This window comes from Actinophytocola oryzae (assembly GCF_004364325.1).
Lineage (GTDB): Bacteria > Actinomycetota > Actinomycetes > Mycobacteriales > Pseudonocardiaceae > Actinophytocola > Actinophytocola oryzae.
On the sequence record NZ_SOCP01000006.1, the window covers coordinates 1 to 55142 of the forward strand.

59 protein-coding genes (1 of these 59 running past the window's edge) are annotated in these 55142 nt (G+C 69.6%); 21 read left to right on the forward strand and 38 right to left on the reverse strand.

Features of this window, described 5'->3' with window-relative positions:
• Positions 1-91: 91 nt before the first annotated feature.
• The 4 genes from CLV71_RS17775 to CLV71_RS17790 form a co-directional block, all read right to left on the reverse strand.
• Positions 92-616 carry an RNA polymerase sigma factor gene (locus CLV71_RS17775; RefSeq protein WP_133903923.1) on the reverse strand — a complete coding sequence of 175 codons (525 nt, stop codon included), beginning with the start codon at positions 614-616 and terminating at the stop codon, positions 92-94.
• A 38-nt stretch (positions 617-654) separates the two neighbouring features.
• A complete protein-coding gene (locus CLV71_RS17780) occupies positions 655-1242 on the reverse strand; it encodes a TetR/AcrR family transcriptional regulator (protein WP_133903924.1) in 588 nt (195 codons plus the stop codon).
• Between the two features lie 17 nt (positions 1243-1259).
• A complete protein-coding gene (locus tag CLV71_RS17785) occupies positions 1260-1589 on the reverse strand; it encodes a hypothetical protein (RefSeq protein WP_133903925.1) in 330 nt (109 codons plus the stop codon).
• Between the two features lie 437 nt (positions 1590-2026).
• Entirely contained in the window at positions 2027-2545 is a 519-nt protein-coding gene (locus CLV71_RS17790; RefSeq protein WP_133903926.1) for a SigE family RNA polymerase sigma factor, read from the reverse strand.
• 151 nt (positions 2546-2696) lie between these two features.
• Between CLV71_RS17790 and CLV71_RS17795 the strand changes: the two genes are divergently transcribed.
• A complete protein-coding gene (locus CLV71_RS17795; RefSeq protein WP_133903927.1) occupies positions 2697-3716 on the forward strand; it encodes a threonine aldolase family protein in 1020 nt (339 codons plus the stop codon).
• On the opposite strand, the gene CLV71_RS47705 is transcribed toward CLV71_RS17795, so the two are convergent.
• The 11 genes from CLV71_RS47705 to CLV71_RS17840 all read right to left on the reverse strand — a co-directional run bounded on the left by CLV71_RS47705 (position 3713) and on the right by CLV71_RS17840 (position 14443).
• Complete coding sequence (locus CLV71_RS47705) at positions 3713-3889, reverse strand: hypothetical protein (protein ID WP_166664144.1); 177 nt, start codon at positions 3887-3889, stop codon at positions 3713-3715. The two genes, CLV71_RS17795 and CLV71_RS47705, sit on opposite strands and share 4 nt — an antisense overlap.
• A 115-nt stretch (positions 3890-4004) precedes the next feature.
• Entirely contained in the window at positions 4005-5150 is a 1146-nt protein-coding gene (locus tag CLV71_RS17800; protein ID WP_133903928.1) for a pyridoxal phosphate-dependent aminotransferase, read from the reverse strand.
• A 59-nt stretch (positions 5151-5209) separates the two neighbouring features.
• Positions 5210-6370: a transglycosylase SLT domain-containing protein gene (locus tag CLV71_RS17805; RefSeq protein WP_166664145.1), complete on the reverse strand. Its 1161-nt coding sequence runs from the start codon at positions 6368-6370 to the stop codon at positions 5210-5212.
• A 13-nt stretch (positions 6371-6383) separates the two neighbouring features.
• Positions 6384-6710 (reverse strand): hypothetical protein, encoded by a 327-nt coding sequence (locus CLV71_RS17810; protein ID WP_133903930.1) that lies wholly within the window; start codon positions 6708-6710, stop codon positions 6384-6386.
• A 65-nt stretch (positions 6711-6775) separates the two neighbouring features.
• Entirely contained in the window at positions 6776-7543 is a 768-nt protein-coding gene (locus CLV71_RS17815) for an ESX secretion-associated protein EspG (protein ID WP_133903931.1), read from the reverse strand.
• Positions 7544-8740, reverse strand: a complete 1197-nt coding sequence (locus tag CLV71_RS17820) for a PPE domain-containing protein (RefSeq protein ID WP_133903932.1) — start codon at positions 8738-8740, stop codon at positions 7544-7546.
• A 10-nt stretch (positions 8741-8750) separates the two neighbouring features.
• Positions 8751-9359: a DUF3558 domain-containing protein gene (locus tag CLV71_RS17825; RefSeq protein ID WP_166664146.1), complete on the reverse strand. Its 609-nt coding sequence runs from the start codon at positions 9357-9359 to the stop codon at positions 8751-8753.
• Positions 9352-9750: a hypothetical protein gene (locus CLV71_RS47710; protein WP_166664147.1), complete on the reverse strand. Its 399-nt coding sequence runs from the start codon at positions 9748-9750 to the stop codon at positions 9352-9354. Before CLV71_RS47710 ends, CLV71_RS17825 begins: the two co-directional genes overlap by 8 nt.
• A gap of 123 nt (positions 9751-9873) precedes the next feature.
• Positions 9874-11130: a phosphoribosylamine--glycine ligase gene (gene purD, locus CLV71_RS17830; protein WP_133903934.1), complete on the reverse strand. Its 1257-nt coding sequence runs from the start codon at positions 11128-11130 to the stop codon at positions 9874-9876.
• Positions 11131-11433: 303 nt separating this feature from the next.
• The gene (locus CLV71_RS17835; RefSeq protein WP_133904312.1) at positions 11434-12414 is read right to left on the reverse strand and encodes a TAXI family TRAP transporter solute-binding subunit; all 981 of its coding nucleotides are present in this window, start codon (positions 12412-12414) and stop codon (positions 11434-11436) included.
• Entirely contained in the window at positions 12335-14443 is a 2109-nt protein-coding gene (locus CLV71_RS17840) for a TRAP transporter permease (protein WP_133903935.1), read from the reverse strand. Before CLV71_RS17840 ends, CLV71_RS17835 begins: the two co-directional genes overlap by 80 nt.
• Before the next feature lie 110 nt (positions 14444-14553).
• Between CLV71_RS17840 and CLV71_RS17845 the strand changes: the two genes are divergently transcribed.
• Entirely contained in the window at positions 14554-15675 is a 1122-nt protein-coding gene (locus tag CLV71_RS17845) for a glycerophosphodiester phosphodiesterase (protein ID WP_133903936.1), read from the forward strand.
• Here the strand turns inward: CLV71_RS17845 and CLV71_RS17850 are convergent.
• A complete protein-coding gene (locus tag CLV71_RS17850) occupies positions 15672-16964 on the reverse strand; it encodes an adenylosuccinate synthase (RefSeq protein WP_133903937.1) in 1293 nt (430 codons plus the stop codon). The genes CLV71_RS17845 and CLV71_RS17850 overlap by 4 nt on opposite strands.
• 152 nt (positions 16965-17116) lie before the next feature.
• Here CLV71_RS17850 and CLV71_RS17855 point away from each other — a divergent pair, with 152 nt between their 5' ends.
• The 3 genes from CLV71_RS17855 to CLV71_RS17865 all read left to right on the forward strand — a co-directional run bounded on the left by CLV71_RS17855 (position 17117) and on the right by CLV71_RS17865 (position 19337).
• On the forward strand, positions 17117-17692 hold the full coding sequence (locus CLV71_RS17855) for a hypothetical protein (RefSeq protein ID WP_133903938.1): 576 nt from the start codon (positions 17117-17119) through the stop codon (positions 17690-17692).
• Positions 17693-17960: 268 nt separating this feature from the next.
• Entirely contained in the window at positions 17961-18599 is a 639-nt protein-coding gene (locus CLV71_RS17860; RefSeq protein WP_133903939.1) for an HNH endonuclease family protein, read from the forward strand.
• Between the two features lie 102 nt (positions 18600-18701).
• Complete coding sequence (locus tag CLV71_RS17865) at positions 18702-19337, forward strand: HNH endonuclease family protein (RefSeq protein WP_243866545.1); 636 nt, start codon at positions 18702-18704, stop codon at positions 19335-19337.
• Positions 19338-19404: 67 nt separating this feature from the next.
• On the opposite strand, the gene CLV71_RS17870 is transcribed toward CLV71_RS17865, so the two are convergent.
• The 3 genes from CLV71_RS17870 to CLV71_RS17880 form a co-directional block, all read right to left on the reverse strand.
• Entirely contained in the window at positions 19405-19824 is a 420-nt protein-coding gene (locus CLV71_RS17870; RefSeq protein ID WP_133903940.1) for a DUF3151 domain-containing protein, read from the reverse strand.
• Between the two features lie 3 nt (positions 19825-19827).
• Positions 19828-20859, reverse strand: coding sequence for a class II fructose-bisphosphate aldolase (fbaA, locus tag CLV71_RS17875; protein WP_133903941.1), 1032 nt, complete (start codon positions 20857-20859; stop codon positions 19828-19830).
• An 84-nt stretch (positions 20860-20943) separates the two neighbouring features.
• Positions 20944-21774: an LLM class F420-dependent oxidoreductase gene (locus tag CLV71_RS17880; protein WP_133903942.1), complete on the reverse strand. Its 831-nt coding sequence runs from the start codon at positions 21772-21774 to the stop codon at positions 20944-20946.
• A 154-nt stretch (positions 21775-21928) separates the two neighbouring features.
• Here CLV71_RS17880 and CLV71_RS17885 point away from each other — a divergent pair, with 154 nt between their 5' ends.
• The 6 genes from CLV71_RS17885 to CLV71_RS17910 all read left to right on the forward strand — a co-directional run bounded on the left by CLV71_RS17885 (position 21929) and on the right by CLV71_RS17910 (position 26303).
• Entirely contained in the window at positions 21929-22822 is an 894-nt protein-coding gene (locus tag CLV71_RS17885; protein ID WP_133903943.1) for a short-chain dehydrogenase/reductase, read from the forward strand.
• A gap of 8 nt (positions 22823-22830) precedes the next feature.
• A complete protein-coding gene (locus CLV71_RS17890; RefSeq protein WP_208297610.1) occupies positions 22831-23298 on the forward strand; it encodes a pyridoxamine 5'-phosphate oxidase family protein in 468 nt (155 codons plus the stop codon).
• Between the two features lie 84 nt (positions 23299-23382).
• Complete coding sequence (locus tag CLV71_RS17895; protein WP_424923887.1) at positions 23383-23973, forward strand: SigE family RNA polymerase sigma factor; 591 nt, start codon at positions 23383-23385, stop codon at positions 23971-23973.
• Positions 23974-24121: 148 nt separating this feature from the next.
• The gene (gene nagA / locus CLV71_RS17900) at positions 24122-25294 is read left to right on the forward strand and encodes an N-acetylglucosamine-6-phosphate deacetylase (protein WP_133903945.1); all 1173 of its coding nucleotides are present in this window, start codon (positions 24122-24124) and stop codon (positions 25292-25294) included.
• Between the two features lie 22 nt (positions 25295-25316).
• Positions 25317-25568, forward strand: a complete 252-nt coding sequence (locus tag CLV71_RS17905) for a hypothetical protein (protein WP_133903946.1) — start codon at positions 25317-25319, stop codon at positions 25566-25568.
• A 63-nt stretch (positions 25569-25631) separates the two neighbouring features.
• Complete coding sequence (locus tag CLV71_RS17910) at positions 25632-26303, forward strand: DedA family protein (protein ID WP_133904315.1); 672 nt, start codon at positions 25632-25634, stop codon at positions 26301-26303.
• 3 nt (positions 26304-26306) lie between these two features.
• Here CLV71_RS17910 and CLV71_RS17915 read toward each other — a convergent pair whose 3' ends face one another.
• Positions 26307-27692, reverse strand: coding sequence for an FAD-binding oxidoreductase (locus CLV71_RS17915; protein ID WP_243866546.1), 1386 nt, complete (start codon positions 27690-27692; stop codon positions 26307-26309).
• A 166-nt stretch (positions 27693-27858) separates the two neighbouring features.
• Between CLV71_RS17915 and CLV71_RS17920 the strand changes: the two genes are divergently transcribed.
• The gene (locus tag CLV71_RS17920) at positions 27859-28845 is read left to right on the forward strand and encodes an alpha/beta hydrolase (RefSeq protein WP_133903948.1); all 987 of its coding nucleotides are present in this window, start codon (positions 27859-27861) and stop codon (positions 28843-28845) included.
• An 83-nt stretch (positions 28846-28928) separates the two neighbouring features.
• Entirely contained in the window at positions 28929-29591 is a 663-nt protein-coding gene (locus tag CLV71_RS17925) for a DedA family protein (RefSeq protein WP_133904316.1), read from the forward strand.
• Here the strand turns inward: CLV71_RS17925 and CLV71_RS17930 are convergent.
• From CLV71_RS17930 to CLV71_RS17940, 3 genes are all read right to left on the reverse strand, one after another.
• Positions 29588-30007 (reverse strand): VOC family protein, encoded by a 420-nt coding sequence (locus CLV71_RS17930; RefSeq protein WP_133903949.1) that lies wholly within the window; start codon positions 30005-30007, stop codon positions 29588-29590. The genes CLV71_RS17925 and CLV71_RS17930 overlap by 4 nt on opposite strands.
• A gap of 187 nt (positions 30008-30194) precedes the next feature.
• Positions 30195-30926 (reverse strand): SDR family oxidoreductase, encoded by a 732-nt coding sequence (locus CLV71_RS17935; RefSeq protein ID WP_133904317.1) that lies wholly within the window; start codon positions 30924-30926, stop codon positions 30195-30197.
• A 19-nt stretch (positions 30927-30945) separates the two neighbouring features.
• Positions 30946-32079 (reverse strand): glycoside hydrolase family 76 protein, encoded by a 1134-nt coding sequence (locus tag CLV71_RS17940; RefSeq protein WP_133903950.1) that lies wholly within the window; start codon positions 32077-32079, stop codon positions 30946-30948.
• A gap of 80 nt (positions 32080-32159) precedes the next feature.
• Here CLV71_RS17940 and CLV71_RS17945 point away from each other — a divergent pair, with 80 nt between their 5' ends.
• Positions 32160-34301, forward strand: coding sequence for a molybdopterin oxidoreductase family protein (locus CLV71_RS17945; RefSeq protein WP_133903951.1), 2142 nt, complete (start codon positions 32160-32162; stop codon positions 34299-34301).
• A 203-nt stretch (positions 34302-34504) separates the two neighbouring features.
• Positions 34505-35368, forward strand: coding sequence for a helix-turn-helix domain-containing protein (locus CLV71_RS17950; RefSeq protein ID WP_133903952.1), 864 nt, complete (start codon positions 34505-34507; stop codon positions 35366-35368).
• A 38-nt stretch (positions 35369-35406) separates the two neighbouring features.
• Here the strand turns inward: CLV71_RS17950 and CLV71_RS17955 are convergent, their stop codons facing one another.
• Positions 35407-35622, reverse strand: coding sequence for a DUF397 domain-containing protein (locus tag CLV71_RS17955; protein ID WP_133903953.1), 216 nt, complete (start codon positions 35620-35622; stop codon positions 35407-35409).
• Positions 35623-35687: 65 nt separating this feature from the next.
• Here CLV71_RS17955 and CLV71_RS17960 point away from each other — a divergent pair, with 65 nt between their 5' ends.
• Positions 35688-36440, forward strand: coding sequence for an AfsR/SARP family transcriptional regulator (locus CLV71_RS17960; RefSeq protein ID WP_166664148.1), 753 nt, complete (start codon positions 35688-35690; stop codon positions 36438-36440).
• A gap of 32 nt (positions 36441-36472) precedes the next feature.
• Here the strand turns inward: CLV71_RS17960 and CLV71_RS17965 are convergent, their stop codons facing one another.
• The 6 genes from CLV71_RS17965 to CLV71_RS17990 all read right to left on the reverse strand — a co-directional run bounded on the left by CLV71_RS17965 (position 36473) and on the right by CLV71_RS17990 (position 40768).
• Positions 36473-37123, reverse strand: a complete 651-nt coding sequence (locus tag CLV71_RS17965; protein WP_133903955.1) for a TrmH family RNA methyltransferase — start codon at positions 37121-37123, stop codon at positions 36473-36475.
• Positions 37069-37458 carry a DUF2784 domain-containing protein gene (locus tag CLV71_RS17970; RefSeq protein ID WP_133903956.1) on the reverse strand — a complete coding sequence of 130 codons (390 nt, stop codon included), beginning with the start codon at positions 37456-37458 and terminating at the stop codon, positions 37069-37071. Before CLV71_RS17970 ends, CLV71_RS17965 begins: the two co-directional genes overlap by 55 nt.
• Positions 37459-37526: 68 nt before the next feature.
• Positions 37527-38081, reverse strand: coding sequence for an orotate phosphoribosyltransferase (gene pyrE / locus CLV71_RS17975; protein ID WP_133903957.1), 555 nt, complete (start codon positions 38079-38081; stop codon positions 37527-37529).
• 299 nt (positions 38082-38380) lie between these two features.
• Positions 38381-39196: an LURP-one-related family protein gene (locus tag CLV71_RS17980; protein WP_133903958.1), complete on the reverse strand. Its 816-nt coding sequence runs from the start codon at positions 39194-39196 to the stop codon at positions 38381-38383.
• A gap of 80 nt (positions 39197-39276) precedes the next feature.
• A complete protein-coding gene (locus CLV71_RS17985) occupies positions 39277-40056 on the reverse strand; it encodes an SDR family NAD(P)-dependent oxidoreductase (protein ID WP_133903959.1) in 780 nt (259 codons plus the stop codon).
• A gap of 13 nt (positions 40057-40069) precedes the next feature.
• Complete coding sequence (locus CLV71_RS17990; protein WP_133903960.1) at positions 40070-40768, reverse strand: type III secretion system chaperone family protein; 699 nt, start codon at positions 40766-40768, stop codon at positions 40070-40072.
• Positions 40769-40889: 121 nt separating this feature from the next.
• Between CLV71_RS17990 and CLV71_RS17995 the strand changes: the two genes are divergently transcribed.
• The 4 genes from CLV71_RS17995 to CLV71_RS18010 are packed head-to-tail and all read left to right on the forward strand — an operon-like array spanning position 40890 to position 45326.
• Positions 40890-41282 (forward strand): GntR family transcriptional regulator, encoded by a 393-nt coding sequence (locus CLV71_RS17995; RefSeq protein WP_133903961.1) that lies wholly within the window; start codon positions 40890-40892, stop codon positions 41280-41282.
• Entirely contained in the window at positions 41279-42160 is an 882-nt protein-coding gene (locus tag CLV71_RS18000; protein ID WP_133903962.1) for an ABC transporter ATP-binding protein, read from the forward strand. The genes CLV71_RS17995 and CLV71_RS18000 overlap by 4 nt, the downstream gene beginning before the upstream one ends.
• Positions 42157-43140 (forward strand): transporter, encoded by a 984-nt coding sequence (locus CLV71_RS18005; protein WP_133903963.1) that lies wholly within the window; start codon positions 42157-42159, stop codon positions 43138-43140. The genes CLV71_RS18000 and CLV71_RS18005 overlap by 4 nt, the downstream gene beginning before the upstream one ends.
• 26 nt (positions 43141-43166) lie before the next feature.
• Entirely contained in the window at positions 43167-45326 is a 2160-nt protein-coding gene (locus tag CLV71_RS18010) for an alpha/beta hydrolase family protein (protein ID WP_133903964.1), read from the forward strand.
• 459 nt (positions 45327-45785) lie between these two features.
• Here CLV71_RS18010 and clpB read toward each other — a convergent pair whose 3' ends face one another.
• Entirely contained in the window at positions 45786-48377 is a 2592-nt protein-coding gene (gene clpB, locus CLV71_RS18015) for an ATP-dependent chaperone ClpB (protein ID WP_133904318.1), read from the reverse strand.
• 249 nt (positions 48378-48626) lie between these two features.
• The gene (locus CLV71_RS18020; RefSeq protein WP_133903965.1) at positions 48627-49397 is read right to left on the reverse strand and encodes a pyridoxamine 5'-phosphate oxidase family protein; all 771 of its coding nucleotides are present in this window, start codon (positions 49395-49397) and stop codon (positions 48627-48629) included.
• Between the two features lie 300 nt (positions 49398-49697).
• Here CLV71_RS18020 and CLV71_RS18025 point away from each other — a divergent pair, with 300 nt between their 5' ends.
• Positions 49698-50801: an FAD-binding oxidoreductase gene (locus CLV71_RS18025; RefSeq protein WP_133904319.1), complete on the forward strand. Its 1104-nt coding sequence runs from the start codon at positions 49698-49700 to the stop codon at positions 50799-50801.
• On the opposite strand, the gene CLV71_RS18030 is transcribed toward CLV71_RS18025, so the two are convergent.
• From CLV71_RS18030 to dnaK, 6 genes are all read right to left on the reverse strand, one after another.
• A complete protein-coding gene (locus CLV71_RS18030; protein ID WP_133903966.1) occupies positions 50798-51901 on the reverse strand; it encodes a hypothetical protein in 1104 nt (367 codons plus the stop codon). The two genes, CLV71_RS18025 and CLV71_RS18030, sit on opposite strands and share 4 nt — an antisense overlap.
• Before the next feature lie 29 nt (positions 51902-51930).
• Entirely contained in the window at positions 51931-52557 is a 627-nt protein-coding gene (locus tag CLV71_RS18035) for a DUF3558 domain-containing protein (protein ID WP_133903967.1), read from the reverse strand.
• A 105-nt stretch (positions 52558-52662) separates the two neighbouring features.
• The gene (locus tag CLV71_RS18040) at positions 52663-53091 is read right to left on the reverse strand and encodes a heat shock protein transcriptional repressor HspR (protein ID WP_133903968.1); all 429 of its coding nucleotides are present in this window, start codon (positions 53089-53091) and stop codon (positions 52663-52665) included.
• A gap of 4 nt (positions 53092-53095) precedes the next feature.
• A complete protein-coding gene (gene dnaJ / locus CLV71_RS18045; protein ID WP_133903969.1) occupies positions 53096-54289 on the reverse strand; it encodes a molecular chaperone DnaJ in 1194 nt (397 codons plus the stop codon).
• A gap of 21 nt (positions 54290-54310) precedes the next feature.
• Entirely contained in the window at positions 54311-55015 is a 705-nt protein-coding gene (gene grpE / locus CLV71_RS18050; protein WP_133903970.1) for a nucleotide exchange factor GrpE, read from the reverse strand.
• Positions 55012-55142, reverse strand: partial view of a molecular chaperone DnaK gene (dnaK, locus tag CLV71_RS18055; protein WP_133903971.1) — the 3' portion only. Its footprint extends 1726 nt past the window's final position; 131 of the gene's 1857 nt are visible here — the last part of the coding sequence; the start codon falls outside the window, past its right edge; its stop codon occupies positions 55012-55014. Before dnaK ends, grpE begins: the two co-directional genes overlap by 4 nt.

The window sequence follows — 55142 nt, forward strand, 5'->3', positions numbered from 1 at the left end:
AAGGCGTCCGCTACGACGAGAACATTCACATTCGCAACCGCTCCAAGGCCCTTCAACCGCCCACAGCGGCCTGAGGTTGACAGAAGGTGTCTCATGACGCGACCTTTCCCACCAGGTGTGCCACGGAGTTGCGCAGCGCGTCGAGGCCTCGGGCCGTCTGGCTCTTGACCGTGCCCTCCGAGCAGCCCATGACCTCGGCCGCCTCGGCGACGGACAGCTCGTCGAAGTACCGGAGGACCAGCACCGCGCGTTGCCGGGGCGGCAACCGCAGCAGGCCCCGGTGGACGAGGTCCTGTGCCCACAGCCGGTCGGGGCTGTCCGAGGGGCCGCGTGCGTCGTCGTGGTGTTCCGGCACGTCGGCTGCCGACTGCTCGGACCGCCGCCACGGCCTGCGCTTCTCGTCGAGCCAGGTGCGCAGCAGGACCGTCCGGCTGTAGTTGACGAGGCTCTCGTCCTTCTCGACGCGGGTCCAGGATCGGTAGATCTTGATCAAAGCCGTCTGCATCAGGTCCTCCGCGAGGTGCCAGTCGCCGCAGTACAGGTACGCCGACCTGCGCAGTCGGGCGGCGTGCCCGACCGCGAACCGGCGAAAGCTCTCCTCGTCGGACTGCCGCATGCGCCCCCTTCCGCCAGTTACCCACGACGAGCGGTGCCTCAGGGTTGCAACGACTCCCGCAGCATGCGGTGGGCGACGGCGCGGGGGTCGGGCTCCACCTCGATCAGCGCGTTGACCACGGCGCCGTCCACCAGCGCGATGAGCTGTTCGAGCCTGCGTTCGTCCGTAGCCATGCCGGTCCTGGCGAGGACCTCCTGCAGCAGCCCGCGCAGCTCGGTGCCGAGCGTGCGCATCAGTGGCCGCAGGTACGGGCGGCGGAACGTGGCGACCAGGCGTTCGTAGCGGAGCAGGACCAGCTCGGCATCGCGGTCGCCTGCCGGCGGCCCGAGCAGCTGGTCGAGGATCAGGTCGATCGTCGAGTCGAGGTCACGCCGTTCGGCGGGCAGGGCCGCGAGCATGGCTCGGCCTCGGTCCAGCTCACCCCTGGCGTGGTGCGCGACGGCGGCGGTGACCAGGTCGTCGAGCGAGTCGAAGTAGTAGGTCGTCGAGGCGAGCGGCAGGTCGGCGCGCTCGGCGACGGCCCGGTGCCGGACGGCCTCGAAGCCGCCCTCGACCAGCAACGCCGCCGCGGCCGCCACGAGCGACTGGCGACGCCGCTCGCCCTTGGGAGTGCTGGCGGCCGTCATGCGGAAAATCGTACGGCTCAGTAGATCCTGGCCACCGCCGTGGCGAACCGAGAGAGGTCCGAGGCGTAGGGGACGGTGTCGTCCGGTGAGTCCGGCGTACTCGCCACGAGCACCAGCAGCCCCCCGGTGGTCGTCGCGGTGGCCTTCGCGCCGTCCCCACCCGAGTCGGTCGCCGCCGACGTGTCACGCGGCATGAGGATCACGCTGATCTCGCCGTCCGGGAGAGGGAACGCCGCACCCCGGGCACCGGGCGGACAGGCAACGGACACCGGAACGGCGTCGTCGACCTTGATGTTGGCGGCGGCCGGGAGCTCGCCCGCGAGGGCAGCAGCGAGCTCCCGGTCCACCTGTTCGCACCCACTAGGAGTGCCGGCGGGCCCCGCAGGCCCGCCATTCCCATCCGAAGAGCCCCCCTGCTTGGGCGTCTCCGGCGGGAAGTTTCGTTCGCCACGCTCCGTCTGCGCGGCAGCATCACTGCCCTCGTCTGGTAACTCGTATGGAGCAGCGTTTCCGTTACCGGGAGCCGCGTCACTTTCCGCACTTGTTACTTCCGAGGGCGAGCCCGCCCCTGTCCACAATGCCACGCCGATCGCCGCGGCGCCCGCCAGTACGGCCACACCAAAGGCGGAACCTGCGAGTAACCCGTTCCGGCGACGCTGGCTCTGGCGTGCTGACTCACGGGTGACGTCGGCGTGCGTGAAGGTCGGCGGCGGGGTCTCCGCGACCACGTCTCTGAGCAGCTCAGCGAGCTTCTTCTCATCCATTCCGCCACCTCCTCCGTCGCTCACGAGGCTGACCTCAGGTCGTCCAGCGTGCCCCCGAGCGCCTCCCGCAACGCGGTCAGGCCCCTGGCCGTCTGGCTCTTCACCGTGCCCTCCGAGCACTTGAGCGCCGTGGCGGTCGCCGCGACGTCCAGGCCCTCGAGGAACCGCAGGACGAGCACCGCGCGCTGGCGCGGCGGCACTGCCCGCAGGCCGTCGAGCAGCGCGGACCTGGTCGCCACGGAGTCGCCGAGCTCGCCGTCCGGTAACGGCGTCTCCGGCAGCTCCTCGACGAACCGTTCCCGTCGCCAGGGGCGCCGGGACTCGTCGATCACCGCACGCACCAGCGTCCTGCGAACATAGGCGTCCAGGGCCCCGCGGTCCCGGATCTTGCGCCATCGCCGGTGCAACGCGACGAACGCGGTCTGCGCGAGATCGTCCGCACGGTGCCAGTCACCGCACAGCAGGTACGCGGACCTCCGCACGGCGTCTCGCCGAGCCGCGAAGTACTCCGCGAAGTCCTCCTCGTCGCGCTGCTCCACGCGGGCTCTCTCTGCTCGTCGTCTGCACTGCCGGGACGGAACGTGTCGGCTCTAAGGTTGCACGAACCTCCACTGTGACGTACGCCACCCCCTTCGAGGCACGCGGGGCACTGGTGAGGATCGGTCCGGCCCGGTGTGGTGTGATCAGATCGTGACCAAGGTGCGGGAGATCGATCTTCGTTCGGACACGCTCACACAACCGGACGAGCCGATGCGGCTCGCCATGTCGCACGCCGAGGTCGGCGACGACGTGCTCGACCGAGATCCCACGATGCGTGCGCTGGAGGAGCGTGCTGCCGGGCTGCTCGGCGTCGAGGCCATGCTCTGGGTGCCGACCGCGTCCATGGGCAACGTCATCGCGTTGATGTCGCACCTGAGCAGAGGCGACCGGTTCCTCGCGCCGAAGCTCGCCCACGTGGTGGAGAACGAGCTGGGCACGGCTTCCTGGCTGGCTGGCGGTCTGCCCGAGGCCGTCGAGTGGGGCGACTGGCCCGGCAGGCTGCCCGTCGAGGCGGTGCGGACGGCCGCGCGGACCGGGCCCTACCACGCACTCCGCACGACGCTGCTGTGCCTGGAGAACACGCACAACGGCGCCGGAGGGACGGTCACCCCGCCCGACGAGCACGCGAAGCTCGTCGCGACGGCGCGTGACGTCGGCCTGCGGGTTCATCTGGACGGGGCGCGCCTGTGGCACGCGTCCGTGGCGCTGTCCGTGCCGCCCGCGGCACTGACGGTCGGGGTCGACACGGTGCAGGTGTGCCTGAGCAAGGCGCTGGGCGCGCCGATGGGTGGTCTCGTCGGCGGCTCGGCCGCGTTCGTCACCGAGGCACGCAGGCTGCGGAAGATGCTGGGCGGCGGTGTGCGACAGGGCGGCGTGGTCGCGGCGGCGGGGCTGGTCGCGCTGGACCGGATCCCCGAGCTCGCCGAGGACCACGCGAAGGCCCGTCAGCTCGCCGCCGGGCTCGCCGAACTCGGCTGGGAGGTCGACGAGCCCGAGACGAACATCGTGCTGGCCGGCACGCCGGACGCGGAGGCCTCGCTGGCCGCGCTCGCGAAGATCGGCGTCCTCGGCGTCCCCATGGGCGGGAAGGTGCGGTTCATCCCGCACCGCGACCTCGGGCCCAAGGACATCGACGAGGTCCTGAACCGGGTCGCGACACTGCGGTCCTAGCGGATCTGCTTGCGCTCCGAGCCGGCCGTGACGGCCTTGTAGCCGACATAGCCGATGGTCACGACCGCGGCGGCGACGAGCAGCCAGCCGACGGCCTTGAGCACCAGGCCGATGATCGTGAAGGCCGCCCAGATGACGACAATCGCTCCGGCGATCTTCAGCAGCGTGTTCATTGCTTCCTCCCCTGTACCGGGTTCTCCCGCTGAACGAACGGCGCTCGCCGGCGGTTCCACCAGTGAACCACCGGCGTCGCCCTGAACACATCGGGGAAATCCACCGGTCCTGATCTCAGGGTGCGAGCCAGTTGCCCAGCCGTTCGAGTGCCGTCTCGACGTCCCGTGTGGGGCCCGCGAAGGAGAACCGGACGAAGCGGTGGCCGAGCTCGGGGTCGAAGTCGATGCCGGGGACGATCGCGAGCCCGGTCTCGGCGAGCAGGCGCTGGCACCAGGCCATGGTGTCGGTGGTCAGGTGCGACACGTCGGCGTAGGCGTAGAAGGCGCCGTCGACGGGGGCCACCCTGTCGATGCCGAGCTTGGTGAGGCCGGTGGTCAGCACGTCGCGGTTGACGCGGTAGTGGTCGACGTGCGCGTCCAGCTCGTCGTACTGGAACGCGGCGGTCGCGGCGTGCTGCGAGAGCGTCGGCGGGCAGATGGTGAAGTTGCCGGTCAGGCAGTCGACCGCGCGGAACAGGCGCTGCGGCACGAGCAGCCAGCCGAGCCGCCAGCCGGTCATGGCGAAGTACTTGGAGAACGAGTTGACCACCACGGCCTCGCGGGAGAACTGCCATGCCGAGGCCGGGGCGTCCCCAACGTAGGAGATGCCGTGGTAGATCTCGTCGCTGACGAGCTGGACGTCGTGGTCGGCACACCAGCCCGCGATGGCGGCGAGCTCGCCGGCAGGCAGCACGGTGCCGGTCGGGTTGGCTGGCGAGGCGATGATCAGGCCGTCCAGCGGGCCCGCGTCCTCGATCATGGCGACGGTCGGCTGGAAGCGGGTGTCCGGGCCGCAGGGTAGCTCGACGACCTCGCAGCCGAGCGCGGTCAGGATGTTGCGGTAGGCCGGGTAGCCGGGTCGGGCCAGCGCGACGCGGTCGCCCGCGTCGAAGGCGGCGAGGAACGCGAGCAGGAAGCCGCCGGACGAGCCGGTGGTCGCGACGACGTCACCCGCGCTGACGTCGAGTGCGTACCGCTTCTCGTAGTGCCCCGCGACGGCCTCCCGCAGTTCGGGGATGCCGAGCTGCTCGGTGTAGCCGAGAGGGGTGCCACGCAGTGTCTCGGCCGCCCTGTCCAGGACGGCGCGTGGTGGCGCGGCCGACGGTTGCCCGGCGGCCAGCGACACCATGTCCCCGTGCGCACGCTGCCGGGCGTTGGCCGCGGACAGCACGTCCATCACGTGGAAGGGTGGGATGTTCGCTCGTGCTGCGACGTTCAACATGGTCACCAGCGTGCATCACCCGATCGTGACGGGCACGGCCGATCCTCGCCGAGGACCGGTCAGTAGCCGACGTACGAGCCACCCGACGCCGTGGCCTTGATACCCGGGACGTTCCCCAGCGAGCCGTACCGCGAGATCGCGTAGTTGACGCCCGCGCAGATGTTGTCCACCGGGTTCCAGATGTCGTTGTGGCCGGGCAGCTTGTACGAGTTGAAGGTCGGGTCGATGCACTGCATCAGGCCCTTCGACGGCGTGCCCTTCGCGGCGTTCGAGTCCCAGTTGTTGATCGCGTGCGGGTTGCCGCCCGACTCGTGCTGGATGATCTGCCAGATCCGCTGGGCGTCGGCCTCGCTGACGTTGATGCCCTGCTTGCGCAGCTCCTCGATCGCCTGGTTGATCCACTCCTGCACGTTGCCGGGCGGCGGGCCACCGGCGGGCGGACCGCCGGAGGAGCCCATGCCGCCACCGCCGCCGCCCCCACCGCCGCCTCCGCCACTGCTGCCCCCGCCGCCGTGGGAGCCGGACCCGGACCCGGTGCCGGCTGACGTCTGCTGAATGGGCTGTTGGGTGACGGTCGCGCTGGCGGTGTTCGTCTGCTGGGTCGGCTCCGGGGTCGCGACCCACTCGATCGGCTGGCCGGGCTGCGGGGTGAACGGCTGGGTGTTCGGCTGCGGCAGCGTGGAGAACTTGCTGGCGGGCGACTTGCTCGCGTTGAGCGTCCGCAGCGAGGCGGCGAACGTCTCCTCGGTGCCCTCGAGGTGAGTGTCGATGTCCGTGGCGGCGTCCGAGCACACGCCGCGGGTCATCGCGTCGAACTCCTCGGTCGTGGCGTGCGGATGGCTGTCACTCCACGTCCTGATGTCGGTGAGGGCCTGGTCGCAACGGGTGGAGATGTAGCTCTGCGCGCCGGTGATGGCGTTCGCGGCGTTGGTCAGCGCGGTCGCGGCGTTGGACATGGCCGTGCCGACGTCGGTGCCCGCGGTCCTGAACTTGTCCATGTAGCCGACGAACGCGTCCGCGGCGGCGCCCTCCCACGCCGCGTCGAGCGTGGTGACGCTGCCTGCCACCTCGGTGCTGTAGGTGCCCACACTCGTCGAGCCGATGGACAGCTTGCTCGCGGCCGTGGTGACCGCCGAGGCGTCCGCGTCCTTGATCTTCGCCACCGCCGTGGTGACCACGCCGCCGCCCGCGTAGCCGGCCAGCGTCTCCGCCGAACCCACCGTCGTCCCCCTCCTAGACCTGCACGTACCGAGGGCCACCGTTGTAGGTGGCCCTGCCCGCGTCCTCGTCGTTCTGCACGGACTGCAACACCGCGTCGAGTGCGCCCGCCACCCCGTCGAGCCGGTTCTCGGCGGCGCTGAACTCGTCGTGCATCAGGTCGTTGACCGCGTCGACCGCTGTCGCGAGCCCGGCAGAGCTGGGCAGCGCGCCGAACGTGGTCGCCGACGTGGTGCCGGTGCCGCCGTCCGGGAACGAGTCGGACACCGAGCCGAACTTCGGCTTGTAGTCCTGCGCCTTCTGGATGCAGCCGTTGATGGCGTCGATGTTGTACTTGGCCATGTCCCACCCCTTCGCATCCGGTCCGACGGCCCCCGCCGCGTCACGGTTCCCTCACTCTAGGCCGCTCAGACCTCGGCCATGAGCTCTTGTACGCAGCTCGCCAACCGGCGGCTGTCGGCCGGGGTGACCGTGCTCCACATGCGCCCGTCGTTGTTCGGCTTGGCGAGGTGGACATAACGCCCACGCGGCGTGTCGTGGAAGGCGACCACCCGGTCAGCGCGAACCATCCGCTGGTCGCGCTGCAGGCGGGTGACGCAGAACTGGCCGCGCACGTTCATGTCACGCACCATGTCGGCCATCGTCTTGGCGTCCGTCCCGGCGATGCCCTTGTTCGTGAGGGAGGCAGCGAAGGCGCGGGCATCGCCGCGAGCCTCGGCGTCGGCGGCCCCGAGCACGTCGGTAGGCACACTGACCGACCGCCCAGGCCCGGCGATCACCTCCCCGGCGATCGACACGGCCGCGGCGGCGATGGACGTCTCCCGGGCGGGGATGAGCCACACCTCTGGCCCGTCGACAGCGCACAGCAACGCGGTGGACCCGGCGACGACCGCGAGCGAGGAGATGCGGTGGTCGGTCCACACCCAGCTGTCGATGGCAAGTTGGTGGTGGGCAAGCAGGTTCAACTGGTCGACGAGGTCCGGGACGGCCCGCTCACGCTCGGCGAGCCCACGGCGCTCGAGGTCGGCGAAGGCCCTGGCCACCAGCCGGCGGCGCTCGGTGTGGGTGCGGCCCGGGCTGGGCACGGTCAGTGCCTCGTGCTTGGCGGGGAGCTTCTCGGACTCCCACAGCACGTCGAACTCGAGCTTGGAGAGAACAACGGTGCCTTTGATCATCTACTGTTCGTCGTCATCCCCGATGGACTCCGGCGCGACGACCCGGTCGTCGTCGAACACGTCGCTCGACTCGACCCCGTAGCGGCGGATGTGCTCCTGGTCCTCTTCACCGTCCTGGTTCCGACCGGCGGCGGCGGGCTGCATGATCGAGCTGCCGGGCTTGCCGGACCGGGCGCCGAACCGCTCGGCGTTGCGGGCCGCCCTGGCTTCTTCTTCAGGCGCGGACCCGAGGGGAACGGGGTTCTTGGCCGGTCCACGCTGCCCGCCGGAACGCGCGAGCCGCTCCCCATCGGCACCGGCGCCGGCGCCACTGGCACCACCGGCGCCGATCGCGGTAGCGGCGTCGGCCATGAGGAGAGGGTTGACGGCGCGGAGCGCCGGGGCGAGTGGACTGACGCCGCTGGGAAGCGAGGGGCCGCCGGGGAAGGGGCCGCCGCCGGTGAGGGGCGGCGCACCCGTGACCGGTGGGTTGCCGCCGACGGTGGGAAGCGGCCCGGCACCAGGACCACTGCCGGGCACGAAGGCCGTGCTGCCACCACCGCCACCTGGTCCGACGCCGGGAGTGAACCCGCCGCCCCCGTTGCCGACGAATCCCGCGACGGAGGAGGTGTGCGTGCTGGTGTCGACGGGCTGCGCGTTGAGGTTCATACCGGGCGGGACGGGCAGCGCCTGGGACCTGCCGAGGGCGTCGATACTGTTCGACTGGTAGTTGTTCATGGCGTCGATGGCCTGCTGGCGAGCGGCGTTGGTGTCCTTGACTTCCTGGGCGTGGTCGGTCGTGTGGCCGAAGAAGCCCATGAACTGGTCGATGCCGTTCTCTTCGGTGGGTCCGTTGAGGGTGCCGGAGTCTGGTGCGCTGTTCTTGGTGGTGGAGAACGCGGCGCCCTGGAAGTCGACACCTTTCGCCGAGTCGGTCACCGGGCCCTGCGACTGCTCGGCGTAGATGCTCGCGTTCTCGGTGGCGGACGTACCACCGGCAGCCGCCTCACCCTGCCAACTGACCCCGATCTCCGAGAGCTGCCGCCGCAGCGCCTCATCGGTGTCCGCGAGGCCATCGGCAAGTTTCACCAGTGCGAGCACGGCGTCGTTGAGTGTCCCCGGTCCAGCGCCGTTGCGCAGGCCATCCACCTGTTCGACGAGCGCCGGGTTGTCATACCCAACGAAACGCAGGTTGCTGAGTCCGTGGTCCCCGGCCATAGCTACTTCCTTACCTGAGGGTCTGCAGCGTCTGCATCGCCATCTCGGCCGCCTGCTCACTTCTCTGGCAGATCTGGTCCTGCTTCAGGTCCTCGCTCAACGGCTCCATCTCCACGTGGAGATGTTGGTTCTTGGCGACGCCGACCGCAACCGCGCAGTCCGAGTCCTCGACTCCCTTGGTGTGGAACTCGGCCGCGGGATAACCGGCAACCGAGATCAACGCCGCATCCGCGTTGCGTCGCTCGTTGAGCCAGAAGCTGACGTCGACGTTCGTCACGGCGATCACGCTGTACGAGTAGAACGGCTCCGCAGCGTCCTTGTCGAGCGTGCAGTCCTTCATGTCCTTGTAGATCTTGATGCCGCCACCGTTTCCCGGCTTCACGCTGTCCACGCCCAACTGCGCCAACTGCGACTCGGTGAAGAGGGTGCACGGATCGAGACCATCCAACGAGATCTCCCTCGGCGGTGGAGGTATCTCCACTGACGGCGAACTCGACGTGTCCGGTTCCGACTGGCTTGCTGGAGCCTTGCCTGGCGTGGCTTCGCCAGCCTCGCTGGTCGTACATCCCGCCAGCAGTCCAACAATGAGAACAGCGGCAGCAAGGCGTGGACTACGCACCCTTGGTCCCGAAGGCAGCAGCGATCTCTTCCTCGGAGTATCCGTAGGCCTTGGCTGTGTCGCCGAGCTGAACGGCCAGTTTCTTGAGGCCCATGAAGTAGTCCTTGACCCGGTTCTTGTATGAGTCGTCGTCACCGATCAGCCGGTCGTTCCACGCGGCCGCCATCCGAACACTCACGTCATCCGCGCCTGGTGGGTCAACGCGCATATCGCTGATGCTGAACTTCCACAGGTTGTGGAGCGCATCCGCCTGCGACTCGATGATGCGGCCCGCGGCCAGGACGTTGTCCCTGTTCACCGTGAAGGTGCCGGACGTGATGGCGCTGGTGGCTCTCTCGACCGCCTTGAAGGCGGCTTCGACGCCACTGGCTACGTCGTCGACGAAGGACATCTCGTCGCTCCCCACTCATCGTGACGATGCGGTCTCTTTCCGCAGGCTACCAATGCCGCGCAGGGGTCACCTGAACTTTGACGAAGAAGGGACCACCCGGGTTCCGCTGATCGGCCGAACCCGCTACGGAGCGGCGACCTCGTCCTCGGCGGCCTTCGCCGCGATGTCGGAGCGGTGGTGGGAGCCGGCCAGGTGGACGTCCGCCACCTTCCGGTACGCGTCCTCACGCGCCTCCGGCAGTGTCGGGCCCGTGCCGACCACGGACAGGACCCGCCCGCCCGCCGACACGATGGCGCCGTCGTCGCGGCGGCGGGTGCCCGCGTGTAAGACCCCGTGGCCCTCGGCGCCGGTGATGACGTCGCCGGAGCGGACCCGGCCCGGGTAGCCCTCCGCCGCGATGACGACCGTCACCGCGTAGCCGTCGTGCCATTCGAGCGGTGGGTGGGTGGCCAGGGTGCCGGTGGCCGCGGCATTCATCAGGCCGGCCAGCGGGGTGCGGAGCAGTGCCAGCACGACCTGGGTCTCCGGGTCGCCGAAGCGGCAGTTGAACTCGATGACCTGCGGGCCGTCGCTGGTGAGCGCCAGGCCCGCGTACAGCAGACCGGAGAACGGGGTGCCCTGCGCCGCCAACTCCTCGACCACCGGCTGGATGATCTTGGCCAGCACGTCCTCGACCAGACCTGGCTGGGCCCACGGCAGCGGGGCGTACGCACCCATGCCGCCGGTGTTGGGGCCTGCGTCGTCGTCGCCGACGCGTTTGAAGTCCTGGGCCGGCAGCAGCGGTACGACCGTTGTGCCGTCGACGACGCAGAAAAGCGACGCCTCCGGGCCGTCGAGGAACGACTCCAGCAGGACGGGGTGGCCGCCGTCCAGGAGCGTCATCGCGTGGGTTCGGGCAGCGGCCACGTCGGCCGTGACCAGCACACCCTTGCCCGCGGCCAGCCCGTCGTCCTTGACGACCCACATGGGGCCGAAGCGGTTGAGGGCGGCGTCGAGCTTGGCGGGGTTGTCGACGACCTCGCTGTGGGCGGTCGGCACACCGGCGGCGGCCATGACCCCCTTCGCGAAGGCCTTCGACCCCTCGATGCGCGCCGCGGCGGCGGACGGGCCGAAACAGGCGATGCCCGCGGCACGCACGGCGTCGGCGGCACCCGCGACGAGCGGCACCTCCGGCCCCACGATGACGAGGTCCGCGTTCCAGTCGGACGCACATTGGGCCACGGACGCCGCGTCGAGGACGTCGACCCCGTAGGTCTCGGCGACCGCTGCCGTGCCCGCGTTGCCGGGGGCACAGGCCAGGGCGGTCACCGCAGGGTCGTGAGACAGCGCGAGCACCAGTGCGTGCTCGCGCGCACCGGACCCGATTACCAGGACACGCACGAGCAAACAGCGTAGATGCCATGTCCGGACGGGGCAGCGCCAGGGCCACGACGTGCTGACCGCCGACGGGTGCGGGAACGCGTCCACCACACCTCAGCGGAAGCACGACACTACACCACAAAAAGCCCTCTGACCTGCGAAAACGCTTCGCCTACAGCATAGTGGCGGCCCCCACCCTCTCCGGGGGCACCCCGATCACCATTCTACTGGGTGGGGGTGACGGGGGTGGGAGTGTTGATCTTGGCTGTGGATAATTCGGTTGGTTGTGGACAGCCGGCCCGGGATCCGGGCCGGCTGTTTGAGCTACTCCACGCCGAGGGCCTGCGCCGCTCCTGGGTGCAGTTTCACCGGGTCGGTCTCCACGGCCTTCTTCCGGTCCAGCGCGCTCGCCGCCTTGTGGACCTTCACCAGCTCGTCCTTCTTGTCGAAGATCAGTTTCGTGATCGCGCAGGCGTTACCCGCCGGGAAGTCCTTGGTCACCAGCAGCAGGTTCGGCACCACGATCGTCGGCACGTCCGCCGGCAGTCCATAGGTGTCTCCCGGCAGGGAACCCTTCTCGTACACCGGGTTGATCTTCTTCAGTGCGTCGAACTGGGGCGTGATGTCGATGAACTTCACGTCATCACCCAGCGACGTCGTCAGGTCCGTCAGCTCGGGAGTGGGCAGACCACCCGACCACACCAACCCGTCGATCTGTCCCGACTTCATCTGGTCCACCGTCGGGCGCAGGGCCAGGCGTTGCGCCGACACGTCCGACTCCGACAGACCCGCCGCCCTCAGCAGGCGGTTCGCGATCACCTCCGTGCCCGACTTCGGCGAACCGGTCGAGATCCTCTTGCCCCGCATGTCCGCCACGCTGTCGATGCCACTGTCGGCACGGACCACCACCTGCGTGTAGTTCGAGTAGATCCTGGCCAGCGCCTCCACCTCCTGCGGCTTGCCCTCGAAGGAGTCCTTGCCGTTCACCGCGTCCGCCGCCGAGTCGGCCAGGGCGAACGCGATGTCGTAGTCGCCAGCCACCAGCTGCTGGATGTTCTGCACCGAAGCGCCCGTCTCCGCGGCATTCGCCTTCAGCGGGGTGTTGTTGCTGATCAGCTGCGCCAACCCGCCGCCGAGGGTGTAGTACACGCCGCCCGTGTTGCCCGTCGCTATCGTGATCCGGCCGTTCGACGCCTCGCAGCTTCCCGACGACTGGGCCGCCTCGTCATTCGTCTGTTTCCCGCCGCAGGCCGTGGCTGCCAGGGCCACCGCCATCGCGGCGGACGCGATCCTCGAGGTTCGCATCATTGGGCTCCTTGTTCTCTCGGGGGATTCGGCGGCCCAGCAGGTGTACGACGACCGCCACCACGAAGAAACCGACGCCGATCGCGATCGACAGCGGTTGCAGGTACAGCAAGAGCAGCGCCGCGGGCACGCACAACGCCCGTTCCGGCCAGCGGGCCTGGCCGAACAGCCAGCCGCCCGTCACCACCGCCAGTGCGGCCACGCCCAGGGCCGAGACCACCACGACCCACACGACCGTCAACGCGTTCCGTTGCAGCAGCAACGCGGATCCGTTGTCCGTCAACACGAACGCGAGCGGCACCAGGAACGCGGGCAGCGTGTACTTCCACGTCTGCCACATCGTCCTCATCACCGAGCCACCGGTGATCGCGGCCGCCGCCACCGCCGCCAGCGCCGTCGGCGGGGTCACCTCCGACAGCACCGCGTAGTAGAAGATGAACATCGCGACCTCTGGCGGTGCCACGCCCAGGTCCGCCAACGCGGGTCCCAGCACCACCCACGAGATGATGAACGACGCCGTCACCGGTACCGCCAGGCCCAGCACGCTCACCGCCACCGCCGCGAAGATCGCGGTCAGTACCAGCACCACCGTCTCGTTCGTCGCCAGCCCGCGGGCCGCGTCCACCAGTGCATCCGCCAACACCAGGCCCAGGCCCGTCTTCGTGATCGTCGACGTGATCACGCCCGCCGCCGCGCAGACCGCCACCACCGGCAGCGCGCCCCTGATGCCCTCCGCCAGGGAGTCGGCTGTCAGGCGCAGCCAGCCGACCACCGAGCCGCCGCCCACCACCTGTGAGATCAGCGCGAACAACGCCGCGACACCCGTCGCGTAGACCACCGCGGCGAACGGCGGGATGTCCAGCGCCAGGAACACCACGATGATCCCCAGCGACGCGAAGTGGTAGCCGCCGCGCTTCAGGATCTGCCACACCGGCGGGGTGTCGAGGTCGACCGGCTTCGCGCCGAACCGCCGCGCGTCCGCCTCCACCGCGAACACGATGCCGAGGTAGTACAGGACCGTCGGCACGATCGCCCACAGCAACACCGTCAGGTACGACGTCTCCAGGTACTCGGCGATGATGAACGCCGCCGCACCCAGCGTCGGCGGGGACAGGATCGCGCCGATTCCCGACGCCGCAAGGAGTCCTCCCGCGTTCTCCCGGGGATAGCCGGCGCGCCGCAGCACCGGCCACGTGATCGCGCCGAGGCTCACGGTCGTCGCCGTGCCGGAGCCCGAGACCGTGCCGAGCAGGAAACCCGACAGCGCGGCGGTTCTGCCGGGTGCCGTGCGGGAGCGGCGGAACGTGGCGAAGCTCAGGTCCACGAAGAACGTGCCCGCGCCGGACGCCGACAGCACGGCGCCGTAGATCGTGAACAGCACGATGTACGTGGCGGCGACGTCCAGTGGGATGCCGTAGAAGCCGCTCTGGTCGTTGTACAGCGCGTTCACGATCTGGCTGAAGTCCACACCCGCGTGCGCGATGTCCCAGTCCTGCGGCAGCAGCCCGCCGTAGTACGAGTACGCCAGGAACGCCAGGCACACCACCGGAAGCACGAGACCGGTCGTGCGTCGGGTCGCCTCCAGGACCAGGACGAGCAGCAGCGCGCCCGCCACGATGTCCGGAGTGGACAGGATGCCCTGCCTGTCGAGGAAATCGTCGTAACCACCGGCGAAACCGCCGCCGCCGATCGGGAGGACCGGGTACAGGCCGACCAGCAGCGCGACGACCGCCAGGCCCCAGTCGAGCGGGCGGGGGTTGTCGGCCCCCTCCGGTGCTGAGCCACGCATGCGGTAGCAGAGGAACACCATCGGCAGCGTCAGCCCGAGGAAGATCACCAGGTAGAACTGGTTGCCCTTCGCGAAGGGCCAGAACACCTGCTTGAGGACCAGGAGCGCGACGGCGATCGCCACCACCCACACGAACCGCTCCCAGCGGCCCGAGAGCCGCCTGGCGGGACGTTCCTCGTCGTGCTCGCCGACCGTGGCGGCCACGTCGACATCCCTGTCCTCCGCAGACCTGGTCACCATCGGCAACCTACCGGTCACACAGGTTGAAAGATCAGATGCGTAATCGCTTCGTCACCTTCTCCTTCGGTGGAGTTCGCTCAGGTCGGCGAGGATCCGTGGGCCGTTGAGCCATGAGGAGGAAGTCCGTGAGTTCGAAGTTTCCGCGCCTCGCCGTCACCGCGGCCGTCGCGCTCGCCCTGGTCGGCGCGGCTCCCGCGACCGCCGAGCACCACACGCCACCGAGCAGGGACCACGACACCTTCACGATCGTCGGCCACCGCGGCGCGGCGGGCTACCGGCCGGAGCACACGCTGGCGTCCTACGAGCTCGCGGCGCGGATGGGTGCCGACTACGTCGAGCCGGATCTCGTGATCACCAGGGACGGGGTCCTGGTCGCGCGGCACGAGCCCGAGATCGGCGGCACGACCGACGTCGCGAGCCACCCCGAGTTCGCGAACCGCAGGACCACGAAGTCACTCGACGGGGTTCAGGTCACCGGCTGGTTCACCGAGGACTTCACGCTCCGCGAGCTGAAGACACTGCGTGCCACGGAACGCATCCCGGACGTCCGCCAGCGCAACACCATCTACGACGGCAGGTACCAGATCCCGACGTTCCAGGAGGTCATCGACCTCGTCAGGCGGCTGTCGAAGGAGCTGCACCGGCAGATCGGCATCTACCCCGAAACCAAACATCCTTCGTACTTCCGCAAGCAGGGCCTGCCGCTCGAGCCCCGGCTCGTCGACACGCTCGACCGCAACGGGCTCAACCGGTCGGACGCCAAGGTGTACGTGCAGTCGTTCGAGGTCGGCAACCTGATCGACCTGCACAGGAAGCTGCGCGTGCCGCTGGTTCAGCTGACCGGCGCGACCGGCGCCCCGTTCGACTTCGTGGACTCCGGCGACCCACGCACCTACGCCGACATCACCTCGGCCACGGGCCTCAGGGACGTCGCCAGGTACGCCAAGGGCCTCGGGCCGGACAAGAACCAGATCATCCCGCGTGACGCGGCCGGCTTCCTGCTCTCGCCCACGACGCTGGTCAGGGACGCGCACCGGGCGGGCCTGACGGTCCACCCGTACACGTTCCGCGCCGAGAACACGTTCCTGCCGGCCGACTTCCGCTCGTCGGCGGACCCGACGGCCTACGGCGACCTCTTCGGCGAGATCGCCGTGTTCCGGGCCACGGGCATCGACGGCCTGTTCACCGACAACACCGACATCGCGGTGGCACAGGAACAGCCGGCGGCCTAGGAACCGAGCATCGAGTGCCGGACGATCGTCTGGTCACGTCCGGGGCCCACTCCGACCGCGGAGAACCGGGCCCCGGACAGCTCCTCCAGCCGCGCCACGTACGCCTTCGCGTTGGCGGGCAGCTCGTCGAACGACCGGCACTCGGAGATGTCCTCCCACCAACCCGGCATCTGCTCGTAGACCGGCACGGCGTGGTGGACGTCCGTCTGCGTCATCGGCATGTCGTGCACGGTCTCGCCGTTCACCTTGTACGCCACGCAGATCGGCACGGTGTCCAGACCGGACAGCACGTCCAGCTTGGTGAGGAAGTAGTCCGTGATCCCGTTGACGCGTGCGGCGTAGCGGGCGATCACGGCGTCGAACCAGCCGGTGCGCCGCGACCGTCCCGTGGTGACACCGATCTCGCCGCCGGTCTTGCGCAGCCGTTCACCCATCTCGTCGTGCAGCTCGGTCGGGAACGGACCGGAGCCGACGCGGGTGGTGTAGGCCTTGAGGATGCCGATCACCGTCGTGATGCGGGTCGGGCCGATGCCCGAGCCTGCCGACGCGCCGCCCGCGGTGGGGTTGGACGAGGTCACGAACGGGTACGTGCCGTGGTCGACGTCCAGGAGTGTGCCCTGCGAACCCTCGAGCAGCACGGTCTCGCCGCGCTCGAGCGCCTGGTTGAGCAGCAGGCGGGTGTCGGCGATGCGGTGGGCGAACTTCTCGCCGCACTCCAGCACGGAGTCCACGACCTGCTCGGGGTCGAGTGCCCTGCGGTTGTAGACCTTGACCAGGATCTGGTTCTTGACGTCGAGTGCCGCCTCGACCTTCTGCCGCAGGATCTTCTCGTCGAGCAGGTCCTGCACCCGCACGCCGACGCGCGACACCTTGTCCTGGTAGGCCGGACCGATGCCCCGGCCCGTCGTGCCGATCTTCGCCTTGCCGAGGTAGCGTTCGGTGACTTTGTCGATCGCCACGTGGTACGGCATGATCAGGTGCGCGTCGGCGGAGATGAGCAGACGGGACGTGTCGACATCGCGGGCCTCGAGGCCCGCCAGCTCGGTCAGCAGCACACCGGGGTCGACCACCACACCGTTGCCGATCACGTTGGTCACGCCGGGCGTCAGGATGCCGGAGGGAATCAGGTGGAGTGCGAAGTCCTGCCCGTCGGGCAGGACCACCGTGTGGCCGGCGTTGTTGCCGCCCTGGTAGCGGACCACCCACTGGACCTGCTCGCCAAGGAGATCGGTCGCCTTGCCTTTTCCTTCGTCGCCCCACTGGGCGCCGATGAGCACGATGGCCGGCATGTGAGACTCCCCGATGTCATGGATGTAGGGCTTGGCGAAATGCCGGTGATTGAGCGTAGACCAGGAGTCCGCCAGTGGTTGCACTAATACTCGGTTGTGGGACGGCTGTCACCAGTGGTGACTGGTCAAAACTGGCGTCGAGCACGGGATCGATGCCCCACGAGATCCCCGCCACACCAGGTCGGAACGACATCGACCCCCACCTGAAGGGTGACGAGTACGACCGCGTCGTCGTACACGGCACCGACGCCGACCTGGCCGCCGTCGTGCTTCGCCTGCTGCGGACCGACCGGGTGGCCGACGTCCCGATCGGGTTCGTGCCCACTGACCGTGCACAGTCGGTCGCGGCGCGGGTGTGGGGGCTGCCGGAGGACATGGTCGGGACGGCACTGACGGGTGGTGACCGACCGTTGCCGCTCGTGCGGGACGACGTCGGCGGCGTCCTCGTCGGGCTCGGCGTCCTCCTTTCCGTGCACGGCACGGTGTACTGCGACGACGCGGTCGCGCTGCGTGGCGACGCGGGCCGGGTCGAGGTGACCCCGGCCGCCGACGGTGTCGAGGTCCGGGTCGTGCGGGGCAGGCTGCGCCGCCCCACCGTCCACACCGGCCGCGCGGTGCAGTTCGGCATCGACGGGACCGTGCCGGTGTGTGACGGGCAGCCGCACCCGAGGCCGGTCACGCGCTGGACGTGGTACCGCCACACCGAGGACCTCCGCACGATCCGCTGAACCCGCCCCCGGGTGCGAGTGCAAAGTACTTTTGGATCGCACACCGGGACGGCCCGCTCGAATGAGACGATCCGGGCGTGGGCCGCCGAGCGGTTCTTACCCGTTCTGGCGCAACCCTGTTCGGCTACCGGGTGGATCCGGCACCGGCCAAGCGGCCGCCGCTGCCCGCGTGAGCTGGGGGCGGCGGGCCCGCGAGGGGGTCTCGCCGCCCTTCAACGTTCGATAACGCTTTGCCGCAGGGCAACTTCGGTGCGCGACAGTCAGAGCCATGAACCCTGCATCCCGTTTCCGCTCCCTGTTCGCCGTCCTCGCGTTACTGGTCGCGTTGGCGGTGGCCCTCCCGGCCGCCGCGAGCGCGACACCACCCGGCATCCCGTCCGAGGCCACCGCACGAACCGAGCTCGCCGCGCTGACCGTGCGTGCCGACGGCTCGAGCAGCGGCTACTCACGGGACCTGTTCCCGCACTGGAACACCGTCTCCGGGGCGTGCAACACGCGGGAGACGGTCCTGAAGCGGGACGGCACCGGCGTGGTCACCGACTCGTCGTGCGCGGCCACCTCGGGCAGCTGGTACAGCCCGTACGACGGCGCGACCTGGACCGCGGCGTCCGATGTGGACATCGACCACGTCGTGCCGCTCGCGAACGCCTGGCGCACCGGCGCCTCCGGCTGGACGACCGCGCGCCGCACGCAGTTCGCCAACGACGTGACCAACCCGCAGTTGATCGCCGTGACGGACAACGTGAACCAGTCGAAGGGTGACCAGTCGCCCGCGACGTGGAAGCCGTCGCAGACCGCGTACTGGTGCACCTACGCGAAGATGTGGCTCCACGTGAAGTACCGGTACGCGCTGACCGTCAACTCCACCGAGAAGTCGGCCCTCACCACGATGCTCGGCTACTGCTGACCTCTTCGGCCCACGACGAAAGTCGGCTTTTCCGCCAGGACATTGCCTCCCTGCGGCGACGAGGCGCATCGTCGAGTCGCGTACGACTACACGGGAGGCTCGATGTCGGGGAAAGCGTTCGGTGTCTGCGTCGCCTCACTGGTCCTTGCCGCCGGGGCTGTCGCAGGTCTCGGCGGCACGGCGGCGGCGACACCGCCCGGAGTTCCCTCCGCGGCGACGGCCGCACGGGAGCTCGCGGCGCTCACGGTCGCGGCGGACGGCTCGATGAGCGGCTACGACCGGGACAAGTTCCCGCACTGGCACACGGTTTCCGGCTCGTGCGACACGCGGGAGACGGTGCTGGACCGGGACGGCGACGGGGTCGAGGCGGGCAGCGACTGCGCGCCGACCTCGGGCAGCTGGACCAGTCCGTACGACGGGGACACGTGGTCCCAACCATCCGATGTGGACATCGACCACATGGTCCCGCTCGCGGCGGCGTGGCGCACCGGCGCCTCGTCGTGGACGGCCGCGCGACGCGAGGCGTTCGCGAACGACCTCGACTCGCCCCAGTTGTGGGCGGTCACGGACAACGTGAACCAGTCCAAGGGCGACCAGACGCCGGACACGTGGAAGCCGCCGCTCGAGTCGGAGTGGTGTGAGTACTCACGGGCCTACACACACGTCAAGTACCTGTACGACCTGACGGTCAACGCGGCCGAAGAGGGTGCACTGGAGGACATGCTCGCGACCTGCTGACCGGCCCAGAACGCAACGAAGGACTCCTTTCTTACGGTGAACGCAAGGAAGGAGTCCTTCAGTGCTGTCAGGCCAGGCCGAGCTGCGCCGGGGCCTCCGGGTCCGAGTCGGCCAGGAACTGGCTGCACCGCTCGTACTCCTCGGTCTCGCCGATCGCCTGTGCCGCGTGTGCGAGCGCCGCGAGCGCACGCAGGAAGCCGCGGTTGGGCCGGTGTGACCACGGGACGGGCCCGTGGCCCTTCCAGCCCGCGCGGCGCAGCTGGTCCAGCCCCCGGTGGTAGCCGGTGCGTGCGTACGCATAGGCGGCAACCGGGTTGTTCTCCGTCAGCGCCAGCTCGGCGAGTGCCGCCCAGCCCTCGCTGAAGTCGGGCCACTCGGTGACCACCTTCGCGGGGTCGGTGCCACCCTCGATGGCCGCCTGCGGCTCCGGCCGGTCCGGCAGGTGCGTGGCGGGCGGGCCACCGAACAGGTTCTCCTGCAACGTCATCGCTCAGCCCGCCAGCATGCGGCCGGTCGACCTGAGGTGCTCGCACGCCTGGGTGACGCGGGCGGCCATGCCCTGCTCCGCCGCCTTCAGGTAGGAACGCGGGTCGTAGGCCTTCTTGTTGCCCACCTCGCCGTCGATCTTGAGCACGCCGTCGTAGTTGCTGAACATGTGGCCGACGACGGGACGGGTGAACGCGTACTGCGTGTCCGTGTCGATGTTCATCTTCACGACGCCGTAGGACAGCGCCTCGTGGATCTCCTCGAGCAGCGAGCCGGAGCCGCCGTGGAACACCAGCTCGAACGGCTTCTCGCCCGGTTTGCCGAGCTTCTCCGCGACGACCTCCTGGCCGCGCTTGAGCACGTCGGGACGCAGCTTCACGTTGCCCGGCTTGTAGACGCCGTGGACGTTGCCGAAGGTGGCGGCCAGCAGGTAGCGGCCACGCTCGCCTGCGCCGAGCTTGTCGACCGTCTTCACGAAGTCGCCCTCGGCCGTGTACAGCTTCTCGTTGATCTCGTGGGCGACGCCGTCCTCCTCGCCGCCGACGACACCGATCTCCAGTTCGAGGATGATCCTGGCCTTGGCCGCGGCCTCGAGCAGCTCGGCGGCGATGTCCAGGTTCTCGTCGAGGTCGATGGCAGAGCCGTCCCACATGTGCGACTGGAACAGCGGCTCCTTGCCCGCCGACACGCGCTCCTGGGAGATGGCGATCAGCGGCCGGACGAACCCGTCGAGCTTGTCCTTGGGGCAGTGGTCGGTGTGCAGGGCGATGTTGACCGGGTACTTGGCCGCGACGACGTGCGCGTACTCGGCGAGCGCGGTCGCACCGGTGACCATGTCCTTGACCTTGGTGCCGGAGGCGAACTCGGCCCCGCCCGTCGAGACCTGGATGATGCCGTCGCTCTCCGCCTCGGCGAAGCCACGCAGTGCGGCGTTGATCGTCTCGGAAGAGGTCACGTTGATCGCGGGGAATGCGAACTCGTTGGCCTTCGCCCGGTCCAGCATCTCGGCATAGACCTCGGGTGTGGCGATGGGCATCGGCAGGTCCTCCTCAGGGCTCGCAGGGCCGTCGCGGACGATCCTACGAGCCCCTGCTCGCAGGCACTTCGGAGGATGACCGATTCAGAAGCGGAGGACCGGCGCCAGCGTGCGGAGCACGGCCAGCTTGTCGTCGTTCAGCACCTGCAGCGGCACCTGGTCGGCGCCCGCGTCGAGGTGCGCCTTCACGCGCGTGCGGATGTCGTCCTCGTCGCCCCAGACGACCAGGGCGTCCACCAGGCGGTCGCTACCGCCGTCGGCGAAGTCGTCCTCGGTGAAGCCGAGGCGCAGCCAGTTGTTGGTGTAGTTCGGCAGCCCGAAGTAGAAGTCCAGTCGGCTCCTGGCCAGTGACCTGGCCTCCGCCGGGTCGGTCGTCAGGGCCACCTTCTGCTCCGGGGCGAGCAGCTTGCCCGCGCCCAGGATCTCGCGTGCCTGCGCGGTGTGCTCCGGGGTCGTCAGGTACGGGTGGGCACCCGCGGTGCGGTCGCGGGCCAGGCCGAGGACCTTCGGACCGAGAGCGGCCAGCGCCCGGCCCTCGACGGGGACACCGCCCTCGTCGAGACCGTCCAGGTAGGACACGAGCTTGTCGTAGGGCTTCCTGTACCTGTCGCCGACGGCGGGGCCGTGCCCGACGCCGATGCCGAGGATGAAGCGGTCGGGGTACGCGGTCGCCACCCGGTGGTAGCCGGCCGCGGCGACCGACGCCTCCGCGTCCCACACGTTGACGATGCCGGTGGCGCCCACGAGCCGGCGCGAGGCGGCCAGGATCGGCTCGACCGTCGTGAGGTCCGGTGACGGGGAGCCGCCGAACCACGCGGTGCCGTAGCCGAGCTCCTCCAGTTCCGCCAGTGCCTCCGGGTCCCTGAACCCCTCCCATGCCGAGTGGTCCCAGATGGCCAGTGGGCCGATCTCCATGCCGCCTCCCATTGTCTTCGATGGATGACGAAGACAACCCGCAGCGTGACGGGTTCATTCCCGACCGGAGTCCTTCGTCCGGCCCCCAGACGTCGGCGTTTCGCGCACCGCTGTCGTCTACTGCGAGTAGGTTACTCGTGGTAAGTTCGGCTCCATGCGCACTGTCAGGGGAAAGGTCGTGCTGGTCACGGGTGCTGCCCGGGGCATCGGCGCCGGAGTGGCACGGGCACTCGCCGCGAAGGGCGCGAAGGTCGCGCTCGTCGGGCTGGAGGCCGAGGAGCTGGCCGCGGTGGCCGCGTCGTGCGGGACGGACGCCGGCGCGTGGGAGGCCGATGTCACGAGCTGGGACGACCTCGAGAAGGCCACCGCCGCGATCATCGCGCGATATGGCCGGATCGACGCCGTGCTGGCCAACGCGGGCATCGCGGCCACCGGCTTCACGCGGTCCATCGACCCCGCGGCGTTCGAGCGGGTCATCAACGTGGACCTGCTCGGGGTGTGGCGCACCGTCCGGGTGACGTTGCCGCACCTGATCGAGTCCAGGGGCTACGCGATGCTCATGTCCTCCGCCGCCGCGATCGTGCACATCCCCGGCAACGCCGCGTACTCCGCGGCCAAGGCGGGCGTCGAGGCGTTCGCCAACTCGCTGCGCGCCGAGGTCAGACACCTCGGCGTGGACGTCGGTGTCGTGCACCCGACCTGGATCGCGACCGACATGGTCGACTCCGCCGACGCGCACCCCGTGTTCGGCAGGCTGCGCGGCACGCAGCCGGGTCTGGCCGGCAAGACGTACCCGCTGTCGCTCGCCGTCGACCTCGTCACGGCAGGCCTGGTCAAGCGGGCCAGGGTCGTGCATGTGCCGGGCTGGGTCGGCGTCGCGAAGCTCTTCAGGGCGCTCATCCCCAGGCTCGTCGAGCGGCAGTCCCGCAAGCTCGTACCCGCCGCGGACCTGGCGGCGATCGAGGACATCGAGAAGCGCGGCGCAGCCGAGTCGAGCCTGGTCGGGCCGGGTGCGAAAGCCGCGGCCGACCGCGAGCGTGCGCTATAACCGGTCCCATGCCATCACGCCGGGACCAGATCCGGATGTCCGGCGAGGAGGTCGCCGCCTTCCTCGCCGAGGGCAGGACGGCCAACTTCGCGACCGTCGGCCCGAACGGCAGACCGCACCTGGTCGCGCTCTGGTACGTGCCGCACGGCGACACGATCGAGACGTGGACCTTCGCCAAGTCGCAGAAGGCGGCGAACCTGCGCAGGCTCCCGCAGGCCACGATCCTCGTCGAGACCGGCGACTCCTACGAGAAGCTGCGTGGCGTCTCGATGGAGTGCGACGTCGAGCTGGTGACCGACACGGAGAGGATCACCGCCATCGGCGGGCAGCTCATGCGGCGCTACAGCGAAAGCGACGAGATCGCCACGTCGGCGGGCCAGTTCGCGCGGCTGCAGGCGCCGAAACGGGTCGGTCTGGTGTGCCGGCCGACGAGGATCACCAGCTGGGACCACTCGAAGCTGGGCGGCGCCTACTGAGGTCGCGGTCGTGTCGATACCGTGAACCAGGCCATGTCCGAACGTTACAGACGGGCGTGGGGGTGGACCGGTAGGGTTCCGGCTGTGCCTGGGGACCTCAGTGCGGAACGCAGCGTCGAGCGGACGCTCGGACACCTGCGCGCTATCGACACCGGCAGCTTTCCCGTGCCGATGGCACAGCAGCAACAGGCGCCGCTGACCCTCGAGGACCTCTACCGCACGCACCGCATGCGGCTCGTCCGGCTCGCGCTTCTCCTGGTCGACGAGCCCGCCACGGCCGAGGACGTCGTGCAGGAGGCGTTCACGGGGCTGCACCGCAACTGGGGCAACCTCCGCGACGCCGCCGCCGCGCTCGGCTACCTGCGCACCGCGGTCGTCAACGGGTCGCGGTCCGTGCTGCGCCGCCGCAAGACCGCCCGTGAGTACACCCCGCCGCACCAGGTCAACGCGCGGTCGGCGGAGAGCCTCGCCATGCTCACGGCCGAGCACCAGGGCGTCGTTCGGGCGTTGTCGCAGCTCCCGCCCCGTCAGCGCGAGGTGCTGGTGCTGCGTTACTACGGCGACCTGTCCGAGGCGGAGATCGCCGACGCCGCGGGCATCTCGAAGGGCACGGTCAAGTCGACGGCCAGCAGGGCACTCGACGCGCTGCAGAAGATCATGCGCACGCCCAACTGATTTCTCCGCCGCGAGCGATTCCCCACCCGGTCATGCCCATGAAACGTTAGACAATCACGCGACCGCATTGATACATTGTTAAAAACCCCCATACGGTCGCGAGGCGCTATGGTATAGACCAATGGCGTCATGGTTCGAGGGGTGAGGGATGGCTGCGCAGCTCATCACCGGGGGACGGGTGGCCACGCCGGGCGGCGTGCTGGACCCTGGGTGGTTACTCGTCGAGAACGGCCTGGTCAGTGCGATCGGCTCGGGGGAGGCACCCGGGGTGGCCGGCGTGCACAGGACCGACGCCTCCGGGAGCTGGGTGGTCCCCGGCTTCGTCGACATCCACTGCCACGGCGGCGGTGGCGCGGCGTTCACCAGCGCGGACCCCGGGGACGTCCGCCGGGTGGTGGCCGCGCACACCGCGCACGGCACCACGACGATGCTCGCGAGCCTCGTGACCCGCCCGGTCGCCGAGCTGGTCGAGCAGGTCTCGGCGCTGTCCGAACTGGTGGCGGACGGCATGGTCGCGGGCATCCACCTGGAGGGCCCGTTCCTCTCCGCGGCCCGCTGCGGCGCCCACGACCCCGAGCTGCTGCGCCCGCCGGACCCGGTCTCGGTCGAGGCGCTGCTGTCGGCAGGCCGGGGCGCGATCCGGATGGTGACGGTCGCGCCGGAGCTGGACGGCGCGGTGCCCGCGGTGAAACGCCTGGTCGACGCGGGGGTCATCGCCGCGATCGGCCACACGGACGCCCTGGCTGAGGACGTGGTGCCCGCCGTGGACGCGGGCGCAACCGTGGCGACACACCTGTTCAACGGCATGCGTCCGCTGCACCACCGCGAGCCGGGTCCCATCGGCGCGCTGCTCGACGACGAGCGCGTGACCGTCGAGCTGATCTGCGACCTCGTGCACCTGCACCCGACGGTCGTGCGGCTGGCCGCGCGGCACGCGGGCGCGGGCCGGACCGTCCTGATCACCGACGCCATCGCGGCCGCGGCGGCAGGCGACGGCACCTACGACATCGGCGGCCTGAAGGTGGACGTCACCGACGGCGTGCCGACCCTCGTGAAGGAGGACGGCGAGGCCGGTGGCGGTTCGCTCGCGGGCAGCTCGCTGACCATGGACGCGGCGTTCCGGAACCTCGTGAAGAGCTGCGGCCTCGGCGTGCTCGACGCGGTGGCCGCGGCGTCGACCCGACCTGCGGAGCTGCTCGGCCTCGGCGACGTCACCGGCCGGCTGGCACCCGGTTTCGCGGCGGATGTCGTGCTACTCGACGACGCGCTGCGCCCGGTGTCGGTCATGCGGCGCGGGGAGTGGGTACCTTCCGGGGTGTGAGCGGAGCAGGCAGGGAGGCGTCGTGACCGGGGACCCGGAGAAGCTCCTCTCCGAGGCACTGCGGGCCCAGGCGACGCGGGCACCCGCGGACACGTCACCCGTGGGGTACGGGTTGCTGTCCGGCAGCGACCTGCCGCCCGCGCTGCGACCGCAGGAGCCCACCCACCGGGTCATCGAGGACGTCGGTCAGGTGCCCGCGACCCTGATCCTGCTGTTGGCCCTGGTCCTGGGCCTGGCGGCGGGTGCGGTCGTCGGCCTGATGACGCTCCTGTGATGCCCCGTCACTTCTCGCGTACCCTTTCGAAACGTGACGCCTGCTGCCGCCGCCGTGCACGCTATGTCCATTTTGCCGTCCTGGCTGGACCCCGAGACCATTCTCCGCGGAATGGGTGGCTGGGCGCTCGCCGTGCTCTGCCTCATCATCTTCGCCGAGTGCGGGCTGCTGGTCGGCTTCTTCCTGCCGGGTGACTCGCTGTTGTTCGTGGCGGGCCTGTTCGTGGCGACGGGTGCGATCGAGACGCCGCTGTGGGCGGTGTGCGCGCTGGTGACGGTGTGCGCGTTCGTCGGGAACGTGTGCGGGTACTGGATCGGCGCGAAGGTCGGGCCGACGCTGTTCAACAAGCGCGACTCGAAGCTGTTCAAGAGGGAGTACGTCGACAAGACGCACGAGTTCTTCGAGAAGTACGGCGCGCGGGCGGTCATCATGGCGCGGTTCGTGCCGATCGTGCGGACGTTCATCACCGCGATCGCGGGCGTCGGCAGGATGGACGCCAAGAAGTTCTTCACGTTCTCGGCCGTCGGCGCCGTGTTCTGGGCCTCGGGCGTGACCGTGCTCGGCTACTTCCTCGGCGAGATCGACTTCATCGAGAAGAACATCGACGCCATGCTCGTCGTCATCGTCCTGATCTCGGTCATCCCGATCGTCATCGAGATCGTGAAGGCCCGCCGCGAGAAGAAGCAGACGAACAGGCTGGCCAACGAGGACACGCAGGTCATCCCGCGCTTCTGACCCTCAGGGCATCGAGAACATCGACCCGGGGTTGAACAGGTTCTCCGGGTCGAACGCGGCCTTGACCGCCCGGTGCGCACGCATGGCGACGGGGCCGACCTCCCGTTCCAGCCACTCCCGTTTGATCTTGCCGATGCCGTGTTCCCCGGTGACCGTGCCGCCGAGTTCCAGCCCCTTGGCGAGGATGGCGTTGAACGCCACGTTCGCCCGCCGGAACTCGTCCGCCGAGTCGGGGTCGTAGACGATCGTCGGGTGCATGTTGCCGTCGCCCGCGTGGCCGACGACCGCCACCCGCAGGCCGACCTCCGCGCTGACCTGCTCGCAGGCGGCGATCAGCTCGACGATCCGCGTCCTCGGCACGCAGACGTCGTCGGTCATCAGGGCGCCGTAGACCTCCAGCGCGGTCAGCACCGCCCGGCGCGCCGCGAGGAGCAACGAGCCCTCCGCCGGGTCGAACGTCGTGTGGACCAGGTCGGCACCGGCGTCTCGACACACCTGCTCGATCGCGCGAAGCTCCCTGGCCGCCGCCTCCCCGCCGGAGTCCGACTGGCACAGCAGCAGCGCGGCGCAGCCCCTGCCCGCGCCGAGCTCCGTCTTCAGGTGGGTCTCGACAGCCGCGATGGACGCCGCGTCCATGATCTCCATCAGGGACGGGACCAGGCCCTCCCTGACGATCCGGCTCACCGCCTCACCCGCGGTCTCCAGCGCCGAGAAGGCCGCCACCGTCGTGCCGGGAGCCTGTGGGAGCGGACGGAGGGCCAGCGTGGCCTGGGTGATCACGCCGAGGGTGCCCTCGCTGCCGACGAACAGCTTCGTCAGGTCGTAGCCGGCCACGCCCTTGACCGTGCGGCGACCCGTCCTCAGCAGCTCGCCGTCGGCGAGGACCACCTCGAGGCCGAGCACCGAGTCCGAGGTCACGCCGTACTTGACGCAGCAGAGGCCGCCCGCGTTGGTGGACAGGTTGCCGCCGATCGTGCACCAGTCGTAGCTGGACGGGTCCGGTGGGTAGAACAGGCCGTGCTTCTCCACCGCGGCACGCAGGTCGAGGTTCACCACCCCTGGCTGGACCACCGCGACGCGGTTGTCCTGGTCGATCTCGACGATCGCGTTCATCCTCGTCATGGCCAGGACCACGCAGCCGTCGACGGCGTTGGCCGCGCCGGAAAGTCCGCTGCCCGCGCCCCTCGGCACGATCGGGACCTTCGCCGCCGCGCAGGCTCGGACCACCGCCTGTACCTCCGCGACGGTGCCCGGCAGGACCACCGCCAGCGCGGTGCCGTTGGGCGCCGTCGGCATCATGTCGCGCTCGTAACCGCGCGTGACATCGGGGTCGACGAGCACCGCACTGTCCCCCACGGCCTCGCGAAGGTCGTCCAGAATAGTGCTCACCCCGTCACCGTAACGGGGATCTCGAGTGGAAATCGAGTCACCTGACCGACACTCGACCAGGTGAATGCATGACACCGAACCGAGATCAGGACGTTCAGTGTTCGCGTGCTCGATCATTTACAGTGGTTGATACGTCAATGAGGACGTGAGAGGGGGTGGGGGTGCAGTGACGCTACCGACGCGGCCACAGGCCGTGCCCGCGAGTCCCAGTGTCCAGAGCAGAGCCCTCGCGCAACTCCTCATGAGCGGCCTGCGCCCCCTCGGCGACCGCATGAGCATCACCAGCTGGCCCCAACGGCGGCTCGTCCGCGAGATGTTCGACACCGTCGGCCTCACTCCACTGCCGCGTGGCACCCGAGTGGAATCGGTGACGGACGGTGACGTCCGAGGGCTGTGGCTCACCGGCAGGCGCGCCGACCCGGCGAACGGTGTCGTGCTCTACCTCCACGGCGGCGGATTCGTGTTCGGGTCCCGACGCACGCACCGGCACCTCGCGGCAGCCCTGTCGGTGACCACCTGGCGCCCCGTCCTCCTCGTCGACTACCGGCGCGCGCCGGAGCACCCCTTCCCGGCGGCCGCCGACGACGCACTCGCCGCCTACGACTGGCTCCTGCGCACCCACGCGCCCGAGAGCATCACCGTCATGGGCGACTCGGCGGGCGGCCACCTGGTGGCCGGGCTGCTCGCGGACCTGGCACGGCGCCGCAGGCCCATGCCTGCCGCCGCGGTCATGTTCTCGCCGTTCCTCGACCTCGGGTGCGCCGAGGTGACCGACCGGGACGCCGTCCGGCGTGACCCGTTCGTGCCACCCCAACGGGCGATCGAGTGCGGGCTCAGCTACGCGGGTGCCTATGCGCTCAGCCACCGCAGGCTCAACGTCCTCGGAGCGGGCAAGCGACGCTGGCCGCCGGTGCTGATCCAGGTCGGCGACACGGAATGCCTGCTCGGCGACTCGGAACGGATGGCCGAGAGCATCAGGTCGGCGGGTGGGCACTGCGAGCTGCAGGTGTGGCCGGGGCAGGTGCACGTGTTCCCGGCGTTCTACCCGCTCATCCCGGAGGGCCGCGCCGCTCTGCGGTACGTGGGTGACTTCCTGCGTACCAATACCCTCGAATCGGTGACGGAACAGGACGTTGTCGCCACCGCCAGTTGACACACCGATGGAGATCGGGCGAATTCGGGCACGTTCGGCGTACGACCGATCTCCGGGCACGTACGCTACCTGTCGTGAGTTTGATGGCTGAGGCGAGCACGGTGGCTTCCGGCGTGCTCGAATCCGCCGGGCCCGTCATGGTCTGGATCATCGTGCTCGGGTTCGTGTTCACGGAGTGCGCCTTCATCGTCGGCCTGTTCCTGCCGGGCGACTCGCTGCTGTTCGCGGCGGGTGTCGTCCTCGCGGAGCACAACGGCGAGCTGCACGCGTGGGCGCTGTCGATCGTCGCCGTGGTCACCGCGGTGATCGGGAACATGGTCGGCTACTACATCGGGCACAAGGCCGGACACACGATCATCGCGCGGCGCGGCGGCCGGGTGCTGAACCTGGAGAACCTCGCCAAGGCGCGGGACTTCCTCGACCGGCGGGGCTTCTGGGCCATCGTGCTGGCGAGGTGGATCCCGTGGATCCGGACGTTCGCGCCGCTCATCGCGGGTGCGGCGAAGATGGACACCCGCAGGTTCCTGCTGGCCACGACCATCGGCGGGCTGGCGTGGGTGCCCACGCTCGTGCTGGTCGGGTACTACGGCGCCGGACTGCTGGAGCAGCTGCCGTGGCTCAAGGCCGTCGCCCTGTGGGGCAGCATCGCGTTCTTCGTCCTCGGCACCGCGTACGGCGTGATCCGCTACCGCCAGGAGATGCGCAGGCCACCGGTCCCCACGACCGTCAACGCGGCCAACGACTAGTCGTCCTCGTCTGGCTCCCGCGCCCACAGCACCAGCTGGATGCCGTCCGGATCACGCAGGGAGATCACCTCTGTGCCGGGCGCCGAGTGCTCCTCGGTGATGGGTGAGAACGTCACGCCGTGCTTGGTCAGACGTTCCGTCCACTCCTGCAGGCAGGCACGGTCCGGCACGGAGAACGTCAGGTGGTCCAGCCCCGGCCTGCGCTCGTCGAACCGCGCGTAGTCGGACACCGGGTGCTGGACGAGGGTCAGCGTGATGCCGAGCCCCGGCCCACGTAAGAAGGCCTTCCGCATGCCGGACGGCGATTCGTCCTTACCGATCGACTCGAACCCCAGCACGCGCTCGTACCACGGGACACTTCGGTCCACGTCGGTGACGGTGAGCGCGACATGGTGAACACCGGTCAGCGTGGGCATCAGAGTCCTTCCCGACCCGGGGTGGCGGGCCGCCTCAGCCATACTGCCGCAGCGCGACGACAAAACCACCGCCGTTATCGGATCTGTGATGGTGTTGGTTTGCTCGCTGGTGAGCAGGCTCTGACACCGGCTCGCTCGCTCACGCCTTGCGCGGTTGCACTGTCCCTTCGCTCGATTGCGGGGTCGTTCAGTAGCCGCCGCTTATGGGGAGTACGGCTCCGGTCACGAACGAGGCCGCGGGTGACAGGAGCCAGGTCACTCCTTCCGCGATCTCCTCCGGTTCTCCCGCTCGCTTCATGGGGATCATGGGAGCGCGTTCGTTCGGGCGGTCGGGCATGCCTGCCGCCGCGTGGAGGTCCGTGTGCACCAGGCCTGGCGAGACCGCGTTCACTCGGACGCCCTCCGCGGCCACCTCCTGTGCCAGGCCGTAGGTCATCGACTCGACCGCCGCCTTGCTCGCCGCGTAGTGCACCCACTCGCCGGGTGAGCCTCGGCCGGCGGCCGTCGACGAGACGTTCACGATCGCGCCGCCCCCGCCGCCGTGGCGGGTGGACATGCGGCGGACCGCCTCGCGGTTGCACAGGAACACCCCCACCACGTTGACGTCGAGTACGCGGCGGACGGTCGCGACGTCCTGCTCGTCCAGCCGCCCGGGGGAGTTACCCGTGATCCCGGCGTTGCACACCACCCCGCGCAGGTCGCCGAGGGAGGCCGCCGCCTCGAACAGCTCCCGCACGTCCGCCTCGTCGGCCACGTCCCCGGGCACCGCGCGGGCGACCCCGCCCGCCGACTCGACCTCCGCCACCACGGCCCGCGCCGCGTCGTGGTCGGTCGCGTAGCCGAGGACCACGCTGTGCTCCCGCGCGAGCTGCCTGACCACCGCCGCGCCGATACCCCGGCCTCCGCCGGTCACGATCATCACGCCCACACGGCGAAACCTATCCCGGTGAGCGCTCCAGGAGTGCCGCGGCTTCCAGGACCATCCACCCGGAGAGCTGCACCGACAGGTCCCGTTCGACCCTGCGGTGTGCCGGCGAGCGCGGCACGCGGGCGGGCTTCGACCACTCGGGGCCGAACAGCGGTCCCGACGGCGCGAGCGCACGGTTGCGCCACGCCGCCCCGGCCGAGCCCATGACCAGCGCACGCGCCACGTCCGCGGCGGGTGAGGGCAGCCGCAGCGCGGCCTGGGCCAGGTAGCGGGTGAGGATGCCCGCGAACAACCCGCCGTCGCCGCCGCCGCGGCCACGCACGACCAGCTCGTCGTTGAGGTGCGCGGCGACGGCGTTGATCGTCCGCGCCGCGCGCTCGACCCACACCCCCGACCGGTCACCTCGCGCCAGCTCGACGCACGCGCCGATGTACACGCCCTGGCAGTAGGTGTAGGTGACCTTGACGATGTCCCTGATCGACCCGTCCGGCCGGACGTACACGCCGTCCCACAGCAGTCCGGTGCCCGGGTCGACCAGCACCTGCGACATCCACTCGGTCATCGACCTGGCGCGCTGGCGGTCCTGGCGCTCACCGCCCCTGGACGCCCAGCGGGCGAACAGTATGGCGGCCGGTCCGTTGGCGGGCACGTTCTTGAAGTCGTCCTCGCGCCGCCACCAGATGCCGCCACCGCCGTGGTCGGTCCAGCCCGACCGCAGCCGCGCGGCGATCCTGTTCATGGCGGCGACCACGGGCACGCGCTCGCAGTCGTTCGCGCGCATGAGCGCGAGGCCCAACCACGCGATGTCGTCGTAGTAGTCGTTGGTCCACGAGCCCAGGTTGCGCAGGTGGATGCCCCGGACGACCCGCGCGATCATGCCCGCGCGCGTCCGGCTCGGCTGGCGCTCCTGCGCGTCGACGAGACAGTCGAGCAGATGGGCCTGCCACCAGTAGTTCCAGTGCCCGTGGAGGCGGTTGTTGACCGACTGGGGCCAGCCTGCGACACCGAGGCGCGTGCCGGGCAGACCCCATACCCGGCGGACGTGGCGCGCCACGACGGCCCGCTCGGCGACGGCCGCACGCGCTCCCCAGAGGGACGGCGAGTTCTCGGTCGTGCTCTCCGCGAAGCCGGCGCGTTGGGTCACCCCTCCATCGTGCGTTCTGAATCGGTTCCGATGTGTCCGCCGGAAGAGTGATGTCACCGTCCTGTGTCATGGTGATTCCCATGACACAGACCCCGGTGACGTGTCCCCTGTGCGAGGCAACGTGTGGGTTGTCGGTGACGGTCACGGAGGGTCAGGTCACCCGGGTGCGTGGTGACGACGCCGACGTGTTCTCGCACGGTTACATCTGCCCGAAGGGCGCGTCGCTCGGGGCGTTGCACCACGACCCCGACCGGTTGCGGGCCCCGCTGGTGCGGCGGGACGGCGAGCTGGTCGAGGTGAGCTGGGACGAGGCGTTCGCCGAGATCGAGCGGCGGCTGCCACCGCTGATCGCGGAGCATGGGCGGGACGCAGTCGCTGTGTACGCCGGTAACCCGTCGGTGCACAACACGTCGACGGCGCTGTACGGGCCCGTCTTCTACAAGGCCCTGAACACGAGGAACTTCTACACGGCGAGCACGGTCGACCAGCTGCCCAAGCACTTCTCGGCAGGCCACATGTTCGGCCACGCGCTCACGATCCCGGTGCCGGACCTCGACCGCGTCGACCACCTGCTGATGCTCGGCGCGAACCCGCTCGTGTCCAACGGCAGCCTGATGACCGCACCGGACGTGCGCGGCAGGCTCAGGGCACTGCGCGACCGAGGCGGCAAGCTCGTGGTCGTGGACCCGAAGCGCTCCAGGACGGCCGAGCTCGCCGACGAGCACCACGCGATCCGCCCCGGCACCGACGCCCTGCTGCTGTTCGCGTTGGTCCGGACGCTCTTCGCCGAGGACCTCACCGACACGCGGGACCTGCCGGTCAACGGCGTCGACGAGGTCCGCGCGCTGGCCGAGCCGTTCACCCCGGAGGCCGTGGCCGTCCACACCGGACTCGACGCGGACGTCGTCCGGACCATGGCCCGTGAGCTGGCCTCTGCCGGGCGGGCGGTGGTGTACGGCCGGATCGGCACCACTACGCAAACGTTTGGCACCCTTGCGAGCTGGCTGATCGACGTCCTCAACACCCTCACCGGCAACCTCGACCGCGAGGGCGGCGCGATGTTCCCGCTCGCCGCGGCGGGTCAGGCCAACGCGCGGGCGGCGAAGAAGAGGCGGGGGTTCCAGACCGGTCGCTGGCGCAGCCGGGTCCGCGACCTGCCGGAGGTCATCGGCGAGCTGCCGGTCGCGACGCTGGCCGACGAGATCCTCACCCCGGGGGACGGCCGGGTCCGCGCGCTGGTCACGGTCTGCGGCAACCCGTGCCTGTCCACGCCGAACGCGCGCAGGCTCGAGAAGGCCATGGCACGGCTGGACTTCATGGTGTCGGTGGACGTCTACCTCAACGAGACGAGCAGGCACGCGGACGTCGTCCTGCCCGGACCGACGCCACTGGAACGACCGCACTACGACCTGACCCTCTACCAGCTGGCCATCCGCAACGTCGCGAACTGGACACCCGCCGTCCTGCCGACGGAGGTCCCGCAGGAGTGGGAGACCCTGCTGCGGCTCACGGGCATCGTGACCGGCCTGGGGTCCGACCCGGACCTGAAGGCGCTCGACGACCTCGTGGCCGACCAGACGGCCGAGCGCCTCGGCGTCGAGAAGGGTGATCGGCACGGGCCGGAGCGCCTCATCGACATCATGCTGCGTGGTGGGCCGTACGACCTGACGCTCGCCGACCTGGAGGCCGCGCCGCACGGCGTCGACCTCGGCCCGCTGGAGCCGAGGCTCCCGGAGATCCTGACCACGACGTCGGGCCGGGTCGAGCTGGCCCCCGAGGCGATCACGGTCGACGTGCCGAGGCTCGCCGAGGTGCTCGACCGCCCGGTGAACGGCGAGCTGCTCCTCATCGGCCGCAGGCAGCTGTCGTCCAACAACTCGTGGATGCACAACCTGGCCCCGCTCGTCCGGGGCTCGAACCGGTGCACCGCGCAGCTGCACCCGGACGACGCGACCCGTCTCGGGCTCGTCGACGGCGCCACGGCGGTGGTCCGTTCCCGTGCGGGTGAGATCGAGGTGCCGGTGGAGGTCACGGACGCCATCCGGCCCGGCGTCGTCAGCATTCCCCATGGTTGGGGGCACGACGTGGCGGGCGCGCGGACGTCGGTCGCACGTGCACATGCAGGTGTGAATGCCAATGTATTGGCTGATGAGACACTGTTGGACGCCCTGTCCGGCACTGCGGCGTTGAACGGGATCCCAGTCCAGATCGAGCCCGCCTGAATCAGAATGAATCAGATTTGACTCGCTTCGGTCACCATCCGTCGACGCTATGTATGCAGTACCCCGGATCAGGTGATACACCTACGCCTGAGTAGCCTCACGCATCGTCTTGACTTTTCAGTGTGCCAAATGGTCTGATCTGCATCACATCGAATCACTTCGGGTCATCCGAGCGAGGGATGGCGGGAGGGTTCAGAAGCTTCATGGACACGTTGGACGGGTTGGGGTCGTCGCCTACCGGAAGGGAGCGGTTGGCGGCGGAGTTGCGGCGGCTGCGCGGCCTTGCCGGAGTGTCCGGACGGGATCTCGCACAGCGCGTCGGCATCAGTCAGTCCAAGGTGTCGCGCATCGAGTCGGGCGCCGTGATCCCGTCCCTTCCGGAGGTGACCGCCTGGGGAAAGGAGCTGGGTGTGTCAGTCGAGACGCAGGCACAGCTCGCGGCGTTGATCGAGGCGGCGTACAACGAGGTGCACCCATGGGGATCGGCCCTGCAACGCGGCAACCTGCAGGAGAGCGTCCAGGACCAGGAGTCCACGGCGACCCGGATCGCGGTGTTCCAGCCGTCGGTGGTGCCAGGACTGCTCCAGACCGCCGAGTACGCGCGGCGGGTGATCGGCATGTTCCACCGCGACTACGCGCGCAGCGACCAGGCCGCGGAGATCTCGAGCCGTCTGCACCGCCAGCTGGCGCTGTACGACACGGACCGCCACTTCGACTTCCTGATCACCGAGGCCGCGCTGCGCTGGCGTCCCGGCCCGGTGCAGGTGCTGCTGGCACAGCTCGACCGCATCATGTCGATCCGCACGCTGGACAACGTGACGGTCGGCCTGATCCCGCTCAGCGCGGAGGCGACCACCCTCACCAGCCACGGCTTCGTCCTCTACGAGGGCGACGGGCAGGAGTCCTGGGTCACCGTCGAGACGATTCACGCGGACATGAAGGTGGCCGCGCCGGATCACGTGGGGATCTACCGGTCCCGGTGGGGCCTTCTCCGCGAGATGGCGCTCTACGGCGACGAGGCACGGGAATTCCTGAGCAGGATTGTGGCCGGACTCCGCACCGGTTGAGTCCAGGACGACAACGGAGTTCGTCACCCCGCGACGGGCTAGCGAATACGACCGAAAACCCCGGCCAGCATTCCACTGGCGAACGCGTCCCACACGCTGCGCGTCAGCATCAGCACGGGACCGTTGGGGTCCTTGGAGTCCCGCAGACCGACTACCTCGGTTCTGGCCACCTCGACGCAGTCACCGCCCTCGCTGAAGCTGCTCTTCTCGAAGGTGGCGTGTGTCCGGACCCAGCTCTCGAATTGGCCGTTCATGTCTCAATAGAAACCGAAGGCGAGAGATGACGAAAGAGTTCGACATTCTTTCGACCGAAACTGTCATGTTTCACCTCTACGGCACGGTGGAGGCGAGCATCGACGGGGTTCGGATCGGGCTGGGGACGGAAAAGGAACGTCGCATGGTCGTGCCGCTCCTGCTGACCATCAGACGGCCAGTCTCCTATCTGGAGCTTGCCGACTGGATGTGGGACGGCTCGCCGACCAGCGCGCCGGACGACCTCGGCCGGTACATGGGCGACTTCCGCACCCGGCTCACCCAGCTGGGGTTCCGAGGGGCGCTCGTCAACCGGGACCGGGTGTGCAGGCTGAACGTCGCATCCGAACAGGTCGACCTGCACCGGCTCACCACGCTGCTGACCGAGGTCGACCAGCTTGACGACGAGACGGCGGCCAGGCGACTGCGGGACACGCTCACGCTGTGCGGCGGGGAGCCGCTCGCCGGGCTGTCCGGCCACCGCATCGACGCCTGTCGCCAGGTGCTGCTCGAGGAGCGCAGACGCGCGGAGATGACACTCATCCGCGTCGACTTCCGGCTCGGCCGCGCCGCACACCGCGTGCCCGACCTCGTGCGGTTGTTCCTCGACCGCCCGGAGGACACGGCTGTCGCCACGCTCACCATGCAGGCGCTCGCGATCAGCGGTCGGCAGGCAGAGGCGCTCGGCGTGTACCGGCGGTGCTGCGAGCGGCTCGTCGAGCTCGGCATGAAGGTGCCACCGCAGATGGCCGACCTGCACGGCCGCATCCTCCGCGACGAGCCCGCCATCGCCGAGCCGGAGCTGGAGCGCCACCTCTGACCTTGGTAGCCGGCCTCCTGGGGGTGGGCCGGCTACCAGGCAACGTCCAGGTCGGCGTGCTCGCGGACCCACGCGTGCATCACGATCCCGGCGGCCACCCCGGCGTTGATCGACCGGGTCGAGCCGAACTGCGCGATCGACACGACCTGCGTCGCCTGCTTGCGGGCGTCCTCGGACAGGCCGGGACCTTCCTGTCCGAACACGAGGACGCACCGCCGGGGCAGCGACACCGTCTCCAGCCGCGACGCGCCGGGGGTGTTGTCCACCGCGACCACGGCGAGCCCCGACCCGGTCGCGAACTCGAGCAGCGCGGCCATGTCGGGGTGGTGCCGGACGTGCTGGTAACGGTCGGTCACCATCGCGCCCCTGCGGTTCCAGCGACGCCGACCGACGATGTGGACCGCGCGGGCGGCGAAGGCGTTGGCCGTCCGCACGACAGTGCCGATGTTGTGGTCGTGCTGGAAGTTCTCGATCGCCACGTGGAAGTCGTGCCTGCGGGTGTCGAGGTCGGCGACCACGGCGTCGCGGCGCCAGTAGCGGTAGGCGTCGACCACGTTGCGACGGTCGCCGTCGGACAACAGCGCCGCGTCGTACCGGTCGTCTGCGGGCCAGTCACCCTCCCAGGGACCTACGCCGACGGGCTCGCCGAACTCCCACTCGGTTGGACCGGGCTCCTCGGCCACCGCTTCCACGCTCCCACGTACGACACGACCACCACGACGATCGCCCCCGCACCGACGACCGGCAGCAGTACCCGGGGGATGATCTGGCCGTAGATGTAGTACTCGTTGAACCCTCCCGGCAGCGGACCGAGGCCCTGCATGCCGCGGAACCAGTTTTCCAGAGCCGTGAGCGGGCAGGCGATCGGCGTCACGTTGACGATCACGCCCCAGGCGGCGAAGAACATATGCACGAAGATCGACCTGGGCCAACGCCAGGCCAGGAACCCCCCTAGACCGATGTACAGGAGTGCCGTGAAGTGCACGAACACCGTGACGTCGGCTAAGAACCCCGCCATACCGCCAAGCTAGCCGAAAAACCAACCCAGTGCCGGTGGATTCTGTTGCGGTTGGATTGCTGCCCGGATCAGAGGCCCAGGTCACCCTTGCCGAGCAGGTAGCGGTACTGGAGCCCGCGCGCCTCGACGGCCTCACGCGCACCGGTGTCCCGGTCCACGATCGCCGCGACGCCGACGACCCGCGCACCGGCCTCGTTCAGCGCGTCCACCGCGGTCAGCACACTGCCGCCGGTGGTCGAGGTGTCCTCGACGGCGAGCACCGGCTGGCCCGTGACCTCGATGCCCTCGATCCGCCGCTGCATGCCGTGCGCCTTGGTCTCCTTGCGGACCACGAACACGTCGAGCACCTCACCCACGCTCGCGGCCGCGTGCATCATCGCGTACGCGACGGGGTCGGCACCCAGCGTGAGCCCGCCGACCGCGACGTAGTCCCAGTCGGCGGTGAGCTGGCGCAGCAGCCTGCCGATCAGCGGGGCGGCGGCGTGGTGGAGGGTGGCGCGGCGGAGGTCGACGTAGTAGTCGGCCTCCGTGCCGGACGCGAGCGTGACGCGCCCGTGCACGACGGCGAGTTCAGTGATCAGGCGAGCGAGTTCGCCCTTCGCGGTGAGGTCAAGGGTGCGCACGGACCTAACTGTATAGATTGGCTCGCTCCGCTCGCGGCGAGTGGGCCTTCTCCGGTTACATTGGCTCGCTCCGCTCGCGGCGAGTGGGCCTTCTCCCGACGTCTTCCCTCCTGCGCGCGGAGGTCGCCTGGGCTCGTTCCTCGCGCAGGCGACCTCCGTGCTCGTCAGTCCAGACGTCGGCGGCCCCCTCGCAGCCTTAAGGGGTCACACCTGCTTGTTCGTGCGGGAGCTGTGGCCATCATTGGCGAGTGCGCTTGCTCCCCCTGCGGTGGGTTGCTTGGTCGTGCGGTCGCTTGGGATCAGCCGAAGCCGCGCTGGTCCTGCTTGAGGGCGGTGTCGACCGTGAGCGCGGACGCGACGACCATGCTGGCGATCGGGTCCTGTAGCGGTCGGTGGATCTGCACGACGTAGTTGTCAGCCGTGGTGAACATGGTCTTCGCGAAGCCTTCCCAGGTCTTCGTGATGCGTGCGATCTCGCCGCCGGTGTGGTCGACGACCGCGAAGTTCCACGCCCGCCAGTTCTCGGCCTGGATGCCACCGATCTTCTGCTCGCCGACCATGAACGAGAAGCGGATCTTGCCGACCATGTTGTCCTGTTGGATCTGGCCGATCTCGTGGCCGTCCGGCCGCTGCACGATGATCCGCGACTTGAAGACCTTCGCGGGCCGGGTCAGGTACAGGACCGGCTGGTGGTTGGCGTCACGCACCTCCAGGCGGTGAGTCAGGAACTGGTCGTAGCTGGTGAAGAACCGGACGGCCTTCTTGAACGCGTTCTGTCCGATCTGCGCCACGGAGCCGAGCTGGCGGCCGTGCTGGTCGAACACCGCGTACTCGTTGGCCATCTCGATGAGCTTGACCTTCTGGTTCACGACCAGAACGGGCTCGGTGAACAGCGTGCCGCCGCCGTAGCCGACCTGGCCGACCCCGGCCCTCCTGGTCTGGTCCCGGATCTTGTCCGGGTCCGGGCCGCGCCCGAGCTGGACCTCGAAGGGGCTCGCGTCACTGCGAGGCTGCTGCTGCGCTTGCTGCGTGTGCTGGGTCCACTGCGCTCCGTCCCACCAACGGAGCATCGTGGAGCCGGGCTGTTCGGGATACCACCCCGGTGGCTGCGTCATGCGAGTCAGCTTCGCACTTTCGCCCGTCCGGTCGCAGCCGTTGTCCGATTACTCCTCGATCGCGATTTCGCCCCGGCCGCTCAGGTCCGGTCCCGGCCGCCTGCCACCTTCGCCTCGGCACGGCGCAGCAACGCGGCCGGCACCAGCCTGGGCACGGTCATGATCGCCTTCCACACGGCACCCGGCACCGACCGCGACCGGCCACGACGCAGGTCACGCAGGCAGTCCGCCACCACGCGGTCGGCGTCGAGCCACAACGCGTCCGGCAGCGCGGCCATGTCGTCGCCCGCCCGGTCGTGGAACTCCGTCCGCGTGAACCCGGGGACGAGTGCCAGGACCCGCACGCCGGTGCCCGCGAGGTTCGCGGCCATCCCCTCGGAGAACGCCGTGACCCAGGCCTTCGACGCGCCGTACGTCGGGCCGGTGGCCGGGAAGAACCCGGCGACACTGGAGACGTTGACGACCGCGCCCCTGCGCCGGGCCAGCATGCCCGGCAGCGCGGCCCTGGTCAGCCGCAACACGGTGGTGACGTTGACGTCGAGCTGCGCCTGCAGCAGGTCGACCTCCGCCTCGGCGAAGGCGCCACGCGTGCCGAAGCCCGCGTTGTTGACCAGCATGTCGACGGGGTGCTCCTCGTCGGCCAGCCGCTCCTCGACCCGCTTGCGAGCCCGGGTGTTGGACAGGTCCGCCGTCATCGGCGTGACCGTGACGCCGTGCCGCTCCGACAGCTCGACCGCGACCTCCTTGAGGCGCTCCCTGGTGCGCGCGACGATCACCAGGTCGTACCCCTCCGCGGCGAGTTTCCTGGCGAAGGCGGCGCCGATGCCTGCCGTCGCCCCCGTCACGAGTGCGGTTGGCATGTCTCCCCCGAAACTAGTCGTGTCGCTCGCCGTGCCGTCCCGTCGGGTGCTCGTGCTCCCCGACCGGGTCGACCTCGGCGTCGAACGGGTCGATCACGTCCGCGATCTCGCCGATCCCGCGCAGGAGGCGTTCGAGCCGCGACGGTGACGCGTGCGGTGCGACGCTCGCCAGCACCCAGCCCGCCTCGATCCACGCCACGGGGATGTCCGCACCGATCTCCTCGGTCGCGTCGACCAGGTCCGGCGTGATGATCCCGCGTGCCGAGGAGATGTCGGAGACGAACGCGTACCGCTGGCCGACGGGCCCGAGCAGCTCGGGCATGGTGTCCCGCTGGAACGGCGCGCTCGGCAGCCACAGCTCGACCACGGCGGGGTGCACCCGCCTGCACTGCACGGCGGCGATCACGGTCGTGACGCGTCCGCCGGTCTCGAGGTCGAACACGTACACCTTGCGCCTGCCGTCCGCGGTGAACGTCGAGCCGGCGACCACGTCTCGGGCCACGCCGCCGCCGTGGAAGGCGATGGCGCCGCCGCTCCACTGCGCGGGCAGGAGGTGGTCGCTGTCGGCGTACTGCCAGCCGCGCAACGCGGCCCAGTGCCGTCGCTCCCTGTTTCGCGAGGTCAGGTGGGCGCGGTCGCGCAAAAGCAACGCGACGCCTGCGACCCCGGCGACGACCGCCACGACGAACCACACCAATGCCGGTATGCCCACCCCGGCAAGCGTAGTCGTCACCACGTCGGCGCCGGGATCACAGGCCCCGTGTCACGCACGCTGGTCGCCCCTGTACCGTTTAGCTATAGTGCTAGCTACCTAGATAAATGGAGGTGAACGCATGATCGAGTTCCACCTGGACGCCAAGTCCGGGTTGTCGCCGTACCAACAGCTCGTGCAGCAGGTCAGACACGCCCTGCGGCTCGGGCTGATCGACAAGGGCGACCAGCTCCCCAAGGTGAAGGACGTGGTGGCGAGCCTCGCCATCAACCCGAACACCGTGCTGAAGGCGTACCGCGAGCTGGAGCACGACGGACTGGTCGCCGCGCGACCCGGCGTCGGCACGTTCGTGACCGGGACGCTCAACGGCTCGTCGCTCGCCGTCCTCGCGCCGCTGCGCCAGGACCTCAACCGGTGGCTGTCCAAGGCCCGCCGCGCCGGCCTCGACGAAGAAAGCATCGAGGCCCTCTTCATGGCCACGTTTCGCACCGCGTCCAGAGAGGACATAGCGTGAGCGTGCTGCGGGCCCAGGGGCTGGGCAAGAAGTACAAGCGGAAGTGGGCGCTGTCCGGCTGCTCCCTCGACATCGAGCCGGGACACGTCTCGGGGCTGGTGGGACCGAACGGCGCGGGCAAGTCGACGCTGCTGAACATCGCCTCCGGGATGCTCGAGCCGACCACCGGCACGATCGAGGTCTGCGGCGGCACCCCGGGCAGCGGCCCGGAGCAGCTGGCCAAGGTCGGGTACGTCGCGCAGAACACGCCCGTCTACTCGAACCTGTCCATCGAGGACCACCTGCGGCTCGGGCAGCACCTCAACCCCAACTGGGACGAGGCCGTCGCCAGGACCCGCGTCCAGCGGCTCGGGTTGGATCCCAGGCAGCACGCGGGCAAGCTCTCCGGCGGCCAGCGGGCGCAGCTGGCGCTGACGATCGGCATCGCCAAGCGGCCGGAGCTGCTGCTGCTCGACGAGCCCGTCGCCGCACTGGATCCCCTCGCACGGCGGGAGTTCCTGCAGGACCTCATGGAGGCGGTCGCCGAGCACGGGCTGTCGGTCGTGATGTCCTCGCACCTGGTCGCCGACCTGGAACGGGTCTGCGACCAGCTCGTCGTGCTCGTGGACTCGCAGGTCCGGATCTCGGGCGACGTCGAGCAGCTGCTCGCCGTGCACCACCGGCTCACGGGGCCGCGCCGCGACGTCGACACCCTGCCGGTCGACCAGCAGGTCGTCTCCGCGAAGCACACCGACCGGCAGACGACCGTAGTCGTCCGCACCGAGGAGCCGATCCTCGATCCCGCGTGGACGGTCGCGCAGCTGAGCCTCGAGGACCTCGTCCTCGAGTACATGGCCAACCCGGTCGCCGCCCGCCCCGCACTGGAGGTGCTCCGATGACCTGGTTGACCTGGCGCCAGTTCCGCGTGCCCGCGTTGTCGGTGTTCACCGGCCTCGCCGTGATCGGCGTGATCCTGGCGATCACCGGCCCCGACCTGGTCGGCAGGACGGACTTCTCCGACGAGGACATGCTGTTCGGCGGCACGATCCTCGCGCTGTACCTGCTGCCTGCGCTCGTCGGCGTGTTCTGGGGCGTGCCGCTGGTCACCCGTGAGCTGGAGACCGGCACGCACAGCCTCGTCTGGAACCAGAGCATCACGCGCAGGCGGTGGCTCACGACCAAGCTCGGGGTCGGCACGGTGACCGCCATGGCCGCAGGCGGGCTGCTGAGCCTCGCGGTCACCTGGTGGGCCAGCCCGATCGACACCCTGGCGGCCCAGTCCACCGACCGGGGCATGCTGAGCCGCATCGCGCCCGTGGTGTTCTCCGCCCGGGGCATCGCACCCATCGGCTACGCGGCGTTCGCGTTCGTCCTGGGCGTCACGGTCGGGATCCTGCTGCGTCGCACGCTGGCGGCGATGGCCGTCACGTTGGTCGTGTTCTTCGGCGTGATGCTCGCGGTGCCCTTCCTCGTACGCCCGTACTTCCTGCCCGCACTGCAGGAGACGGTCACGATCGAGGACTCGAGCATCATGGGGATCCACGGGAGCGAGCAGGGGATCGAGGAGATCCTGACGCGGGAGCCCGCTGGCGCTTGGGTGCTGGCCAACGAGACGGTCGATCAGGACGGCAACGTGGTCTCCCCACTGCCCTCCTTCGTCCAGAACTGCGTGCCGAGGCCCGGCTCGGGCCCGCCACCGGAACCCGGGACCATGAGGTCCTGCCTCACCCAGCTGGACGAACGCGGCTACCAGCAGCACCTCGCCTTCCAGCCGGGCTACCGGTTCTGGCCACTGCAGTGGATCGAACTGGCCTTCTTCCTCGCGCTGTCCGCGCTGCTCACCTGGCTCTGTTTCCGGCGCCTGCGCCACCTGTCCTGATCCGCGATTCCACAGGGGGAATCCACATGCGCACCATCGTGGTCGCCACCGCACTGACCGTCGCCATCGCGTCCTCACCCGTCGCGACGGCGGAGCCGGCGACGCCCTACTTACCCGCCCCCACCGGCCGCCAGCCGGTGGGCACCACCTCGCTGTACCTGAAGGACACCTCCCGGCCGGACACCTGGGTGCCGTCGGTGCCCTACCGGGAGCTGATGGTCTCGCTCTTCTACCCGACCAGCTCGTCGCACGGGCCGAAGAGGCAGTACATGACGCCGCAGGAGTCCGTGGCGAACCTGGAGCGCCAGAACATCCCCGGCCTGGCGCTCGACGTCTTCTCGACGGTCCGGACGAACGCCGTCGTCGACGCGCGGCCGACCGGCGGACGCCACGACCTGCCGCTGGTCGTGCTGTCGCCCGGCTACACGCAGCCCCGCGCCACGCTCAGCATGTGGGCCGAGGACCTGGCGAGCCACGGCTACGTCGTCGCGGTCATCGACCACACCTACGAGAACCGCGCCACCACGTTCCCCGACGGGCATGTCACCAGCTGCGCGGCCTGCGACCTCGACGGCCCTGACCACCCCGAGTTCGACGCGAAGCTCGCGGCGGGCCGGGCGCTCGACACGTCGTTCGTGCTCGACGAGTTGGTCGGGCGGCACCCGGCGTGGCGGTACGCGAACCTGATCGACCCGTCGCGGATCGGCATGACCGGGCACTCGGCCGGTGGTTCGAGCACTATCCAGGCGATGCTGGCCGACCAGCGGATCAGGGCCGGGGCGAACGTCGACGGCAGCAACCACGTGCCGATCCCCGACTCGGGCCTCGCCAGGCCGTTCATGTTCATGGGTGAGACGGACGAGTACGTGCCCGGCCAGCCCGGTCCGTACGACGACTGGGAGACCGACTGGCAGCACCTGACCGGCTGGAAGCGCTGGCTGATGGTGACCGGCATGGTCCACCAGTCGTTCACCGACCTCGGTGTGCTCGCCGGCCAGCTGGGCGTCGACCTCGGCGGGACCATCGACCCGAACCGCGGGATGGACCTCACCAGGACCTACCTCAGGGCGTTCTTCGACCAGCACCTGCTCGGCAGGGCCCAGCCGCTGCTGGACCAGCCGTCAGCGCGGTACCCGGAGGTGTCGTTGGCCAGGACCTCGACTCCTTTCCTCCCGGCGCCGACCGGGGACAAGCCGGTGGGCAGCCTGCCGGTGTACCTGAAGGACACCTCGCGGCCGGACCCGTGGGTGCCGTCGGTGCCCTACCGGGAGCTGATGCTCTCGCTCTTCTACCCGGCGGCGTCGTCCCGAGGTGGGAAGGCGACGTACATGACGCCAGAGGAGTCGACGGCGCTGCTGACGGACAGCGGCATCGAGCCACTCGACCTGCTGAGCACGACACGGACGAACTCCGTTGCCTACGCCAGGCCTGCCGGGCACCACCTGCCCATGATCGTCCTGTCGCCTGGCTACACCAAGCCCCGCGCGACGCTCACCGCGCTGGCCGAGGACCTGGCCAGCCACGGCTACGTCGTGGCGCTGGTCGACCACACCTACGAGAACGCCGCCACGACCTTCCCCGACGGGCGGGTCGTCGGGTGCGCCTCGTGCGACCAGCCCCATGACCCCGCGTTCTGGCAGAAGCTGGAGCTGGGCCGGGCGGCGGACGTGTCGTTCGTGCTGGACGAGCTGACGCGTGGCAAGTGGGCGGGCCTCGTCGACCCGTCGCGGATCGGCATGGCCGGGCACTCGGTTGGCGGCGCGAGCACGATCCCGGCGATGGTCGGCGACGACCGGATCAGGGCCGGGATGAACATCGACGGCAGCACGGAGTTCGAGATCCCGTACCCCGGGCTGTCCAGGCCGTTCATGTTCGTGAGCCACGAGCGCGTGCCCGACGCGACGTGCGCGCCGGGGAACGAGTCGTGGGAGCGGGACTGGCCCCGGATGACCGGGTGGAAGCGCTGGGCCGAGGTGGCAGGCACGCAGCACGCGTCGTTCACCGACGTCGGGCTGTTCGCGGACGAGTGGGGTGTCGACATCGGCGCCACCACCGGCGGACTCCGCACGCTGGTCATCACGAGGGCCTACGTGAACGCCTTCTTCGACCAGCACCTGCGGGGCAGGCCGTCGGAGCTGCTGGACCAGCCGGGATATCCAGAGGTGGCCTTCTGCCACCGCCCCTGACTGAGCGGAGACCACCGGAGCTTACTGATCAGCGAGCGAAGCGACGCCTCGCAGCGCCGTGAGCAGGCCGCCGGCGTCTGGACTGACGAGCACGGAAGTCCCTGCGCGAGCGAAGCGAGCCCAGGGGCTTCCGCGCGCAGGAGGGAAGACGCCGGGTAAAGGCCCGCTCACCAGCGAGCGGAGCGAGCCAATTAGACACAGCCGCCGACGTCTGGACTGACGAGCACGGAAGTCCCTGCGCGAGCGAAGCGAGCCCAGGGGCTTCCGCGCGCAGGAGGGAAGACGCCGGGTGAAGGCCCGCTCACCAGCGAGCGGAGCGAGCCAATTAGACACAGCCGCCGGCGTCTGGACTGACGAGCACGGAGGTCCCTGCGCGAGGAACGAGCCCAGGGACCTCCGCGCGCAGGAGGGAAGACGCCGGACAAAGGCCTGCTCACCCGCGAGCGGAGCGAGCCAATGTCACAGCGCTTTGCCGACGATCAACGCCGAGCTGTCGGGTGCGGCGTCGACGCGGACCGTGTCGCCGTCGCCGATCTCGCCGGACAGCAGGGCCTTGGCGAGCTGGTCGCCGATGGCCGAGGACACCAGCCGCCGCAGCGGCCTGGCCCCGTACACCGGGTCGAACCCGTTCATCGCCAGCCATTCCCGCGCTGCCGGGCTCACGTCCAGCGTCAGCCTGCGCGCGGCGAGGCGGCGGCCCAGCGCGCCGATCTGGATGTCGACGATCTGGGTCAACTCCTCGGTCGCGAGCGAGTGGAACACCACCACGTCGTCGAGCCGGTTGAGGAACTCGGGCTTGAAGTGGCGCTGCACCACCGAGAGCACGGCGTCCTTGCGGCCGAGCTCGTCGAGGCTGACGTCGGTGATCGCCTGCGACCCCAGGTTCGAGGTCAGCACGAGGATCGTGTTGCGGAAGTCGACCGTGCGGCCCTGCCCGTCGGTCAGGCGGCCGTCGTCGAGGACCTGCAGGAGCACGTCGAACACGTCCGGGTGCGCCTTCTCGACCTCGTCGAGCAGCACCACGCTGTACGGGCGCCGCCGCACGGACTCGGTGAGCTGGCCGCCCTGGTCGTAGCCGACGTACCCCGGCGGGGCGCCGACCAGCCGCGCGACCGAGTGCTTCTCCGAGTACTCGGACATGTCGATGCGGATCATGGCCCGCTCGTCGTCGAACAGGAACTCGGCGAGTGCCTTGGCCAGCTCGGTCTTGCCGACGCCGGTGGGACCGAGGAACAGGAACGAGCCGGTCGGCCGGTCCGGGTCGGCGACTCCGGCGCGCGCCCTGCGCACCGCGTCGGACACCGCACGCACTGCCTCCGCCTGCCCGACGACCCGGTCGCCCAGCGCGTCCTCCATGCGCAGCAGCTTCGCGGTCTCGCCCTCGAGGAGCCTGCCCGCCGGGATGCCGGTCCACGCGGACACGACGTCGGCGACGTCGTCCGGGCCGACCTCCTCCTTGAGCATGGCCGTCTCCTCGGCCCGCTCGGCGTTCTTGGTCGCCGTCTCCAGGTCCTTCTCCAGGCTCGGCATCCGCCCGTACCGCAGCTCCGCGGCGCGGCCGAGGTCACCGTCGCGTTCGGCCCGGTCCGACTCGCCGCGCAGCTGCTCCAACTGCTCCTTGAGGTCGCGGACGTTCTCGATGGCGCCCTTCTCGTTCTGCCAGCGCGCGGTCAGCCCGGTGAGGGTCTCGCGCTTCTCGGCCAGCTCGGCCCGCAGGCTCGCGAGCCGCTGCTTGGAGGCCGGATCCTCCTCCTTCTCCAGCGCCATCTCCTCGATCTCGAGGCGCCGGACGGCCCGCTCGACCTCGTCGATCTCGACGGGACGGGAGTCGATCTCCATGCGCAGCCGGGACGCGGCCTCGTCGACGAGGTCGATGGCCTTGTCCGGCAGGAAGCGCGCGGTGATGTAGCGGTCGGACAGCGTGGCGGCCGAGACCAGCGCGGAGTCCGTGATCCGGACACCGTGGTGCACCTCGTAGCGCTCCTTGAGCCCGCGCAGGATCGCGACGGTGTCCTCGACGGTGGGCTCGCCGACCAGGACCTGCTGGAAGCGGCGCTCCAGGGCGGCGTCCTTCTCGATGTGCTGGCGATACTCGTCGAGGGTGGTCGCGCCGACCATGCGCAGCTCGCCTCGCGCCAGCATCGGCTTGATCATGTTGCCCGCGTCCATGGCGCCCTCGCCGGTCGCGCCTGCGCCCACGATCGTGTGCAGCTCGTCGATGAAGGTGATGACCTGGCCCGCGGACTCGGTGATCTCCTTGAGGACCGCCTTGAGGCGCTCCTCGAACTCGCCCCGGAACTTGGCGCCCGCCACCATGGCGCCGAGGTCGAGGGCGACCACGCGCTTGCCGAGCAGGGACTGCGGCACGTCGCCCGCCACGATCCGCTGGGCGAGCCCCTCGACGATCGCGGTCTTGCCGACGCCGGGCTCGCCGATGAGGACGGGGTTGTTCTTGGTGCGCCGGGACAGCACCTGCACGACGCGGCGGATCTCGGCGTCGCGGCCGATGACCGGGTCGAGCTCGCCCTTGCGGGCGCGCTCGGTGAGGTCGAGGCCGTACTTCTCGAGGGCCTTGTAGGTGGACTCGGGGTCCGGGCTCGAGACGCGCGCGGAGCCGCGGACCTTCGCGAAGGCCTCCCGCAGGGCCTCGGGGGTCGCGCCGTTCCGGTTCAGCAGGGTCGCCACCTGGCCACCCTGAGCGGCGAGGCCGACCAGGAGGTGCTCGGTGGAGACGTACTCGTCACCCATCTCGGTGGCGAGCTTCTGGGCGTGCGTGACCGAGCGCAGTGCCTCGCCGTCGAGCTGGGGCGCCGACACCGTCGACCCCGTCGCGGACGGCAGGGAGTTGGCCAGCTGGTCGAGCTCCTTGCGGACCAGGTTCGGGTCGGCCCCGACGGCTGACAGCAGGGGCGCGGTCAGGCCGTCGCCCTGCGCGAGCAGCGCGCCGAGCAGGTGCACCGGCTTCACATCCGGGTTGCCGGCCACGGTCGCCGCCTGTGCGGCCGACGAGATGGCCTGCTGTGTCTTGGTCGTCGGGTTGAACGCGTCCATGGGTCCCCTCACGTGCGTGGTCGTACTCCCTATGCACAACGTCAGAAAAGTTGAGTGTGTTCCGCTCAACCTCACTTCAGCACAAGGTCACGGTGGGTTGGTTCCACCTCACCCACATGTCCTAGCAGGGTTGTCCACAGCAGGTGCCCGGTTGTCCACAATCCCCAGGTGTCTATCCACAGGGCCGTGTGCAAGATGCTTTCCGAATGGGGTATCCCCGGTTCCGCTACCGCCACCCGGGTGAACGGCTCAGTGCTGACCAGCGATCTGGCGAGCACGTACGGAGAAGTAGTCCCCGCCCTTGCGCTTCGTGTCGTCGGTACCCCAGTCGCGCTCACGCGGAACGGGCCGCAGTCGCGGGATGTGCTTGCGGCAGTGGACGTAGGCCTCCTCCACGTGCACGACGACCCAACGCTCGGGGACGCGGCCTCGGTCGCCCGCGGCGGGCAGCCCGGGGTGCTCGCCGCGGAGCTGGGCGTCGTCGATGATGCTCGCGCGGCCGTTGACGTGCAGTCCGATGAGGTCGTGCACGAAATCGATCATCAGGATCGCGACGTGCGGGTTCTCGCTGATGTTGCCGAGGCTCGCGAGCACGCCGTTGCCCCGGTACTCCGGGTAGGCGACGCGCCTGGCGTCGATCACGTGCAGGAACCCGGGCGGGCCCGCGCGGAAGGTGGAGTCGCACTCGCCCCGGCCGTCCGCGGTGCCGACGAAGGCCATCTCCATGCGGCCCACGAACGCGGCCATCGCGGGGTTGAGGTGGTCGAGCACCTGGTCGCGGTAGAAGCGTTCGGCCCGGTCCCCGGTGCCGTAGGCCTGTTGCAGCAGGTGCTCACCCGCGCAGCCCGGAAGAGTGGTATTTGCTCCGACCGGGTGAAGCTCTATCGTCGGCTGGTCCACCAGTGGTGTCGTTGCTATGACAGCAGGCCGAGGCGCCGGTTCCGAGGGTGGCTCGGCGAACTCGAGGTCGTGAAGAGCCGCGTAGGCGACGCCGGTGGGGGTCACCAGATCAGGACGCACGGCGGACACGTTTTCATAACGGCGAGGTGAAGGCGAGACCCACCCCTCCCAACGGGCCAAACGTCCGAAGAAGACAACGTTCCGTAGTGGCGCCTCACACGAAAGTGTCAGGAGGAGGGACAACAGGGGAGTTTCCGTCTAGGGTCCGTGGTGTCGGGGATGGACGACGACCACGGTTACCGGGTGTCGAACCCCGTTACCGAGAGGGTGGACTGTGTCCCGACCATGACAGCCAACGCCGTTGTAAGCCCGATACCGAGCCATGACGGCTCCACCACGACCGAAGGCCCCGTCGCGACGATGGTGCGGCTCGTGCGTGAGAGCTTTGCCGTCGTGGAGCCACACTCCGACAAGGTCGCGGAGCTGTTCTACGCCACGTTGTTCAGCATCGCCCCTGCGGCACGCGAGTTGTTCCCCGTGAACATGGAGGTCCAGCGCTCTCGGTTGTTACGTGCGCTGGTCCACATCGTGCAGATGGTCGACAGGCCGGACGACCTGATGCCGTTCCTGTGGCAGCTGGGGCGCGACCACCGCAAGTTCGGCGTGGTCACCCAGCACTACGAGGCCGTGGGCATGGCACTCATCTCGGGTGTGAAGGCGTACGCGGGCAACGTCTGGACCAACGACGTCGAGCGCGCCTGGGCCGAGGCCTACACGATCATGGCCCGCGCGATGCTGGAGTCGTCCAACTCGGAGGACGGTCCGGCGTGGTGGAACGGCACGGTCGTGGAACGCCACCGCCTGACCCGCGACCTGGCGGTGGTGCGGGTGATGCCGGACTACCCGATCCCCTACCAGCCGGGCCAGTACCTGAGCGTCGAGGTACCGCAGCGACCACGCATGTGGCGGTACTTCACCCCGGCCACGGCGCCGAGGGAAGACGGCCTGCTGGAGTTCCACATCAGATCGGTCGAAGGCGGCTGGGTCTCGAGGGCGATGGTCGCCCACGGCGAGATAGGTGACGTCTGGCGCATAGGCCCGCCGATGGGCCGCCTGGCGGTGGACCGCGAGTCGGGCCGGGATGTGCTGATGGTCGCGGGCGGGACGGGCATCGCGCCGATGCGTTCGATCATCGACTACCTGTCCCAGTGGGGCGAGAACCCGCGGGTGCACGTGTTCTACGGGGGCAGGTACCGCCAGGACCTGTACGACCTGGAGAACCTGCGAGTGGTGGCGGCGAGCAACCCGTGGTTGCAGGTGGTGCCGGTGCTGGAGGCGGACTCCACGCCCCCGACCGCCGAACACGGCACCCTGGCCGACGTGGTGACCCGCTACGGCGCCTGGCCGAACCATGACGTGCTGGTGTCGGGCTCTCCGGGGATGGTCCGCTCGACGGTGTCGCGGATGCTGGTGACGGGCACGTCCCTGGACCGCATCATGTACGACCCGTTCACAGTGGACTAGTCCTCGTACTCGTCATCCCCGATGACCTGGGGCGCGGTCAACACGTCACTCCCGAACATCTCCTCGGCGTCGGACTCCATCAGCACCTTCCGCCGGTGCTCGGCGTCCTCGTCGTCCTTGCCGCGACCACCGGTGGGCCCGCCCATGGGCGCGAGCCCGCCGGACCGGGCTCCGGCAGCGGCCTGCGCGGCTCTCCGGGCGGCGGCCTCCTGCGCTGGAAGGGGTCCGACCCCGGCGCCGGGCCCACGCGACTCGCCGCCGAGTCCGCGGCCAGGTCCCCAGCCGCCAGCGGTCCCCCGAGGTCCGAACCCACCCGTGGGCGCGCCACCGACGAAGCCTGGTCCGCCGGACACGGGCGAGGGCTCGCCGGGTCGCGGATAGGTGACGCCTGGCAGCGGAGTCGGCCGGTAGTCGTTGGGTGTGGTCTGAGAGCCAGCGGGGCCGGTGGGTCCACTCGGGAACTCGCCGACGGGCAGCCGGCGAGGGCCGTCGACTCGACCGGTGTCCCCGGGTCGAGGAGGGTCTCCGGGGCCGTTCTGTCGAGGTTCCCCCGCGCCGGGAACGGGATCCCTGGACCTGATGACATCCGACGGCCCGTTCACGGAAACATCCCCACCGGACCGATCCGACGTGTGGTACTCCTGCGGCAGGTTCGTCTCGTTGTAGTGGCTCGCCCCGTCGTAGGCCCGGAAGACCGCGAGGTTGTTCTGCGCGTCGTCCTGGTAACGCGCAACGGCCTCGTCGTGATCGACATCGAACGGGAACTTCTCGTCCAGGGAAGGCTGAGGCGGATCCGAGATCGGACGGACACTGTTGACCGCCCTGTTGAACGAGTCGATCTGGCGGTAAAGAAGATCCTGGGCGTGTCCGAGCTTGTCCGCGTTCTCCAGTGCTCGTTCCGCCAGCGGCATCGCCGCACCGTACGCACCGGCACTGGCTTCACCGTGCCAACCGGTCCTGATGGTGTTGGCCAACGACCTGATCAGGTCGGCTCGCTCGGCTTCCTTCGACTGCTCACCACCGGTTTCGTCATGCTCGTTGCGCAGTGACCACGTGCCTTCGCCTTCGGTGAGCTGGCGGTAGATCTCGGCCGGGGTCAAAAAAGGAACGTACCCACCCTCATGCGCGGTCATTCGCCCCCCAGCATGGTCCGCATCATCATACTCGCGACCTGTGCCGTGACATCGCACGGATTCTTCTTGTCGATGTTGTCGTCGGACAGATCCACGCGAACACCGAACACGAGTTGATCCGACACGCCTACCGCCACTGTGCAGTCGTCTCGTGGTTCTTTCGTGTCGGGGTCGAAGGCAACCGCGGGGTGTCCTTCGATGTCACCGATCTGCTCGAAGTAGGCCCATGCCGAACCGCGCGCTTCCCGGTAGACGGAGCTCAGCCCACGTTCGTCTTCTGAGGAGAAGCGAATGTTGGCTGCCCCGTGAGTCTCCGTGTTCTCCCATGCACAGCCCTTGCCGACCGCGTCGTCGAGCGGCTCGCCGGTCGCCGGGATGTTCAAGGTTCGCGTTTGCTCAGCGGTAAGCGCCTCGCACGGGTTCTGTTCGAACCGCGAGACATCCAGCGGGTCCGCCACCTCCGGAGCGCCATCGGTCGGGAGATCACCGTCGGAACCGGTATCCCCACTGGTGGATGTCTTCACCGACGAGCCAGGAAAGGGCGACCCGGCACTGGTGGTCGTGCAGCCGCTCGCCACCGCGAGGGTGAGTGTGGCGACGACGAGAGCAAGTCGAAGTCGCATGGTCGGCTCCCTCGTCCCCCTGGCCGGCAGTGATCTGTCGGGCGCGCTCGGTAGTCGAGGATACGTGAAGGGCCCGCGCGGAGGCGGGCCCTTCAGTCGATCGGTTTACTTCTTGCGGGGTTTCCAGACCACCAGGGCTGTCTGGCGGGTTACCGGGACCAGTTCGTTCCGGTAGGAGCGGTGGATGGCTGCCGCGGCCTGTTCTGCTGCCGCGTGGACCGCTGCCAGTTCCTGGGTCAGTTCCGCCAGGTGTTCGCGTAGGGCGTCGACCTCGCGTTCCAGTTCGATTATCCGTTTCACGCCCGCGAGGTTCACGCCCTGTTCCTGTGACAGGCGTTGGACTTCGCGTAGAAGTGCGATGTCGCGCATCGAGTACCTGCGGCCGCCGCCGGACGTGCGGCCGGGGGAGACCAGGCCCATCCGGTCGTAGCCGCGCAGGGTCTGGGCGTGTAGGCCGGACAGCTCCGCCGCCACCGAGATCACGAAGACGGGGGTGTCCTCGTCGGCGCCGGGTGGAAACGGGAACCCCTTCATCAGTTCAACTCCGTTTCTCCAGCATCGCGGTCAGGTCCGGCCTCGGGTCCTCGCCGGTTGTCGCGTCGGCGTAGGCCTGCAGCGCGGCGCGCGCGGTGTCGTCCAGCTTGGGCGGGACCTGCACCTGAAGCGTCACCAGCAGGTCGCCCTCCTGACCGTCACGGCGGACGATTCCCTTGCCACGTACCCGAAGGACCCGTCCGCTGGCCGTGCCGGGTGCCACGCGCAGTGCCACCTTCGCGTCCAGGGTCGGCACCTCCAGTGTGGTGCCCAACGCCAGCTCGCTGAACGTCACGGGGACCTTCAGCGTCAGATCGTTGCCTGACCGGCCGAAGACCGCGTGCGGGGTCACGTGTACGCGCACGTACAGGTCGCCCGCGTGGGCGCCGCCGGTGCCGGGTTCTCCCTGGCCCGCCAGGCGGATCCGTTGGTCGTCGTCGACGCCCGCCGGGATCCGCACGGTCAGGGTGCGGGACTTCGTGCTCACGCCGTCGCCGCCGCACTCCGGGCACGGGTCGTCGACGATCCGGCCCGTCCCACGGCAGTCGCGGCACGGCTCGCTGAACGCGAACGCGCCCTGCGAGCGGCTGACCAGGCCCGCGCCCGCACACGTCGGACACGTGCGGGGCGTGGTGCCCGGCTTGGCACCCGAGCCGTGACACGTGTCGCACGTCGACGGGCTCGACAGGCGCAGCGGCACGGTCGCGCCCTTCACCGCCTCGACGAAGTCAATCCGGACCTCGGTCTCCACGTCGGCGCCCCTGCGCGGCCGAGTGGCCGAGGTCTGGCCCCCGCCGCGGCGGCCGAACAGGTTGCCCAGCAGGTCGCTGATGCCGCCGCCACCGGCCGCACCCGCGTTGGCCGCCTGCTGACCGCCGAACAGGTCGCTGAAGTCGAAGTTCCCGCCGGTGCCGCCGCCGCTGCCGAAGCCACCGAAGCCGCCCGGACGGAACCCGCCGGAGCCGAAGAGCCGGCGGGCCTCGTCGTACTGCTTGCGCTTCTCGGGGTCGCCGAGCACGCCGTAGGCCTCGGACACGGCCTTGAACCGTGCCTCGGCCGCCGCGTTGCCCGGGTTGGCGTCCGGGTGCAGCTCGCGTGCGAGCTTGCGGTACGCCTTCTTGATCTCTGGTTCGCCCGCGTCGGACGAGACGCCCAACTCGCGGTAGAAGTCCTTGTCGATCCAGTCCCTCGCACTCACCGGACGTCCCCTCCCCTCTGCTCAGTCCTTGTCGGCGGAAGTGCCGTCCGGGTTGTTGGGGTCGTACCACTCACTGCTGGGCATACCCTCTTCCGAAACCGAGACCGGAGCGGCGGGCTCGTGGTCCGTGACGGCGACGAGCGCGGCCCGCACGACCCGGTCGCCGAAGCGGTAACCGCGGCGGAGCACCGCGGTCACCGTCGGGCCTGCGACGTCCGGCGACGTGTCGTGCTGGACCGCCTCGTGCACGGACGGGTCGAACGCCTCGCCGTCGTGCCCGAACGACTCCAGCCCGACACGCTCCAGCGTCGCGACGAGCTTGTCGGCCACCGCCTTGAACGCACCGGTCAGGTCGCCGTGCTGCGAAGCGCGCTCGATGTCGTCGAGCACGGACAGCAGCTCGGTCGCGACAGACGCCTTCGCGCCGTTGACCACGGCCTCCCGGTCGCGGTCGATCCGCTTGCGGTAGTTGGCGTACTCCGCCTGCAGTCGCTGCAGGTCGGCGGTCCGCTCGTCCAGCTGTGCCTTCAGCTCTGCTTCCTGACTCGGGACGGCCTCCAGCACCTCGTCGTCGGGTGTGACGGCCAGCTCGGGCTCCGGCGCACCGAACCCCGCCTCCGGTGCGGTCTCAGCACGGACCTCACCGGTCTCCGGGTCGATGCGCCGCCGGTCACGCACCACGACTCGCGGCTCCTCTCCGTGATCGTCGGACTTGGACGAACTCACTTCTTGTCCTCGTCGACGATCTCGGCGTCCACGACGTCCTCGGCGCCCGGCGTCGCGTTGGCCTGCTGCTCGCCGCCGGCCTGTGCGCCTGCGCCTGCGTCCTGCGTCGCACCGGTCTGCGCGTAGA

Excerpts from the sequence above, each read along its gene's own strand:
- CLV71_RS17870 (WP_133903940.1), bottom strand. The coding sequence starts at position 19,824 with ATGACGTTGCAGGAGAACCTGTTCGGTGGCCCGCCCGCCACGCACCTG.
- CLV71_RS18035 (WP_133903967.1), bottom strand. The coding sequence starts at position 52,557 with ATGCGACTTCGACTTGCTCTCGTCGTCGCCACACTCACCCTCGCGGTG.
- CLV71_RS17890 (WP_208297610.1), top strand. The coding sequence starts at position 22,831 with ATGCCATCACGCCGGGACCAGATCCGGATGTCCGGCGAGGAGGTCGCC.
- CLV71_RS17840 (WP_133903935.1), bottom strand. The coding sequence starts at position 14,443 with ATGGTGACCAGGTCTGCGGAGGACAGGGATGTCGACGTGGCCGCCACG.
- CLV71_RS17960 (WP_166664148.1), top strand. The coding sequence starts at position 35,688 with ATGTTTCACCTCTACGGCACGGTGGAGGCGAGCATCGACGGGGTTCGG.
- CLV71_RS18005 (WP_133903963.1), top strand. The coding sequence starts at position 42,157 with ATGACCTGGTTGACCTGGCGCCAGTTCCGCGTGCCCGCGTTGTCGGTG.
- CLV71_RS17775 (WP_133903923.1), bottom strand. The coding sequence starts at position 616 with ATGCGGCAGTCCGACGAGGAGAGCTTTCGCCGGTTCGCGGTCGGGCAC.
- CLV71_RS17780 (WP_133903924.1), bottom strand. The coding sequence starts at position 1,242 with ATGACGGCCGCCAGCACTCCCAAGGGCGAGCGGCGTCGCCAGTCGCTC.
- CLV71_RS17955 (WP_133903953.1), bottom strand. The coding sequence starts at position 35,622 with ATGAACGGCCAATTCGAGAGCTGGGTCCGGACACACGCCACCTTCGAG.
- nagA (WP_133903945.1), top strand. The coding sequence starts at position 24,122 with ATGGCTGCGCAGCTCATCACCGGGGGACGGGTGGCCACGCCGGGCGGC.
- CLV71_RS17835 (WP_133904312.1), bottom strand. The coding sequence starts at position 12,414 with ATGCGAACCTCGAGGATCGCGTCCGCCGCGATGGCGGTGGCCCTGGCA.
- CLV71_RS18025 (WP_133904319.1), top strand. The coding sequence starts at position 49,698 with ATGGTGCGGCTCGTGCGTGAGAGCTTTGCCGTCGTGGAGCCACACTCC.
- CLV71_RS17950 (WP_133903952.1), top strand. The coding sequence starts at position 34,505 with ATGGACACGTTGGACGGGTTGGGGTCGTCGCCTACCGGAAGGGAGCGG.
- CLV71_RS17860 (WP_133903939.1), top strand. The coding sequence starts at position 17,961 with ATGAACCCTGCATCCCGTTTCCGCTCCCTGTTCGCCGTCCTCGCGTTA.
- CLV71_RS17930 (WP_133903949.1), bottom strand. The coding sequence starts at position 30,007 with ATGCCCACGCTGACCGGTGTTCACCATGTCGCGCTCACCGTCACCGAC.
- CLV71_RS17985 (WP_133903959.1), bottom strand. The coding sequence starts at position 40,056 with ATGCCAACCGCACTCGTGACGGGGGCGACGGCAGGCATCGGCGCCGCC.
- CLV71_RS17970 (WP_133903956.1), bottom strand. The coding sequence starts at position 37,458 with ATGGCGGGGTTCTTAGCCGACGTCACGGTGTTCGTGCACTTCACGGCA.
- CLV71_RS17980 (WP_133903958.1), bottom strand. The coding sequence starts at position 39,196 with ATGACGCAGCCACCGGGGTGGTATCCCGAACAGCCCGGCTCCACGATG.
- CLV71_RS17880 (WP_133903942.1), bottom strand. The coding sequence starts at position 21,774 with ATGGAGATCGGCCCACTGGCCATCTGGGACCACTCGGCATGGGAGGGG.
- CLV71_RS17865 (WP_243866545.1), top strand. The coding sequence starts at position 18,702 with ATGTCGGGGAAAGCGTTCGGTGTCTGCGTCGCCTCACTGGTCCTTGCC.
- CLV71_RS47705 (WP_166664144.1), bottom strand. The coding sequence starts at position 3,889 with ATGAACACGCTGCTGAAGATCGCCGGAGCGATTGTCGTCATCTGGGCG.
- CLV71_RS17850 (WP_133903937.1), bottom strand. The coding sequence starts at position 16,964 with ATGCCGGCCATCGTGCTCATCGGCGCCCAGTGGGGCGACGAAGGAAAA.
- CLV71_RS47710 (WP_166664147.1), bottom strand. The coding sequence starts at position 9,750 with ATGTCCTTCGTCGACGACGTAGCCAGTGGCGTCGAAGCCGCCTTCAAG.
- CLV71_RS17995 (WP_133903961.1), top strand. The coding sequence starts at position 40,890 with ATGATCGAGTTCCACCTGGACGCCAAGTCCGGGTTGTCGCCGTACCAA.
- CLV71_RS17820 (WP_133903932.1), bottom strand. The coding sequence starts at position 8,740 with ATGGCCGGGGACCACGGACTCAGCAACCTGCGTTTCGTTGGGTATGAC.
- CLV71_RS17935 (WP_133904317.1), bottom strand. The coding sequence starts at position 30,926 with ATGATCGTGACCGGCGGAGGCCGGGGTATCGGCGCGGCGGTGGTCAGG.
- CLV71_RS17845 (WP_133903936.1), top strand. The coding sequence starts at position 14,554 with ATGAGGAGGAAGTCCGTGAGTTCGAAGTTTCCGCGCCTCGCCGTCACC.
- CLV71_RS18010 (WP_133903964.1), top strand. The coding sequence starts at position 43,167 with ATGCGCACCATCGTGGTCGCCACCGCACTGACCGTCGCCATCGCGTCC.
- CLV71_RS17810 (WP_133903930.1), bottom strand. The coding sequence starts at position 6,710 with ATGGCCAAGTACAACATCGACGCCATCAACGGCTGCATCCAGAAGGCG.
- CLV71_RS18040 (WP_133903968.1), bottom strand. The coding sequence starts at position 53,091 with ATGAAGGGGTTCCCGTTTCCACCCGGCGCCGACGAGGACACCCCCGTC.
- CLV71_RS17815 (WP_133903931.1), bottom strand. The coding sequence starts at position 7,543 with ATGATCAAAGGCACCGTTGTTCTCTCCAAGCTCGAGTTCGACGTGCTG.
- CLV71_RS17885 (WP_133903943.1), top strand. The coding sequence starts at position 21,929 with ATGCGCACTGTCAGGGGAAAGGTCGTGCTGGTCACGGGTGCTGCCCGG.
- CLV71_RS17910 (WP_133904315.1), top strand. The coding sequence starts at position 25,632 with ATGTCCATTTTGCCGTCCTGGCTGGACCCCGAGACCATTCTCCGCGGA.
- fbaA (WP_133903941.1), bottom strand. The coding sequence starts at position 20,859 with ATGCCCATCGCCACACCCGAGGTCTATGCCGAGATGCTGGACCGGGCG.
- CLV71_RS17800 (WP_133903928.1), bottom strand. The coding sequence starts at position 5,150 with ATGTTGAACGTCGCAGCACGAGCGAACATCCCACCCTTCCACGTGATG.
- CLV71_RS17855 (WP_133903938.1), top strand. The coding sequence starts at position 17,117 with ATGCCCCACGAGATCCCCGCCACACCAGGTCGGAACGACATCGACCCC.
- CLV71_RS17945 (WP_133903951.1), top strand. The coding sequence starts at position 32,160 with ATGACACAGACCCCGGTGACGTGTCCCCTGTGCGAGGCAACGTGTGGG.
- clpB (WP_133904318.1), bottom strand. The coding sequence starts at position 48,377 with ATGGACGCGTTCAACCCGACGACCAAGACACAGCAGGCCATCTCGTCG.
- CLV71_RS17925 (WP_133904316.1), top strand. The coding sequence starts at position 28,929 with ATGGCTGAGGCGAGCACGGTGGCTTCCGGCGTGCTCGAATCCGCCGGG.